Source organism: Thermotoga sp. 2812B (assembly GCF_000789335.1).
Classification (GTDB): domain Bacteria; phylum Thermotogota; class Thermotogae; order Thermotogales; family Thermotogaceae; genus Thermotoga; species Thermotoga maritima.
This window is the reverse complement of the sequence record NZ_CP003408.1, coordinates 342,656-400,326: the sequence shown is the minus strand read 5'-3', so window position 1 is coordinate 400,326 and position 57,671 is coordinate 342,656. Positions and strand designations below refer to the sequence as shown.

Here is a 57,671-nt window from a genome sequence, read left to right as displayed (position 1 = left end):
ACAAGATCGATCTCTGTCCCAGAGAGAGGATAGAAACGCTGAAATGGAAGTATCCGGAGGCTCTGTTCATTTCAGCGGAAAAAAGGATAGGACTGGATCAGCTTCTGGACACACTGGAAGAAATCATGGGACAAAAGGATATTCAGGAAACTTTGAAAGTTCCCCTGGAAAAGATAGGGCAGATCTACGCTCTGAAAGATCGACTGGAGATACTGAACGAAGACTACGGGGAAGGATACGCTCTTATCACGTTGAAGACTGATCGGGAAACTCTTGAGATGTTGAAAAGGAAGGTGGCATCTTGAGAATTGTCTTTGTGGGGACACCGGAGTTCGCAGCGGAAATACTGGAGCATTTGATCAAAAACGGGTTCAACGTGGTGGGTGTGGTCACCCAGCCGGACAAACCAAGAGGGCGGGGAAGGAAAGTTGAGCCAACTCCGGTGAAGGCAGTGGCTGAAAAACACGAAGTTCCTTTCATTCAACCCGAATCGATAAACAAGAAAGAAGCTTTAGAATTTCTCCAGTCTGTGAGGCCAGATGTTATAATAGTCGCATCCTACGGAAAGATCCTGGGTGAGAAGGTACTTTCTCTTCCAAGCCTCGGTTGTTACAACATTCATCCTTCTCTTCTTCCAAAATACAGGGGCGCTTCTCCTATACAGAGAGTGCTCGAGAACGGTGAAGAAAGAACGGGCGTTACCATATACAAGATGGTGAAAGAACTCGACGCTGGTCCCATCGCACTCCAGAGGGAAATTTCTATAGATCCATTTGAAACTTTCGATCAGCTGGAGAAACGTTTGATAGAACTGTCGAAAGAGATGTTGATCGAGTTCCTGGAGAAACTGAAAACGGGGAACATAGAGCTGAAAGAGCAGGATCATTCTAGAGCAACCTATGCTCCAATGATAAAAAAAGAGGACCTGATTGTAGATTTTTCAAAGGACGCTGAATCGGTGAAGAACAAGATCAGAGCTTACGATTCCAGACCCGGTGCAAGAGCCTTCTTGGGAAACGATGAGGTGAAATTGTTCGGAGTGACAGCGATAGATAGTTCGGGAGATGAACCAGGTTTGATAAACTATATTGATAGGGAAGGTGCATGGATAGGTACCGGCGACGGAAAAGTGAAAGTGAGATACATTCAATTTCCCGGAAAGAAGAAGATGACCTTCTGGGAAGCAAAAAACGGAAGATTGATAATCGAAGGCATGAGATTCGAAAGGAGGTATGAGAGTTGAGAAGGTTGAACTATTTCATGCTCAAGGGTGCAAAAACGGAGGAAGATTACAAGAGAGTTAAAGAAGCCATCGAGAAACTCGACGGTGTTTTCAAGGTAGATTACGAAATGGCGGCTGAGGTTGTCGGTGTGGATTACGATGATGAAAAGGTCTCCAAAGAGCAAATAAAAAGCGCTGTGGATAGTTTGGGATACACACTCATCGTGTAAAGGGGAGCTGTTCAGGATGAAGAGTATCGAAGTGCTGAGTCTGAGAAAGTATTTCCCGATCAGAAAAGGATTTCTTGTGAAAAAAGTTGTTGGTTACGTGAAAGCGGTCGATGATATCTCTTTTTCCGTGGAAAAGGGAAAAACGTTCGCCCTCGTTGGCGAGTCGGGATGTGGGAAGACAACGACCGCAAAGACGATCCTGCGCCTCACGAATCCCACCGCGGGCCGTGTTGTGATCGACGGTGACGACACAACATACTACTTCATGAAGAGAAAAGATGCGGAGAACTACCTGAAAACGACCTACGTGGGTATATTCCGCGAAATGAGGGAAAAACTCTCACCGGATCAGATTGTGGACGTGCTCGAGGATGTGGATAAGAAGTACTCGGAGATCTTCTTTAAAGAAGCGAAAGAAAGCGAAGAGAAGTTCTATAATATCCTGCTTGATAACATCGATGAAAAGAGGATGAAATTCAGAAGGAAGATACAGATCGTCTTTCAGGATCCCATGAGTTCCTTGAACCCGAGAATGACGGTTGGCGACATCCTCACTGAGCCCATTCTGTTCCACGGACTGGCGAAAACACGAGAAGAAGCCGTAGATATGGCAAAAGATCTTCTCAAAAGCGTGGGGCTCAAGGAATATCACCTCGAAAGATATCCCCATCAGTTCAGTGGAGGCCAGAGACAGAGAATCGCTATCGCAAGGGCGATCTCCATAAACCCCGAGATAGTGATACTCGACGAACCCACGGCTTCACTGGACGTTTCCGTTCAGGCACAGGTTATAAACCTGTTTCTCAAACTGCAGGAAGAGAAAGGTTTCACATATCTTTTCATCTCGCACGACCTTGGACTTGTGAGATTTATAAGCCACGAGGTCGGCATCATGTACCTCGGCAGGATCGTGGAGATGGGAAACACCGATGAGATATTCGACAATCCTCTTCATCCGTACACCCAAGCGTTGCTTTCTGCTGTTCCCGTGCCGGATCCGAAGGTTGAGCGTACAAGGAAACGCATCATCCTCAGGGGTGGGGTTCCAAGCCCGATCAACAGGCCGACTGGCTGCTTCTTCCATCCGAGGTGTCCTTACAAGATGCCTGTGTGTGAGAAAGAATATCCGGTGATGAAAGAAATTTCTCCGGGTCACTGGGTAGCGTGTCATTTACATTCGTCATAGAGGAGGTGTGATGTTATGCGTAGGTTTCTTGGGATTTTCCTTATGATTGCAGCCGTTGCACTTTTCGCAGAACTTTCACCGTTCGCTCAGTTCGAAACGTACATCGGAGCAGAGTTCACAGGACAGTACGGGGGAGTGCTCGTAGTACCGACGCTTTCTGGTCCCAGAACGTGTAACGATGTCGTGGCTCAGGAGACGAGCTCCACAGATGTTATAGCGAGGTTCATGGCTTCCATGATCGAGCTCGACAATCACGCGAGGATCCATCCCGCTCTTGCAGAAAGCTGGGAACTCATCCAAAACGAGGACGGAAGCATGGAGATCGTCTGGCACCTGAGAAAGGGTGTCAAATGGAGTGACGGAACTCCGTTCACAGCGGACGATGTGGTCTTCACAATTAACGATGTCTATTTCAACCCTGACATACCGAACGATATGCAGGATCTCTTTGCAGACAACTGGCCGGTAGCCGAAAAGATCGACGATTACACGGTGAAGACAACTCTCAAAGAAACGTACAGACTTGCGGTAAGGTACATCGGAGGTATTCCCATCTTCCCAAAGCACCTCGCGGAACCGTACGTGAAGGAAGGAAAATTCAAGGAATTCTGGACGGTTGACGCTATCAACAAGGGAGAAATCGTGGGACTTGGTCCGTTCATTCCGGTTGAGTACGTTCCCGATCAGTACGTGAGATTCGTGAAGAACCCCTACTACTGGAAGTACGACAAAGAAGGAAAGCAGCTTCCTTATCTCGACGGTATCATCTTCAAGATCATTCCGACACAGGATGCGCAGAGACTCGCGTTTGAAAACGGAGAAGTCGATGTGTATGGACCTCGCGGAACAGAGTACGCAGAACTCAAAGCCATGGCAAGAGAAAAAGGCTGGGTTGTGGGTATTGGAGGCCCGAATTTTGGAACCACTTTCATCACTTTCAACTGGAACGCTCCCGATCCTGTGAAGCGGAAATGGTTCAGGAATGATTTCTTCAGAAGGGCTGTGGCGTACGCCATCGACAAACAGTCGATGATTGATACACTCTACAACGGCCTCGCGGTTGAACAGTGGGGCCCCATCAGTCAGGCTGCGACCGTTTATTACGATGAATCCGTTCTCAGAAAATACCCGTACAACCTCGACCTTGCAAGAACAATGCTCAAACTCGGTGGATTCAAATGGGATGAGAACGGTCAGCTCCTCGACAGCGAAGGAAACCCGGTGAAGTTCATCATCATGACCAATGCCGGAGTCCAGGTTCGTGAAGGGATGGGTAACATCATAACGGAGTCGCTCAAAAAGCTCGGAATGGACGTGACGTTTGCTCCTATAGACTTCAACACACTCGTTCAGAAACTCGTCGTGAACGGTGATTGGGAGGCTGTCATAATAGGGCTCACCGGATCCGATGAACCTCAGGGAGGAGCCAACGTCTGGAGAATCAAAGGATCCCTCCACTTCTGGAACTACCATCCGGAGGTCAAAGACTTCGTCGATCCCAATGATTACTACTCACCAGACTGGGAAAAAGAGATCGACAGAATCTTCGAGGAGAACGTGAAGATACTCGATCAGCAGAAAGTCGTCGATATGTTCAGGGAATTCCAGAGGCTCGTGTCTGAACACATACCGCTCATCTACACCACCCAGCAGCTCTATCTCTACGCCTACAGCAACAAACTTCACAACGTGGAACCCACCGCTTTCGGCGGTGTGTGGGGTTGGAACCAGGATTGTGTCTGGAAAGAGCAGTAATCTATCGGGAGGGGATCTTCCCCTCCCCTTCAAATTCTGTTCAAAGAGGTGATCTTGCTTGCTCAAGTACATCGCACGTAGATTGATCATCATGATTCCCGAGCTCATAATCATCTCTTTCATAGTTTTCATCATCATGCAGGCGGCTCCAGGAGACTTCCTGGACATGTACCGTCTCGATCCTTCCGTTTCTCAGCAGTTCCTCGAGAAGATGGAAAAGGAGCTTGGCCTGGACAAGCCCTGGATCGTTCAGTACGGCATCTGGCTGAAAAACGTTCTGAGAGGAGATTTTGGCTATTCGTTCTACTACAGAAGACCTGTTTCCACACTCATCTGGGAGAGGGTCTTCGCTACGGTGATACTCTCCGTTTCTTCCCTCGCGTTCGAGTGGTTGCTCGGGATAATCGTCGGTGTTTTCTCGGCTCTGAAGAAGTACAGCATCTGGGATAAGATTCTCACGGTTATCGCTTTCAGTGGAATCGCCCTTCCAGGTTTTTTCCTGGCCATTCTGCTCCTTTACATGGCTGCGAAAACCGGCTGGTTTCCAATCGCCGGTATGGTCTCGGTAAATCACAACCAGATGACAACCTGGGAGAAGTTCAAGGATATCGCATCTCATCTTGTCCTTCCAACCATCGCTCTTGGTTTCGGTGGTTTTGCTTCCCTCATGAGATACATGAGAGGTAGTCTTCTCGACGTGTTGAACGAAGACTACGTGGAATTTGCCCGTGCGAAAGGAATGCCAGAACGTGTGGTGATATACAAGCACGCCCTGAGGAACGCTATCAACCCCATGATCACTTTCCTTGGGTTCAGTATTTCCAACGTTCTCGGGGGAGCGGTCATCATAGAGAATATCTTCGCCTGGCCCGGTATGGGAAGGCTCATTTATCAGGCACTCCTTCAGCAGGACATTTACATCGTTATGGCGTCCGCCGTGATCAGCGCGATAATGCTCGTGATTGGTAACCTTGTGGCGGATGTGCTTCTCGCCGCTGTGGATCCAAGGGTCAGATTCGAGTGAGGGAGGAATCGCAATGGCTGAGGAAAAGACAATGATAGAGAATGGAGAAATAGAGTTTAAGGAAAAAGTCCTTTCCAGAAGAGAACTCGTCTGGAGAGCCTTCAAAAGAAACAAACTCGGAATGTTCGGACTGTACGTCCTGATCGTCCTCTATCTCATGGCTTTGTTTGCGGATTTTCTCTCCCCGCACCATCCCTATGAACAGTCTCTCAAGCATTCCTTCGCTCCTCCCACGAAGATACACAGGGAGTACAAGGGAGAACGAGTGGGAGCTTACGTGCTTCCTACGATAAGTTACGTGGACAAAGCAACTTTCGAGAGAAAATTTTACGAAATGCTCTTTCCGAAAAGGCTCGTTCTCGATGTCTTCGGAACACAGGTTGAGTACGAAATCGGAAAAGACGGTGTAACGGGATTCTCTTTCATGCTGGACGAAGAGTATTACATCGTTCCAAAGGACGGCACCATGAAATACGCCGGTTCAACAACGAAAGTGGTAGATTACCTTCTATTCGGATACGACGAAAAAGTTCTGGCGGAAGGAGAGGCGGAAATAGAAACCTCTTCCGAAGCTGCGAAAGACACGTACTTTGGGAAATACGGTTTCAGACTTGGCCTGAATTCCCCTGATGAGATCGAAAAGGTCGTCATAAAAGAGAAGCTCAACATGATCCTCGTGAAAAAAGGCGAAGACATTGAGATGATCACAGGAAAGGTGATCGACTACGACTACAAAACTTATCCGGTGAAGTGGTTTGTCAAATCCTGGGGTGGAGACGCGAAGAACCGTATAGGGTACCTCTTCTGGATCTTTCCGTTCCACTATCATCTCTTTGGAGTGGACAACTACGATAACAACGAGTACGTGAGACTTTACATCATGGGAGCGGACCAGTATGGAAGGGATGTGTGGAGCAGAATAGTGTTCGCTTCCAGGATCTCACTTTCCATAGGTTTCATCGGAATGTTCATCACGTTCGCCCTTTCGCTCGTCTTCGGTGGTATTTCCGGCTACTATGGAGGCATCGTGGACGAATTCATGATGAGATTCTCAGAGATCATCATGTCGCTGCCGGGTTTCTACCTGCTCATCCTTTTGAGATCTCTTTTACCACTCGATATCCCATCCACACAGGTGTATGTACTCCTTGTGTTCATTCTCTCTTTCATCGGCTGGGCGGGAAGAGCCAGGGTTATAAGGGGAATGGTTCTTTCAATAAAACAGCGTGAATTCGTAGAAGCTGCGAGGGCACTTGGTTTTCCTGACACGAGAATTCTCTTCAGGCACGTTCTGCCCAACACGGCAAGCTACCTCATCGTTGCCGCGACCCTTGCGATACCCGGCTACATCCTCGGTGAAGCGAGCTTGAGTTTTCTCGGACTCGGTATCAGGGAACCGAGTGCCAGCTGGGGGCTCATGCTCGCACAAGCTCAGAACGTCACCTACATGACGAAGTATCCCTGGCTTCTCATACCCGGTATCTTCATCTTCATTACCGTGCTTTCTTTCAACTTCGTTGGTGACGCGTTGAGAGACGCTCTGGATCCGAGGTCTCTCGGATAGAATGCTGAAATACAGACTGAGGAGTAAGAGGGTTGAAGAACTCGTTGAGTACGCGCAGGCAGGATTCAAAGAAGCCATCGACCTCATCGTTGAGAAGTATTACCCTATGGTTGTTAAGATCGCTTCTCAGTATTTTGCGAGCTGGGCCGAACACGAAGATATAGTTCAAAATGGCCTTGTAGGATTGATAAAGGCGATTTTCTACTACGATAGAACCAAGAGCTCTTTCACGTCTTTTGCGTGGAGGAGTGTTGACTCCGAGATAAAGTCCTTTCTCACTTATCTGAACAGAAAGAAGAACAGAATGCTCTCAGACGCTGTGAACGTGGATGGCATGGAAAAGGAGGAAGATGACGCACCTTTTGAAGTGCCCGATAGCGAGACCGACGTTGCCAGAAGCGCATTTTCTGGCATAATTTTAGAAACAGTCCTTGAACTATTGAATGAAAAAGAAAAAGAGATCTTTCTCAAATGGTTGGATGGATACTCATACAGCGAGATAGCGAAAGAGCTCGGTGTGAACACAAAGAAAGTTGATAACACAGTTCAGAAGGTGAAGAGAATGATTTCTGGATTAGGGTGATCGAAGATGAAAAAAGACAGTCTCGTAACGTTTTTCGCTTCTTTGATAGTCATCGCTATTTTACTCTTCTTCGTGCTGTCTGTTTTCAATTTCTATTTTTTGAAGAAGCTTGAAGCCAGGATGGACGAAGTGGAAAAACAGTTTCAATCTACACTGAAGAGTTACGAGGAACGACTGAAGGTGGTAGAGGAACTTCTGAAACCCAATTCCATTATCAGTCGCTATATAACTGCGTACGAATACTTTGAAAAAGCCAGCGTGGATTTTGAAAGGATATTTTCTGAGATCGAAGACGATCCCACGACTGGATACATGAGGATCTTTGTCATAGGGAACGATCCCGTGTGGATCACCGTCAAGGACGGAAATGAAGTACTCTTTTCAAGGGATGTGAAGCCAGGTCTTTCACCTTACAGGTTCTTCTACTACAAAAAACCGAAGATCTCCACAGAATACGATATTGTAATACCACGAGACGCCACCTTAATAGTGGGGATTCCAAACAGGGTGTTCCTGCTCGTTTTCGGGGTTGGTACAACCTACCATCCCACGAAGATCGTTCAGGTGCAGCAGACCAGAATAGACAACATCGAGCGTGATTTGAAGCTTTACATACCTAAATAAAAACACAAGGAGGGACTTTCGTCCCTCCCATACTTTGTGTCTTGTCTTCATCGGGTCAGGGGGGATCGGGGGGATGAGGGACACGCAAGTTAGAATTTAACCGATCTCCGTAACATCCTCTTGAAACGATCAAAAAGAACGCCTTAAATTTTCTTGAAAAACCCTTGAAAAAGGAGGGGTGAAATGAAGTACATTTTGATCAAAGGTTTGAGGTTTTTCGACTACCCGGGGGGCTGGTTGTTTTTTCGGAAAGAACTGGACAGCGCAAAACTTGAACTTTTGAACCACGTCTTGAGGACATTTGAAGGAGTGTTTGTGTTTATAAACCTCTTTTCAGAAGAGGTGGATCCTATCATCGCTGAAAAATTCATAAAGGACTATATTCCTCAGAATTCGATTGTTCTGGATGAGATCGTGGATTATCTCGATGTTTCTGTTGAACGAAGGCTGGATTTTTCCTACCCTGAGTTCACGTCTTCTCCCCTCTCTGAAAAATGTGAATGCCTCGTGTACGATGGTGAAAGATTCGAAAGAATAGATCTTTCAAGTTTCAGAGTGAAGCTCGAAGAAATAAGCGTTTTCGACGAATTGATGGAAGTTCCCGAGGAATCTTTTACCCTTTTGAAAGGGATCTTCTGGGATAGGGAAGTTGAGAGAATAAAGAACAGAAGAAGCGTAAAGTTCGTTGGTAAAATCTTGAAAAAGAAAAACCGGCCAAAGCTTGATGCATTGCTGCTGGAAGAAATCGAAACGGGGGATGAAACATGAAAATAGAGCGTGTACACGTTGAAGGGTTTGGAAAATTCGAGAATTTTTCTTTCCCCCTGAAAAGCGGGTTGAACATCATCTTCGGAGGGAACGCAGCTGGAAAAACCACCCTTGCGAATTTTATAAGATACTGCCTCACGGGAGAGCTTCCCGAACTTGAGAACTACAGGCCATGGTTTTCGAACAGGTTTGGGGGATATCTCGAGACGAGTGAGGGAAGGGTGGAATTCGGTCAGGGAAGACTGGATCCCGAACTGTTTTCCTTCACTTCTTTCATATCGGAGGGAGTGGACAACACCCTCAACGGTTCGAAAAAGGTCGCTTCCTTCCTTATGGAAAGCTACAGAAACAGACCCGAAGCAGTGGAACTTGAAAGGATATTGAACGAGGATTTCTCTGTCTTGATGAAGAAGACGAAAGAACTGGAGGCTGAGATCTCAAACCTGAAAGAGAGAGTTGAGGCCTGGAAAGAAAAAAGACGATCGCTCCTTCTGGTTTTGAAGAGAAAGAAAGAGCTTTCGCGGGATCTTCAGGAGAAGAGAAGACTTCTGGAGGAAGAGATCGATAGATTCGAGAGTGAAAAGTCTGAGAGATTGTCTTCTATCGAAGCCAGAATCAATGAGATGAAAGCGGAGCTTCTCCGTGTTGAAAAAGAACTCGAGGAGATCGAAAGGGAAACAGCGGTTCCTGAGGAAAAAGTTCGTGAAGCGATCGAGCTTGCCCAGAAACTGGATTATTTGAGAGAGCGCGGTGAAGAACTGAAAAGAGAGATAGAATCACTCGAGGAAAAATCGAAAGATACGGAAGAAAGACTGAAGACGATCATGAAAGACTTCTCCGTCAGCAGTCTTGAAGAACTGAAACTCAAGTTGGAGAACATGAAGTTACAGATAGAATTGGTGGAAAACGAACAGAAAGCAAAGCTGAACGAGATAATAGGTCATCTCAGAGAGCCTCTCAGGGAAATAGATGAAAAACTCGAAGAAACTCAGGCAAAGATCGAAAATACAGGTGACGACATGAAGCGCTTCGACAAAACACTTTCTATTTTCAGGATTTTTGTTGCCGTTTTCCTGACCTTTGCACTGGTTTCCATCATCTTTGCCTTTCTCAAGTCGGGATACCTGTTCTTCTATCTGACACTGGCAGGAACAGGTGCCTCCGTGGTTTCCATGTGGAACTATTACAGGTTGAGAAGGAAATTGTTTGAACTTGAAAGTGAGCTCATGAATCTTTCGACGCAAAAGAGGTCGTTGATCGAGAGAAAGAACCAGATCGTGAGCAAGCTGAAGGAAACCGCAGGTGTTGATAACATCGAAGAACTCGAAAAATTTTTGAGGGATCAGATCGTGAAGAAGGTCTTCGAAAGAATACCGTTTCTTTCGAAGTACGGAAGTGAACCACGAAAGGCGGTTGAAAACGTGGAAGAACAGATGAGAGAACTTCTGATTTTGAAAAGCTCCGTTGAGGCTTCTCTATCTGCCAAGAAAAAGAATCTGGAAGAACTGCAGGAGTACTCCAGAGAGCAGGAAGAAGTACTGAAAAACACGCTGAAGGAAATAGGAGTCGACAGCGAAGATGAATTGAAGGTGTTGAGAGACCTTCTGGAAAGACGTGCAAATCTGAGGAAAACCAGAGATTCACTGGAAAAAGAAATCGCTAACTTCATGAAAGAAAAAGAAGAGATAGAATCGAGCAGATCAAACGCGATAATAGAAGAACTCAAAAGAGAAGTGGAACAGATAGAAAGTGAACTGGAGAAACTCGTGGTTTCACCTCTCGAAGAACCTTTCGATGTTCTGAAAGCTCTCTTCAGGAAGAAGGTTGAACTCGAGATTCTTGAGCGGGCCATTGGTTACATTCCCGAGTTTAAGGATCGGATCAAAAAAGAACACGAGGAACTGTTGAGGGGTTACACAAGGGATCTGGCAGTAGAGTTGACGGATGTTTACAGAAGGTTCTTCAAAGAAAATCAGGTTTTCAAGGTTTCTCCGGATCTGATGGTGACGATCAACGTTCCCGAAGAAAAAAAGGTTGTCGATGTGTTGAACACCTCCGCTTTGAAACTCCTGAGTTTTCAGATGAAGAGGTTCATAAGTCGTGTTCTGGAGATTGAGAGTCCCCTTGTTGTGGACAACACTTTTGTCGATCTGGACGATGAGAAGATAGACCTACTCTGGCAGGAACTGAAAGAGGTGTCCAAGACCAGACAGGTTGTACTATTCACCAGCGACAGGAGGCTTTTGAAAGAAGAACCCGTTTTGAAACTCTAACTGCAGATCATCTCTTTGCTGCACCTTTCACATTCGAGCTGAACGGTGGTGTGGGTTATCCCGTATTTTTTCAATCTTTTTTCTATTTCGTCTATGATCTTCTGGGCGTCCTTCAGCTCCATGTTGTCCACTTCAACGTGACACTCGAAGTGGATTTCTTTCTCTCCCACTCTCCAGGCGTGAAAATGGTGGGCGTTCCTCACACCTTCTATTTTTTCAATTTCCTCCTTTATTTTCTCAAAGTCCAGGTTCGGTGAGGCTTCCATGAGAATTTCAAGAGACTCCTTCACTATCTCATAGGCTTCTTTGAACATGTATAAGGCTATAACGAAGGCGAGAATCGGGTCGAGCCAGTATATTTTCCAGACCCTCATGAAAACGGCTCCAAGAACCACAAGGATCGAGGACAGTGTATCCGCGATGAGATGCAGGTACGCAGATCGAACGTTCATACTTTCTTTGCTGTGGGTGTGAAGAAGGATGACAGAAAAGAAGTTGGCAGCGAGACCTATCGAGGAGACGAGGAGAAGCACCGACGTGTGAACGGTGGCGGGACTCAACAATCTTTTCACCGCTTCGATGACAACGAGTGTTGAAACAATGAAGATGGATACAGAGTTCAAGAAAGCCACAATGATTTCGCTTCTTCTGTAGCCGAAGGTGTACTTTTTGTTCTTCGGTTTCTCGCTGATCTTCATCGCGATGAAGCTTCCAAGAAGACTCATGGTATCGGAAAAATTATGAAGGGAGTCGCCCAGAAGGGCGAGACTCCCGGATATCAAGCCACCGACCACTTCAGAGAGTGTTATGATGGCGTTCAGCCATATGGAGAACAGCAGTTTCTTCTTCACGTGTTTTTCCTCCTCACACGTACGCTGTAAGATCGAGCAGACCGTGGCCGCTCAGAGTGAATACTATCACACGTTCTTTTCCTTCTTCTTTCGCTTTCTTTGCTTCCCTTATGGCTCCTGCGATGGCGTGAGCGGATTCCGGGGCGGGAATTATCCCTTCGAGCTTTGCGAAGATCTTCGCTGCCTCGAACGTCTCGTCCTGATCGAAAGCCTGTGCCTCCACGAGTCCTTCTTTCACGAGTCTTGCGATTATCGGAGCGGAGCCGTGGTATCTGAGACCTCCCGCGTGTATCTTCGGAGGAATGAAGTCCTTTCCAAGGGTGTACATTTTCAGCAGAGGTGTGAGTCCTGCGGTGTCACCGAAGTCGTAATCGTAATTCCCTTTTGTCAGGGATGGACACGCGGCGGGCTCGCAGGCAACGAACCTGATATCCCTTTCGGAAAGTTTGTCTGGAACGAAGGGAAGTATCGTTCCTCCAAAATTCGATCCTCCTCCGTGACATCCCAGTAAGATGTCTGGTTTTTCACCTATGAGTTCGAGCTGTTTCTTGATCTCGAGGCCTATAACCGTCTGGTGGAGCAGAACATGGTTCAATACGCTTCCGAGGGAGTACTTCGTGTTCGGATCAGACACGGCCACTTCCAGTGCCTCACTTATGGCGATGCCAAGACTACCTGGATTGTCTGGATCTTCACTCAGGATCTTTCTTCCGAAATTCGTTTCTTCACTGGGACTTGGAGTTACCTTTCCTCCGAAGAGGTTCATCATGTATTTTCTCATCGGCTTTTGCTGGTAGCTGACCTTCACCATGAACACTTTTACTTCCAATCCGAACTTGGCACCGGCGTACGAGAGAGCGCTGCCCCATTGTCCCGCTCCCGTTTCTGTGACGAGTCTTTTGACTCCTTCTATCTTGTTGTAGTAGGCCTGGGCGATGGCCGTGTTCGGCTTGTGGCTTCCAGTGGGGCTCACTCCTTCGTACTTGTAGTAGATCCTCGCCGGAGTCTGGAGGTACTCTTCTAAGAAAGTGGCTCTGATGAGGGGAGTGGGTCTGTAAACGGCGTATTCTTTCAGAACGGGCTCGGGTATTTCGATGAACCGCTCTTCTGAGACCTCCTGTTCGATCAGACTCATGGGGAAGATAACAGAGAGCTTCTCGGGTGAAATGGGTTGTTTCGTTTCGGGGTCCAGCGGCGGATCGAGTTTGAACGGAAGATCTGCGAGTACGTTGTACCAGTGCTTTGGAATTTCCTCAGGTTTCAAATTCACAACAATTCTCATATTCCCCCTCCTTCAGTGATATAATCTCTCTTGAGGTGAAGAGCTTTGATAAACAAACATGTTATTTCCGAAAAGATCAAGAAGGCTATCGTTGAAGCCAACATAAAGATCAATCCAGAGGTAGAGGAAATCATCGAGCGGTACGAAGGTCCCTTTTCAGATATAATAAAGGAAAACTACCGCGTTTCCAAAGAGGAAAAACTTCCACTCTGTCAGGACACAGGGATAGTGGAATTCTTCGTTTTCATGGGTCACGAGGTAAAACTGGAAGAACCCATCGAGGAAACTCTGAACAGAGCCGTTGGAGAGGTGTACAGCGAGTATCCTTTTCGTTATTCGGTCGTCTCCGATCCGCTCTTTGAGAGAATCAACACTGGAACGAACACTCCCGCAATCGTCCACATCTTCCAGGTGAAGGGGAAATCCCTTGAGATCAGATTTCTGGTGAAAGGTGGGGGCAGTGAAAATCTCACGGTTCTTCGTATGATGACTCCCACCTCGGATGTGGAGAAAGTCAAAGAATTCGTTATCGAGCACATCAAAGAACACGGAGCAAAGGCCTGCCCGCCGCTTCACGTGGGTATCGGAATCGGAGGAACAGCCGATAAGGCCCTTCTCCTCTCGAAGTTAGCGCTTACGAAGAGCTTCAAAGAGAGAAACAAAGATCCAAAGTACGCAGGGCTCGAAAAGGAACTTGAAAAGGAACTCAACTTTCTCGGAATAGGCTTTCAAGGTCTCGGAAAGGGTATCACCGTTTACTCTGTTCACATAGAACATTTTCCGACCCATATCGCCACCCTACCGGTTGCCGTCTCGGTGGATTGCTACCTCTGCAGAAGGGGGAAAGTGACTTTTGAGGATTGAAGATCTGAAAGCCGGTCAGGAAATTCGTTACTCCGGTAAGCTCATCGTGATGAGAGATCAGGCTCAAAGACGCTTGAAAGAAATCGTTGATAGAGGAGAAAAACCACCGGTGGATCTCAGGGGTCAAATTGTCTTTTACGCGGGCCCCGCCAAAACGCCGTCTGGAAAGCCCGTGGGTGCCATAGGACCCACCACGAGTGCTCGAATGGACGACTACCTGGAGATGCTTTTCAAATTGGGAGCCATCGCAACGATAGGGAAGGGAAAGCGTTCAAAAAAGGCGATAGAGGCCTGTAAGAAGTGGAAGAGGGTTTATTTCGTTACCCCAAGCGGCACGGCCGCCGCCCTCTCGAAGAGGGTGAAAAAGTCGAGAGTTTTGGCCTTTGAAGACCTCGGTCCCGAAGCGATCTACGAGATAGAAGTGGAGGATTTTCCTCTCATTGTGGCGATCGACAGCAGTGGGAACACGATTTTCAAGGAGTGAGAGATGTGGATGCGCTCGAGATACACAGATTTCTGAAGGGAAAGATAAGAACTGCCCTTCCTGTTGAGAAAGTTGATAGGGAGACGCTATCTCTGCTCTACACACCCGGTGTCGCGGACGTTGCCAAAATCTGCGCTGAGGATCCAGAAAAGACCTACGTTTACACCTCAAGATGGAACACAGTTGCCGTTGTTTCGGACGGAAGCGCCGTTCTGGGACTCGGTGACATAGGGCCTTACGGTGCTCTTCCAGTGATGGAGGGAAAAGCCTTTCTTTTCAAGGCTTTCGCCGATCTCGACGCCTTTCCCATCTGTCTTTCCGAATCCGAGGAGGAAAAAATAATCTCTATTGTGAAGAGTCTGGAGCCGAGCTTTGGCGGCATAAATCTCGAGGACATAGGAGCGCCAAAGTGTTTCCGAATCCTTCAGCGTCTCTCGGAAGAGATGAACATACCTGTTTTCCACGACGACCAGCAGGGGACCGCCGTTGTGGTGTCCGCGGCTTTTCTCAACGCGCTGAAACTCACGGGGAAAAAGATCGAAGAAGTAAAGGTGGTTGTGAACGGCATAGGAGCCGCTGGCTACAACATCGTGAAATTTCTACTCAATCTTGGTGTAAAAAACGTTGTAGCTGTCGACAGAAAAGGTATCCTCAACGAAAAGAATCCGGAGACCTGTTTGAACGAGTACCACCTCGAAATCGCACGTACCACCAATCCAGAAGGACTATCGGGCGATCTTGAAACGGCTCTGGAAGGGGCTGATTTCTTCATAGGTGTTTCGAGGGGGAACATCCTCAAACCAGAGTGGATAAGGAAGATGAACAGAAAACCTGTGGTATTCGCCCTCGCAAATCCTGTTCCCGAGATAGATCCAGAACTCGCAAGGGAAGCGGGTGCCTTCATCGTTGCAACGGGAAGGTCAGATCATCCAAACCAGGTGAACAACCTCCTCGCTTTCCCCGGCATTATGAAAGGAGCTGTGGAGAAAAGATCGAAGATCACAAAGAACATGCTTTTCTCCGCCGTGGAAGCCATCGCTCGCTCGTGTGAACCAGAACCAGAGCGTATCATACCAGAGGCCTTCGACATGAAGGTTCATCTGAATGTCTATACCGCTGTCAGAGATTCAGCGTGAGAAGAATTTCAGCCTTTTCTCTCTTTGCCACCCGAGAACAACGTAATCTGAGTTGAATATTCGGAACACAAAAACTGTGGTGACAATCGAAAAGATGAGAAGGTACAGAATTCCTGAAACAATGAGACCGTAGTCTCCATAGAAAGCCAGCTTTGGAGACATTATGGGATGGGAGAAAGGAATCAGGAAAACGATCACTTTGAGAACTCCTGGAAGGTTCGAAAAATCCATTATCATGTTCGCTATCATCGGAACCAGTGCGAGTATCGAAATGGGAAATGTGAGAAGCTGAGCGCTTCTGTAGTCTTTTGCCATCATACCGAGTAGCATACAGAGAGAAAGGCCAGCCAGGATGGAAAGAAAGAGACTCGATCCTATTAGCAGGAAATCCACGGTCTTAAAGTTCAACCCCATTCCCTGAACATCCTGCGTCAGAGAATTCAGGTAGCTGTAAAAACCTGCCATGTATATTCCCGCAAGGATCAAACCAACGATCGCACTTCCCACGATCTTTGCGAGTGCGATGTGTTCTCTCTTCACGGGCATCGTGAGGAGTGTCTCGAGGGTCTTGTTCTCTTTCTCCATCGCGAGTGAAGAGATGAGGGAAGATCCCGACATGATTATCAGCATCATGATGAGAATGGGAATCATTATGTTTTGGGAGTAGAAGACGTTCATTATCGCTTCTGGTGAGTGATTTTCGAAGAGTTTGCCCCTCAAGTAGGTGTGTTGAACGATCTCGAGTGGATCGAACAGAAGCTGGGCTTTTTTCGGATCGTTCAGTAAGAATGCAGCAAGCTGCACCTTGAGAGATTCGATCAGGGATGAGATCATACCTGTGGAGACCGCTTCTGACAGGCCGGTTCCCCTCAGGTACCACACAATTTCCAGCCGCGCTTTTTCACCTGATTCCAAGCTTTGAGAAAAACTTTTGGGTATCACAATGATCGCAGAAGCCTTTTCCTTCTTCACAGCTTCTTCAGCTTCTTTCAGATCATTTCCTGCGTACACAATATCCACCATATTGCTGAGTGCTTTTTCTGCGAGTTCGGCGATCGTTCCTGTGTCTTCCCTCACAATCGCCACCTTCTGACCAACAGTGGATTTCTCTACGGTGCTTTTGAACACATTACCCAGCGAACCGTACAGAACAGCCACCACAACGACAGAAACGATCGTCCCCAGATTGAGAAGCTCTTTTATCTCTTTTTTCAGGAGTCTTCCGAACATTTCACCACCTCCTCGAAGACCTCTTCGATGTTCTGTGCTTTGTACTTTTCCTTGAGTTCTTCAACGGTTCCTGTTTCCACGATCATTCCGTTGTGAATCAGCGCTATTCGATCACAGAGGAATTCCACTTCGAGCATGTTGTGAGAAGAGACCAGTATGGTGAGACCTTCCTGAGATGCCCGTTTCAATATCTTTCTCACTTCTCTTGCGTTGAGGACATCGAGGCCGGAGGTGGGTTCGTCGAGGACGGCGAGGCGAGGATTCACCATCAAAGCCCTCGCTATGAGGAGTTTTCTCACCATACCTTTGCTGTAGGTTGAGATTCTGTCTTTTATCTTTTCACCGAGACCGGCGATCTCTGTTGCCCGTTCGACCATCTCTTCTATCTCGCTTGAGCTGGAAGCGTAGAAACCCGCGACGAATCTCAGGTATTCGATTCCCCGCATGTTTCTGTAGGCACCCGCTTCTTCGGGAAGGTAGCTGATCAACTTTCTCACTTCGTGTGGTTCCTCGACAACGTTCTTTCCGAATACGGTGACAATTCCGGAGGAAGGCTTGATCAGCGTGGAGATGATCCTGAGTGTGGTGGTCTTTCCCGCACCGTTCGGTCCTATGAGACCAAAGATCTCTCCTTCTTCGATCTCAAAAGAAATTCCTTTCAGGATCTCTTTCTTTCCAATCTTTCTTTTCAGATCCTTTACAACCACTGCCCCCATCGATACACCCCCTATTCTGAAACTATCATCCCCCTGTTGTTCACCCTCAGCTTCAGAACGTCCTTGAGATAGGGAATCCCTTCAAAGTCATTTATATTGGAACAAACAGAAGGACCGGATCCGCTTACAAACCAGTACTCGGGATTTTTTGATAAGATGGCTTCCACAAACTCTTTCATCTTCCTGTTGCCGTTTATTCTGTAGTTCTGGTGAAGTCGATCTCCCACGTATTTCAGAGCCTCTTTGATCTTTCCAGCTGCGATCTTTGCAAGGAACTGGCATGAATTCTTTATGTTGAAGACCGCATCTTCGAAAGGGACCTTCTCCGGAAGGATCTTTCTCATCTCGTTTGTACATACTGGAAAATTCGGAACAAGAAATGTGAGAGAAAGATCGATCTCGAACTTTTCAAAATCAAGATGACTTCCGTTTTGATAACAGACCACAAGCCCCCCTGTGAAAGCGGGTACAACGTTGTCAGGGTGTCCTTCCAGCTCCACAGCGAGTTTCATGAGATCTTCCCGTGAAAGATTTCTGCCCGTTCCTTCGTTCGCAATGTGGAGTGCCGCGACGATCACAGCGGCGCTCGATCCAAGACCGCTCGATACAGGGATGTTGCATGTCTGCTTGATCCTGACTGGCGGAACTCTGTACCCGGTTTTTCTCTCAAAGAACCTGAAGACTTCGAAAAACAGATTGTGGTCCTTCAAATCCGAAGCGTATTTTCCAGTACTTTCTATGGTTGTCTCTTTTGTATCGAAAGAAAACTCCACTTCGTTGAAAAGATCCAGCGCGAGTCCAAAGACGTCGAATCCCGCTCCGAGATTGGTCGTTGTGGCCGGTACCAGGACCTTCATATGTCGAGTACCTCCAGAATCTCTTCTACTCTTCCTTCTATGATCCTTGGGGGTTCAAGCTGTGAGATGACGATGTTCGGATCCTTCAAACCGTTCCCTGTGAGGGTACACACAACGATCTCTCCACCCCTGAAGATTCCCTGTTTGTGCTTCTTCAAAAGTCCCGCTATCGATGCAGCGGATGCGGGCTCACAGAAGATCCCTTCTTTCTGAGCCAAGAGTCTCTGTGCGCGCAGTATTTCTTCGTCGCTCACCATGTCGATGTCTCCACCCGATTCATCGCGTGCCCGGACCGCTTTTTCCCAGTTCGCGGGGTTACCGATCCTTATTGCAGTGGCGACCGTCTCCGGGTTTTCTATGGGATGACCGCGAACTATGGGGGCGGCCCCTTCCGCCTGGAATCCCATCATCTTCGGCAGTTTGGTGGAGAACCCATGCTGATAATACTCCTTGTATCCCATCCAGTAAGCGGAGATGTTGCCCGCGTTTCCCACGGGGATGAAGTGGTAGTCCGGTGCATCTCCGAGCTCGTCGACTATCTCAAAAGCGGCCGTTTTCTGACCTTCGAGTCTGTAGGGATTGATACTGTTCACGAGTGTGATGGGATATTTGGATGTGATCTCCTTGACCAGTTCCAGACACTTGTCGAAATTCCCTCTCACCTGAAGCACCACGGCGCCGTATATCATCGCCTGAGCCAGCTTTCCGAGTGCGATCTTCCCTTCTGGTATCAGAACGATCGCCTTTATTCCTGCCCTTGCGGCGTACGCGGCAGCGGATGCGGAGGTGTTCCCCGTTGAAGCGCACATGATGGCTTTCGAGCCTTCTTCCAGTGCCTTTGCGACGGCAACGACCATTCCTCTATCTTTGAAGGACCCCGTCGGATTGGATCCTTCGTACTTCACGTAGATGTTTATTCCGAGTTCCCTGCTCATGTTCACGAGGGGTATGAGAGGAGTGTTTCCTTCATTCAAAGAGAGCATGGGAGTTTTGTCCGTTACGGGAAGAAATCTTCTGTACTTTTCGAGTATGCCCAATTTCATCACTCCCTGTCCAGTTCGAATCTGCTGTGTATCGCCTTCACGGCATCCTCCACGTATTTTCCGTCTATGATCACAGAAATCCTGCTGCTCGATGCACTGATCATATCGATGTTGATCCCTTCGTTCGCCAGTGTTTCAAAGAGAGTAGCGGAGATCTCGGGTGTTGAGGTGAGGTTCACCCCTACGATGGAGACCTTTGCGAGTCCTTTTTCAATGATGATTTCTTTTGCTTCGCTTCTTGTTTTCAGGAGATCGATGTCGAGTTTTCCGAGCTGGGACTCCGGAACGATGAACGCCACGGTGTTGTACTCCCCGCTCTTCATTCCCTGTATGATCATGTCGATGTTCACTCCCATCTGAGAGAGAGTTCTCATAATCCGTGCTGCGACACCGGGTTTGTCCGGTACATCCTTCAGAACAACCTTCGCCATACCGTCTTCAAAGGTAACCGCCCTGACGATTGGATTCTCCACTTTTGTCCCCTCCCATATAAGGGTTCCACGAGTTTCTTTGTGTGCGTTCTTTATGAGAACCTTGACACCATACTTTCTCGCGAATTCCGCCGCTCTCGCCTGCAGCACCTGGGCACCGTGTCTCGAGAGCTCGATCATCTCTTCCCAGGAGAGCTCTTTTATCACCCGCGCGTCTTTTACGATCCTGGGATCCGCCGTGTACACCCCGTCCACGTCTTTGTAGAGCTCACACAAATCCGCTCCCAGTGAGTAAGCGAGAGCGATCGCTGTGAGATCTGAGCCACCCCTCCCAAGTGTGGTGATATCCCCCGTTTCGGTTATACCCTGAAACCCGGCGACAACGGGTATGAAATCCTGCTTCAGATACCTCGAAATGATATCCGTGTTGATGTCGATGATCCTCGCTGATCCGTAACGCTTGTCGGTTATGATCTTCAGCTGATTTCCAGTGAAAGAGATCGCTTTGTAGCCTCTCTTTCTGAGTGCGATGCTCATGAGAGCCACACTCTGTATTTCTCCCGTCGAGAGGAGAAGATCCAGTTCTCTCGGGTCGGGGTTTTCATCTATCGTCTTTGCGAGTTCTATCAGGTGATCTGTGGTGTCTCCCATGGCGGAAAGCACGACAACGGGCTTCACACCGCTCTTCTTTCTCTTTATGATTTTCTCGGCCACTTTCTCGAGTTTTTCCACATCGGAGATAGCGGCTCCACCGAACTTCATCACCACAACCGAGAACTTCTCGGCACCGCCGAGCACCTTGTATTTCGCCACTCTGAAAAGATCCGCTATCACGGCGCTGGCGGTGGGATATCCACCCGCTCCCCTTCCTTTCAGTAGGAAATCTCCAGCGAGATCAGTTGAAACTTCTATCGCGTTGTCTACACCATCCACGTTGAAGAACGGATCCTCTGGTGTCACTTCTCTCAAACGTACCTCGTATCTGTTTGTTGAAAAATCGAGTTCCCCGATCAGCTTCAGCTTTTTTCCGGAGCGAACGATCTCTTTTAGATACTCCGGATCTATTCTGGTTATGCCCTCGAACTGCACGCTGTTTATGCCCGGAAACCTTCCCGTTACCACACCAGCTAAGACGGAGACCTTGTACGCCACGTCGTAACCTTCGATGTCGTTTGTGGGATCAGCTTCAGCATAGCCAAGTTCCTGTGCTTCTTTCAGAACTTCTTCGAAATGTCTTCCCTTGCTCATCTCCGTGAGGATGTAGTTCGTCGTTCCGTTCATTATTCCGCGTATCCTGGTGACTTTCTGAAAGATCAGGTAATCCTGAAGGAGAGATATGATGGGAATACCCCCACCCACAGATGCCTCGAAGAAAAGCTTTCGTTTCTTTATGTACTCCAGGAACTCGTTGCCGTACTCGGAGATGAGATTCTTGTTCGGAGTTACAACGATTCGCCCCAGCTCCAAGGCACGTCGCACAAGATCGACCGCCACATCCGTTCCACCTATCGCTTCTACAACCACATCGCTGTTCAAAATGAGGTCATCGAAATCGAAAGCTATCTCCTCTTTCGGAACACCAAGCAGTTCGTACTTTTGAGGAGAGCGATTTATCACCTTCGAAATGATGAACTTTTCACCGATCCTTTTTTCTATTTCATTTCCTCTTTCTTTCAGTATGCGGTATATACTGCCACCCACAGTTCCAAGCCCTGCGATTCCTACCCGCACTTTTCTCACTCCTTGGGAAGAGTTTGTGAACATTTTAAAGGATCGATATGTTCTCATCTTATCCTAAATTTTACATTTTCATGATAAAAATGCTACTTCTAACAAAAAATTCGATTCAACAACTTGACATTTTAAAGTGAGTGATATACCATTCCTAAAAACCCCCCGTGATTTATTTATTATTCCAGGTCCGGTATAATCATTCAATCTCCGAGAGGAGTGGTTCACGTGAAGATGAAAGGTTCAAAGATGTTATTCGAAGCCCTTCTGAAAGAGGGAGTCGATACGATTTTCGGTATCCCTGGTGGTGCCATCATCAACGTATACGACGAGCTCTGCAATTACGAAGATAAGATAAACTTCTATCTTTTCAGACACGAACAGGGAGCCACACACGCGGCAGACGGTTACGCGAGGGTCACGGGAAAGCCCGGAGTGGTCATCGTCACTTCCGGGCCAGGTGCCACGAACACGGTCACAGGCATAGCCACCGCCTACATGGATTCGATTCCGATCGTGGTGATCACCGGTCAGGTTCCCACCTCTTTCATAGGAACAGACGCCTTTCAGGAAGTGGATGTCACGGGAATCACCATGCCCATCACCAAGCACAACCACCTCGTTACGAGTATAGAAGAACTTCCTTACGCGATAAAAGAAATGTTCTACGTTGCCACAACGGGAAGGCCGGGACCTGTCCTTCTGGACTTCCCAAAGGATATACAAACTGCCGAGGGGGAATTCAACTATCCTGATGAAGTGGAAATTCCAGGATACAAACCCACGGTGAAAGGCCATCCCAAACAGATAAAGAAGGCGGTTGAACTCTTGAAAGAATCGAAGCGCCCCGTTGTCATCGTGGGTGGTGGAGCGAATCTTTCCGGTGCCATGGATCTTGTGAATCAGTTCATCGACAAATTCAAGGTTCCCGCTGTCAGCACGCTCATGGGACGCGGTGTGAATCCTTCCGACGAGAAGCTTTACTACGAAGGAATCGGAATGCACGGTACTTACTATGGGAACTACGCCGTGGCCAACGCAGATCTCATCATCGCCCTCGGTGTGAGATTCAGCGACAGAATCCTCGGAAATCCCAGGACATTCGCGAAGAACGCCAGAATAGTCCATGTTGATATAGATCCCGCCGAAATCGGAAAGAACGTTCGGGTAGACGTGCCCATAGTCGGCGATCTGAAGAGTGTCCTTGAGGAATTCCTGAAGTACGAAATCGAGACGGACTTCTCGGACTGGATCGAAGAGCTCCAGGAGATAAAGAAAAAGTACCCGCTCACCTACAAGAGGGATGGGAAGCTCATAAAACCCCAGTACGTTGTGGAAAAGGTGAACGAGGTCTTTCCAGACGACACGGTGGTCGTTGCGGATGTGGGGCAGAACCAGATGTGGGTTGCTCAGTTCTACAAGTTCAAACACCAGAGGTCTTTCCTGTGTTCCGGAGGACTCGGAACGATGGGATACGCCCTTCCCGCTGGAATAGGAGCCAAGATAGGAGCCCCAGACAAGGAGGTTGTAGTCTTTGCCGGAGACGGCGGTTTCCAGATGAACATACAGGAGCTCATGACGATAAAAAGGTACAACCTTCCTGTGAAGATCATCGTGATGGACAACAAAGCGCTGGGAATGGTGAGACAGTGGCAGCAGCTCTTTTTCAACTGCAGATACTCTGCCACCATTCTGTCTGACAACCCGGATTTCGCGAAGATAGCGGAAGCTGTTGGTATAAAAGCAATGAGAATAGAAAAGCCCGATCAGGTCGATGAAGCGATCGAGAAACTCGCAAAATCCAAAGAGCCGATGCTCATTCACGCCGTCGTTGATCCCGCCGAGAACGTTCTTCCAATGGTACCGCCGGGAGGAGACGTGGGAACACCGCTCGTTGAAGCTCCATACGACGAAACCTTCGTGGAAAGAGTTCTGAAAGTCATCGAAGAGAGCAGGAGAGGTGATGAAAGATGACGGACCAGATTCGAGAGCATCTTGTGTCCATGCTCGTTCACAATAAACCCGGTGTGATGAGGAAGGTGGCGAACCTGTTCGCCAGAAGGGGGTTCAACATCAGCAGTATCACTGTTGGAGAATCGGAAACTCCGGGCCTTTCGAGGCTTGTGATAATGGTGAAGGGCGACGACAAAACGATAGAACAGATAGAAAAACAGGCCTACAAACTCGTGGAGGTTGTGAAGGTAACTCCCATCGATCCATTTCCAGAGAATCGCGTGGAAAGAGAAATGGCTCTGATCAAGGTGAAGTTCGATGAGGACAAACAGGAGATCTTCCAGCTCGTCGAGATATTCAGGGGTAAGATCATCGATGTTTCCAGAGAAGGCGCGATCATAGAAATCACCGGTGCGAGAAGCAAAGTGGAGGCTTTCATAAATCTTCTTCCTCAGAAGCAGGTGGAGGAAATAGCGAGAACAGGTATCGTAGCCATGAACAGGTGGAACGTAAAAGAAGGGGAGGGATTCTGATGGCAGTGATTTATTACGACAAGGACGCGGATCTCAATCTGATCAAGGACAAAAAGATCGCTATCATAGGGTACGGGAGTCAGGGGCATGCGCACGCGTTGAATCTGAAAGACAGCGGTCTCAACGTTGTGGTTGGATTGAGGGAAGGAAGCAAGAGTTGGAAGAAGGCGGAGGAACAGGGTCTCACCGTGAAAACGATAGAAGAAGCGGCAAAAGAGGCCGACATCATCATGATACTCATTCCCGATGAACACCAGCCGGAGATCTACAAAAAGTACATAGAAAAACACCTCACCGAGGGTAAGATGCTGATGTTTGCCCACGGGTTCAACATCCACTATCATCAGATCATTCCTCCAAAGAACGTGGATGTGACGATGATCGCTCCAAAGAGCCCTGGCCACATCGTGAGAAGAGAATATGTCGAAGGAAGGGGTGTGCCGGCTCTCGTAGCGGTCTATCAGGACTACACCGGTAAGGCCAAAGATATAGCACTCGCCTACGCCAAAGGTATCGGCGTGACGAGGGCTGGTGTGATAGAGACGACCTTCAAGGAAGAGACGGAAACGGATCTGTTTGGGGAGCAGGCGGTCCTCTGCGGTGGAGTAACGGCTCTCATAAAAGCCGGTTTTGAAACTCTCGTGGATGCGGGTTATCAACCGGAAATTGCCTACTTCGAGTGTCTCAACGAGCTCAAGCTCATCGTCGACCTCATCTACGAAGGTGGACTTTCCTTCATGAGATACTCCGTCAGCAACACCGCAGAGTACGGTGACTACATCAGTCAGGAAAAGATCGTTACAAAAGAAGTGAGAGAGAACATGAAGCAGATGCTCAAGGACATTCAGACAGGAAAGTTCGCTAAAGACTGGATACTCGAGAATCAGGCGGGAAGACCCTACTTCTACACCATGAGAAAGAAAGAATCCGAACATCTCATAGAAAAAGTGGGAAAAGAACTCAGAAAAATGATGCCATGGCTCAAGGAGAGGAACGTCGATGAGGAGTGATGTGATAAAAAAGGGCCTCGAAAGGGCTCCTCATAGATCACTTTTGAAGGCACTCGGAATAACGGACGACGAAATGCGAAGACCTTTCATCGGCATAGTGTCCTCGTGGAACGAGATCATTCCCGGCCATGTCCACCTTGACAAGGTCGTCGAAGCGGTGAAAGCCGGTGTGAGAATGGCCGGGGGAGTTCCCTTCGTCTTTCCAACGATCGGGATCTGTGACGGAATAGCCATGGATCACAAGGGAATGAAGTTTTCCTTGCCTTCGAGGGAACTCATAGCGGACTCCATAGAGATCGTTGCAAGCGGGTTTCCATTCGATGGTTTGGTCTTCGTTCCCAACTGTGACAAGATCACACCCGGCATGATGATGGCCATGGGAAGATTGAACATCCCGTCCGTTCTGATATCCGGCGGTCCCATGCTCGCAGGTCGCTACAACGGCAGAGACATCGATCTCATAACCGTTTTCGAAGCGGTTGGTGGATACAAAGTGGGAAAAGTCGATGAAGAAACGCTCAAAGCGATAGAAGACCTCGCGTGTCCCGGTGCCGGTTCGTGTGCTGGATTGTTCACCGCGAACACGATGAATTCTCTTGCGGAAGCTCTCGGAATCGCACCGAGGGGGAATGGGACCGTACCGGCTGTCCACGCGAAGAGGCTGAGAATGGCGAAAGAAGCGGGAATGCTCGTTGTAGAACTCGTGAAAAGAGATATAAAACCAAGGGATATCGTCACTCTGGACTCTCTCATGAACGCTGTCATGGTGGACCTCGCAACGGGAGGATCCACGAACACAGTTCTGCATTTGAAAGCGATAGCCGAGAGTTTTGGAATAGATTTCGATATAAAGCTCTTTGACGAACTCAGCAGGAAGATTCCTCACATCTGCAACATCTCTCCCGTTGGTCCGTACCACATCCAGGATCTCGACGACGCCGGTGGTATCTACGCTGTGATGAAACGTCTCCAGGAAAATGGTCTTTTGAAGGAAGACGCCATGACCATCTATCTGAAAAAGATAGGGGATCTCGTCAGAGAAGCTAAGATCCTGAATGAAGATGTGATCAGGCCCTTCGATAATCCGTACCACAAAGAGGGCGGGCTCGGTATCCTCTTCGGGAACCTCGCTCCGGAAGGAGCGGTTGCCAAACTCTCCGGTGTTCCCGAGAAGATGATGCACCACGTTGGCCCGGCCGTCGTCTTTGAAGACGGAGAAGAGGCGACAAAAGCCATTCTCTCTGGAAAGATCAAAAAAGGAGATGTGGTTGTGATCCGCTACGAAGGGCCGAAGGGCGGTCCCGGGATGAGAGAGATGCTCTCACCCACCTCCGCCATCGTGGGGATGGGCCTTGCGGAGGACGTGGCTCTCATCACAGACGGCAGGTTCTCGGGTGGATCGCACGGTGCCGTGATAGGGCACGTTTCTCCAGAAGCAGCAGAAGGAGGTCCTATAGGTATCGTGCAAGACGGGGACCTCATCGAGATAGATTTTGAAAAGAGAACCCTGAATCTCTTGATCTCAGACGAAGAGTTCGAAAGAAGAATGAAAGAGTTCACGCCTCTGGTGAAGGAAGTGGACAGCGATTACCTGAGAAGGTACGCGTTCTTCGTACAGTCGGCAAGCAAGGGGGCAACCTTCAGGAAGCCCTGAGGAGGTGGTCTTTTGAGTATAAAGGTCTACGATACGACGCTCAGGGACGGTGCGCAGGCCTTTGGAGTTTCTTTCTCACTCGAAGATAAGATCAGAATTGCCGAGGCACTCGATGACCTCGGTGTTCACTATCTTGAAGGGGGCTGGCCTGGCTCCAACCCGAAGGATATAGCGTTTTTTGAAGCTGTAAAAGGTATGAACTTCAAGAACCTGAAAGTGGCGGCCTTCAGTTCCACAAGAAGGCCCGGCGTGAAAATAGAAGAAGACACGAACATTCAAACCCTCATAAAAGCGGAAACACCTGTTTACACGATCTTTGGAAAGAGCTGGGATCTTCACGTGGAAAAAGCCTTGCGAACGACACTCGAAGAGAATCTGAAGATGATATACGACACAGTTTCATATCTCAAAAGATTCGCCGATGAGGTGATATACGACGCGGAACACTTCTTCGATGGGTACAAGGCGAACAGAGAGTACGCCCTCAAAACTCTGAAGGTGGCTGAAGAAGCGGGGGCTGATTGTCTCGTTCTCGCCGACACGAATGGTGGAACGCTTCCCCACGAGATCGAGGAGATCATCGAGGATGTGAAAAAGCACGTGAAAACTCCGCTCGGAATACACGCTCACAACGATTCGGATGTGGCGGTGGCGAATACACTCGTGGCTGTGAGAAAGGGAGCCGTGCACGTTCAGGGGACCATAAACGGCCTTGGAGAGAGATGTGGAAACGCGAATCTCTGTTCGGTGATTCCGAATCTCGTCCTCAAGATGGGTCTTGAGGTTATACCAAAGGAAAATCTGAAGAAACTCTTCGATGTGGCACACCTCGTTGCAGAACTCTCCGGAAGACCCCACATCGAGAACATGCCCTATGTGGGTGATTACGCCTTCGCTCACAAGGGAGGAGTTCATGTTTCTGCCATAAAACGCGATCCAAGGACTTACGAACACATCGATCCGGAACTCGTGGGGAACAGAAGGATCATATCCATCTCAGAACTTTCCGGCAAGAGCAACGTGATGGAGAAGATAAAAGAGATGGGGTTCGAAATAGATGAGTCATCGCCCAAGGTCAGGGAGATCCTCAAAAAGATCAAGGAATTGGAAGCGCAGGGATACCACTTCGAAGGTGCGGAGGCATCTTTCGAACTTCTCGTCAGGGATATGCTCGGGAAAAGAAAGAAGTACTTTGAGTTTCTCGGCTTCACCGTGATGACCATAAAGAACAGGGATGAGGAGAGTTTCTCCGAAGCAACCGTGAAAGTCAGAGTCCCGGACGAAGTTGCGAAGAGACTGGGACACGACGAACCCTTTGAACACACAGCAGCGGAAGGAGAAGGACCGGTAGAAGCCCTCGACAGAGCGGTGAGAAAAGCCCTCGAGAAATTCTATCCATCTTTGAAAGACACGAAACTCACGGACTACAAGGTGAGAATCCTGAACGAGCAGGCGGGCACCAAAGCGACAACACGGGTTCTCATAGAGTCCAGCGATGGAAAGAGAAGGTGGGGAACTGTGGGCGTCTCACCGAACATCATAGAGGCTTCCTGGACCGCTCTTCTCGAATCCTTAGAGTACAAGCTCCACAAGGATGAAGAGGAGATGAGAAACGATGAGGAGAATTAAGATCTTCGATACAACGTTGAGAGACGGAGAGCAATCCCCGGGAGCTTCGATGTCGATTGAAGAAAAAGTAGAAATGGCGCTCATGTTGGAGGATCTCGGCGTCGATCTCATCGAAGCCGGGTTTCCCGTTTCATCTCCCGTGCAGTTCGAGGCTGTGAAAAGAGTTGCGAGCGCCGTTCAGAAACCTATAGTGGTGGGACTCGCAAGGTGCGTTGAGAAAGACATAGAAGCGGCATACGAGGCTCTCAAAGATCGACCAAAGGACAAACGTATGATACACGTTTTCATAGCGACTTCTCCGATTCACAGAAAGTACAAGCTGAGAATGGAAAAAGAAGAAATCCTCGAGAGGATCAGAAGATACGTCGGTTACGCCAAACAGTTCTTCGATCTCGTGGAGTTCTCGGCGGAAGACGCTTCGAGAACGGAGGTCCCCTTCCTGATAGAGGCTTATAAGACGGCAATCGAAGCCGGAGCCACTACGATCAACGTTCCGGACACGGTGGGGTACGCCCTTCCCGACGAGTTTGGAGAACTCATAAAGACTCTGAGGGAGGGTGTGCCCGGTATAGAAAACGTCGATCTCTCTGTACACTGTCACAACGATCTCGGACTCGCCGTGGCGAACTCCCTCGCTGCCGTTCAAAACGGAGCCACACAGGTCGAGGTGACTCTGAACGGCATCGGGGAAAGGGCAGGAAACTGCGCCCTGGAAGAGTTCGTGATGATCCTCAAGGTGAGGAAAGACAAACTTCCCTACGAGACGGGTATAAAGACGGAGCTCATATACCCCGCTTCCAGGCTCCTCACACACATAACGGGGCTCATCCCGTCCAGAAACAAACCCATAGTGGGAGAGAACGTGTTCCTTCACGAGTCGGGAATACACCAGGACGGTGTGCTGAAACACAGAGAAACCTATGAGATCATGAAACCTTCAGATATCGGCAGGTCTTCCGAGACGCTTGTGCTTGGAAGACACTCTGGAAAACACGCCCTCAGGAAGAAACTGGAGACGTACGGTATAAAACTCGACGAAGAGACTTTCCAGAAAGTGTTCGAGAAATTCACAGAACTCGCCGACAGAAAGAAAGAGGTTTACGACGATGATCTTTTCTCGATCGTCTCTGAAGTTTTGAGGGAACCCATCAACGGTTACAAACTCGTTCACTTCCATGTACACACCGGGAACACACTGCTTCCAACCGCGGCGGTCGTGCTTCAGGTTGGAAACGAAAAGAGAGAAGCAGCAGAGGCAGGAAACGGACCGGTGGATGCCATTTTTAAGGCCATAGACAAAGCGCTCGGTATACAGCCGAAGCTCGAAGAGTACATAATTCAGGCGGTTGGAACAGGAAAGAACGCGCAGGGAGAAGTCAAACTCACGTTGAGAATAGACGGCGAACTCTACAGCGGCAGGGGTGTTTCCACGGACATAGTGGAGGCCTCTGCGATAGCTTACATAAACGCGATAAACAAGTACCTCATTGCCAAAGGTCTTCTCAGAAAAAACGGAGGTGCTGAGTGAGATGACGCTCGCAGAAAAGATACTCTCTCAAAAAGCGGGAAGAAAGGTGGAACCGGGAGAATTTCTCCTTCTGGAGCCGGACATCGCTCTCGCGAACGACATAACGGCTCCGCTTGCGATAAAGAAGTTCAAGGAGTACGGTGGAAAGAAAGTGAAGTATCCAGACAGAGTGGTGCTCGTTCCAGACCATTTCACCCCCAACAAGGACATAAAGTCCGCCATGCAGGTAAAGATGATGAGAGAATTCGCCAGAGAGCAGGGGATCGAAAAGTTCTTCGAAATAGGCAGGATGGGAATTGAACACGTGCTGCTTCCAGAAGAAGGAATCGTGAAATCCGGAGATCTCGTGGTCGGTGCGGATTCACACACCTGTACCTACGGAGCCCTTGGAGCGTTCGCGACCGGAGTGGGATCCACCGACATCGCGGGCTTCTACCTCATAGGAAAGGTGTGGTTCCGAGTTCCTGAGAGTATAAAGGTGACTCTTCGCGGGAAGTTCAAGGATCTGGTGACTGCCAAGGACCTCGTGTTGAAGCTCATCTCGATACTCGGTGTGGATGGAGCCAACTACAAGGCGATAGAATTCTCTGGACCGGGTGTGAAAGAGATCAGCATGGACGGACGTTTCACCATTTCGAACATGGCGATCGAGGCGGGAGGAAAGACGGGACTGTTTCCGGTAGACGAGATCACCATCGCCTACGAGAAAGAAAGAGGCATAGAAGTGGAAGAAATGTACCCGGACGAAGACGCAAAATACGTGAGAGAAGTAGAAATGGACCTTTCTGAGCTCGAACCTCAGGTTGCCTATCCCTTCCTCCCATCCAACGCGAAGGACGTTTCCGAAGCTGAGAAAGAGAGAATAAAGATAGATCAGGCTGTGATAGGAAGCTGTACCAACGGAAGGATAGAAGATCTCAGACTCGCCGCGCAGATCCTGAAGGGAAGAACGGTATCACCGGACGTTCGATGCATCATAATTCCGGGATCCCAGAAGGTTTACAAACAGGCTCTCAAAGAAGGACTCATCGACATCTTCATCGACGCGGGCTGCGCCGTTTCCACGCCCACGTGTGGGCCCTGTCTCGGTGGACACATGGGAGTGCTCGCGGAAGGAGAGGTTGCGATCTCCACAACGAACAGGAACTTCGTTGGAAGGATGGGACATCCGAACAGCAAGGTTTTCCTGGCATCTCCTGCAGTGGCGGCGGCCAGCGCAATAAAGGGATACATCGCAGATCCGAGAAAGCTGTGAGGTGATGGTGGTGAAGATAAAGGGAAAGGTTTTCGTTTTTGGGGACAACGTGAACACGGACGAGATCATACCGGCTAGGTACCTCAACACTTCTGATCCTCAGGAACTCGCGAAATACTGTATGGAAGACGCGAGACCCGGCTTTGGAAGACGAGACGATATAAAAGGATCGATCATCGTGGCAGGGGAGAACTTCGGATGCGGTTCCTCGAGGGAACACGCTCCCGTTGCCATAAAGGCGGCTGGAATCTCCTGCGTCATAGCCAAGTCTTTTGCTAGGATTTTCTTCAGAAACGCTATAAACATCGGTCTTCCCATCGTCGAACTGAAAGAAGCCGACGAGTTCGAAGAGGGTGACGTAGCAGAGGTGGATCTGGAAAACGGAGTGGTGAGGAATCTCACGAAGGGAAAAGAGTACAGGATAAGACCCTATCCCGAGTTTCTCATGAAGATCATGGAAGCAGGTGGATGGCTCGAATACTGTCTCAAAGAAGTGGGGGAGTGACGAATGAAGATAGCGGTTTTGCCTGGAGACGGCATAGGTCCCGAGGTTGTAAGGGAAGCTCTGAAAGTGCTCGAGGTGGTGGAAAAGAAAACGGGGAAAACCTTTGAGAAAGTCTTTGGACACATCGGAGGAGATGCCATAGACAGATTCGGTGAACCCCTTCCTGAAGAGACAAAAAAGATATGTCTGGAAGCCGACGCGATCTTCCTTGGAAGCGTCGGAGGACCCAAATGGGACGATCTTCCTCCGGAGAAGAGGCCGGAAATAGGGGGGCTTCTTGCCCTAAGGAAGATGCTCAACCTTTACGCGAACATCAGACCAATAAAGGTCTACAGATCTCTTGTGCATGTCTCTCCTCTGAAAGAAAAGGTGATCGGATCCGGAGTCGATCTTGTGACCGTCAGGGAACTTTCCTACGGAGTTTACTACGGCCAGCCTAGGGGATTGGATGAGGAAAAGGGATTCGACACCATGATCTACGACAGAAAAACTGTGGAACGGATCGCGAGAACTGCTTTTGAAATTGCAAGAAACAGAAGGAAAAAGGTCACCTCCGTCGACAAAGCGAACGTCCTCTACAGTTCTATGCTGTGGAGGAAAGTTGTGAACGAAGTAGCGAGAGAATACCCCGATGTGGAGCTGACGCACATGTACGTGGACAACGCTGCTATGCAGCTCATCCTGAAACCATCGCAGTTCGATGTGATCCTCACAACGAACATGTTCGGAGACATTCTCTCGGATGAGAGCGCGGCGCTTCCAGGCTCTCTTGGTCTTCTGCCGTCCGCGTCTTTTGGTGATAAGAACCTCTACGAACCGGCAGGAGGTTCTGCTCCCGATATAGCCGGAAAGAACATCGCCAACCCGATCGCACAGATTCTCTCTCTCGCCATGATGCTCGAGCATTCCTTTGGAATGATAGAAGAGGCAAGAAAGATAGAAAGGGCGGTTGAGCTGGTGATAGAAGAGGGATACAGAACCAGAGACATCGCAGAGGATCCAGAAAAGGCGGTTTCGACCTCTCAGATGGGAGACCTCATATGTAAAAAACTCGAAGAAATATGGTGAAGGGCCCTTCAGGGCCCTTCACATTTTCCATGTGTCGGTGAGTCTTCTCACCTTCACGATGGAGCCTTTCTTCATCTTTCTGATAGCCGCCACCGCTGCTCTGAGTGACTCGACTGTGGTCAAATATGGGATCTTCCTCTTCAGCGCCGTGGTTCTTATCATGTATCCGACGGTTCTTCTTCCCTCGAGTCTGAAAGGTTCTTTTCCGTGAGAGACGGCGACGAGTGCAGGTTCATCACTGGACTGGGTGATCACAACAAGGGATATCTTTCCCTGCTCCAGAAGATCTATCACGTCCGGTCTTCCTTCTCCCACCTTTGGAACCACCTTCACTTCCACACCGTGTGACTGCAGAGCCTTTGCCGTTCCTCTGGTTGCGTATATCTCAAAGCCCATGTCCGCGAGGTGAGCCAAGAGAGGAACGGCTTCCCTCTTGTCTTTGTCTGCGACGGTTGCGAGGATTGCACCCGTTGTTGGCAGGGGGTTTCCGGCGGCTATCTGAGCCTTCGCGAATGCCTCTGCGAAATCTTCACCGATTCCCATCACTTCTCCTGTGGAGCGCATCTCTGGCCCGAGAAGTACATCCGTTCCCGGGAACTTGTGGAACGGTATCACCACCTCTTTCACAGAGAACATCTTCGGCCAGGGAGTTGGAAGGATCTCGCTCTCTCCCAGTTTATCAACTTTTACCCCTGGTCTTGTGGGATATGGGAAGTACTCAGAAAGGAGCTCGGGCAGGTTTCTTCCCACCATGATTTTGGCGGCGATTCTCGCCACGGGGATGCCGATCGCTTTGCTCACGAAGGGAACAGTTCTCGATGCCCTGGGATTTGCCTCTATGATGTAAATCTCATCGTCTTTCACCGCAAGCTGTATGTTCGCAACTCCCACAATCTTCAACGCTTTTACAAGCTTGTAAACGGTTTTCTCTATCTCTTCCACGAGTTTCTCGGAGAGACTCACCGGGGGTAGAACACACGCGGAATCTCCCGAATGGACTCCGGCTTCTTCTATCTGCTCCATCAATCCTGCTATCCACACGTATTTTCCATCCGACACGACATCCACGTCGAGTTCTATCGCGTCTTCAAGGAATTTGTCTATCAGAACGGGGTATCCCGGTGAGACAACGGCCGCTTCCTTGACGTACATTTCGAGTTCCTGAGGAGTGTCCACAATGGCCATGGCCCTTCCTCCGAGCACGTAGCTCGGCCTCACAAGAACGGGGTATCCAAGGCTTTCCGCTACCCTCAACGCTTCTTCCACGGACGATGCCGTTCCAAATGGAGGGCACTTCAACCCGATTTGTTTCAGAAGCTTAGCGAATTTTTCTCTGTCTTCGGCGATCTCGATCGATTCGAAGCTCGTTCCTATGATGTTCACCTTCTCTTCTACGAGGTGTCTCGCTATCTTCAGTGGTGTCTGACCGCCGAACGCCACCACCACTCCTTTCGGTTTTTCGTTCCTCACGATCTCCAGAACATCTTCAACGGTGAGCGGTTCGAAGTAGAGCCTGTCTGAAGTGTCGTAGTCAGTCGAAACGGTTTCGGGGTTGGAGTTGACCATTATGGTTTCGTATCCTTCTTCCTGGAAGGCCCACACCCCGTGGACGTTCGTGTAGTCGAATTCTATTCCCTGACCTATCCTGTTGGGACCGGATCCCAGAATCATGATCTTCTCTCTGTCTGAAGGTATCGCTTCGTTCTCAACGCCGTTGTAGGTGGAGTAGTAATACGGAGTCTGTGCTTCGAACTCAGCAGCGCAGGTGTCCACCATCTTGTAGACGGGAAAGATCCGGGTGTTTTCTCTCATCTTTCTGATTTCTTTTTCTGAAACACCCCATATCTCTGCAATTTCCCTGTCTGAGTATCCCCACTGTTTTGCTTTCTTCAAGATCTCCACGTCGAATTTTTTCGATTTCAGCTCCTCCTCGAGTTCTATACACGCTTTCATTTCTCTGAGGAACCATTTGTCGATCTTAGTGAGTTCGTGCACTTCTTCTACATCCATTCCGTTTCTGAACGCGGCGAAGACGTAGGAGATCCTTTCCGGCGTTGGATTTGCAAGATATTCCCTTATGTGTTCAAGATCCAGTTTGGGAGCGGCATCGAGTTCGAGGGATCTGAGGGCCTTTCCCAGGGCTTCTTTGAAGGTCCTACCTATCGCCATCACTTCTCCTACGGACTTCATCTGGGTGTTCAGTCTTGGGTCGGCCCCGGGGAACTTTTCGAGCTGGAATCTCGGTATCTTCACCACGACGTAGTCTATTGAAGGTTCGAAGGCGGCCATCGTTTTGCCGGTGATGTAGTTCGGTATCTCATCAAGAGTGAAACCAACGGCAAGGAGAGCTGCGACCTTCGCGATGGGATAGCCCGTCGCCTTAGATGCCAGTGCGGACGACCTGGAGACCCTTGGATTCATCTCTATGACGACCATTCTACCGGTCTCTGGATCCACGGCGAACTGAATGTTCGATCCACCCGTCTCTATACCGATCGCATCGATCACTTTGTAAGCCGCATCCCTCATTCTCTGGTACTCAACGTCCGTGAGTGTTTGTGCGGGTGCCACCGTTATGGAATCTCCGGTGTGTATTCCCATGGGATCGAGATTCTCTATGGAACACACCACTATAAAGTTTCCAGCTCCGTCTCTCACCACTTCGAGTTCGTACTCCTTCCAGCCGAGGACCGACTCCTCTATGAGGACCGTGTGAACCGGACTTTCTATGAGACCCTTTGTTACGATGTCTCTCAGTTCTTCTTCGTTGAACGCGATTCCACCACCCGTTCCACCTAGGGTGAAACTCGGCCTTATTATGACGGGGTAGCCGAATTCTCTTGCCGTCTCCAGTGCATCGGCGAGGTTGTTCACGAGTCTGCTTCTCAGAACCTCAAGGCCCGCCTTTTCCATGGTTTCCTTGAAGAGTTCTCTATCCTCGGCCTTCTTTATCGAATCGAGCTTTGCACCGATCAACTGAACACCGTATTTATCGAGGATTCCCCTTTCGGCAAGTTCCACAGCGAGATTCAGGGCGGTCTGTCCTCCGAGGGTGGGGAGCAGGGCATCCGGTCTTTCTTTTTCAATGATCTTTTCGAGGAACTCCACCGTTAGAGGTTCTATGTAAACGGCATCGGAAAACTCCGGATCTGTCATTATGGTTGCGGAGTTGGAGTTAACTATGATCACCTCGTATCCGGCGCTTTTGAGAGCCTTCAGGGCCTGAGTGCCTGAATAGTCGAACTCTGCAGCCTGACCGATTGTGATCGGACCGGATCCTATAACGAGGATCCTCTTTATGTCTTCTCTCTTCGGCATTACCTTACCTCCTTTATGAGGCGTTTGAATTCTTCGAAAAAGTACTTGGCATCGTGAGGTCCGGGAGAGGCTTCAGGGTGATATTGAACAGAAAAGGCTGGATAATCAACCAGCCTCATTCCTTCCATCGTTCCGTCGTTCAGGGAGATGTGGGTGATCTCGACTTTTATTCCCTGAGGACTGATTCCTTCGAGGACAGATATCTTCTGAAGATTTTTCGTGAGAACGTTCGCGTCCTGATCTTCGCTTCCCAGTTCTGGAAGGCCGAAACTCTTTGGATCCACAGCGAAGCCGTGGTTGTGTGTTGTGATCAGAACACGACCGGTTCTCAGATCTTTAACGGGATGGTTGATGCCTCTGTGACCGAATTTCATCTTGTAGGTCCTTCCGCCAACGGCGAGGCCAAGGAGCTGATGTCCAAGGCAGATCCCCGCGAGTGGAATTTCTTCTTTCAGAAGGTCTTTGATCAATCTGACGGTTTTCAAAAGGGCGGCGGGATCACCGGGACCGTTCGAGATCAGAACACCGTCGGGATTCAACTTTTTGATGTCGTCTATATCAACACTGTAAGGAACTCTCATCACTTTTGCTCCCACTCTTTTCAGGTCTCTGAGAATACCCCATTTGACACCGGAATCGAGTACCACCACTGAGAAATCTCCTTCCGGGTTTTCTACGATGACTTCCTTCGGTGAAACAAGACCGGCTAAATCCCTTCCAACGATACTGGGGCTTTCTTTCACCCGTTTTACAAGGGAATCCGGATCGAGATCGACGGTCGATATAGCACCTTTCATAGCACCTTTCACTCGAATTTTCCTGGTGAGTGCTCTGGTGTCCACTCCTTCTATGGCCACGATGTTGTACTTTTTCAAGTAATCGGGGAAAGACATAGTGGCTCTCCAGTTGGAAGGGGTATCCACGCTTCTGTAGACAACAAAACCGGCAACTTTTATTCCATCTGATTCTACGTCTTCGTCGTTCACTCCGTAGATTCCTATTTCCGGGTAGGTCATGACGACGATCTGACCGGTGTAGGAGGGATCGGTGAGGACTTCCTGATAGCCTGTCATTCCCGTGTTGAAGACCAGCTCACCAAAAGTTTCACCCTCTGCACCAAGACTCTGTCCAAAAAAAAACGAACCATCTTCTAAAGCGAGAAGTGCCTTCTTGGACATGCTGCACCTCCTTCCCTTTCTCAGAGATTATACCCGCTGAAAGGACCTCCCATCTTTTTCTTTACTTTGAATTAAAGGAAAGTCACAGGACTTTAATTTGGAATAAACATTTGAAATTTGGGAATTTTCATGCAACAAATGCAAAGTTCTAGAAATTACTGAACAGTGGCTTAAACATCATTTTCTAAACTGAACAAGGAGGTGACGATCTATGAAAACCGATACGGAATGGCTTCTTTGTGATTTCCATGTACACACGAACATGAGTGATGGGCATCTTCCTCTGGAAGAAGTGGTGGATCTGTTTGGAAAACATGGAGTGGACGTGGTTGCCATAACAGATCATATAGTCGACCGAAGAACCCTCGAGCAAAGAAAGAGGAGCGGTGAACCACTCGGAGCGATCACAGAAGATGAGTTTCAGGATTATTTGAAACTTCTCTGGAGAGAACAGAAAAGGGCCTGGGAAGAATATGGAATGATCCTCATACCGGGTGTCGAAATCACGAACAACACGGATCTGTACCACATAGTCGCCGTGGATGTGAAGGAGTACGTAGATCCTTCACTGCCTGTAGAAGAAATTGTGGAGAAGTTGAAGGAGCAAAACGCTCTTGTTATAGCCGCGCATCCGGATAGAAAAAAGCAGGATGAAGAACACCTTTCGTGGTATCTCTGGGCGAACATGGAGCGTTTCAAGGACATGTTCGACGCGTGGGAAGTCGCGAATCGTGATGACCTGTTCAACTCTGTTGGTGTGAAAAAGTATCGATACGTGGCGAACTCCGATTTTCACGAACTTTGGCACGTTTACTCCTGGAAAACCCTTGTGAAGTCGGAGAAGAACATAGAAGCGATAAAAGAAGCGATCAGAAAGAACACGGATGTGGCGATCTATCTGATGAGAAAAAAACAGGTTGAATTATCTGTTGAATGTGATACAATGAATGAAACTTCGAAGTAAAAATAGAACAACTACGATTTGTTACAAACACGAAAAGAACGCGTACTGAGTCGAGAGAGTGAGCAGGAGGTGTTGCTATGGCGAGAGTGGCGAGGGAAATGGTGGAAAAAGCAGGGGTTGATGTCGATAAGCTGCTGGAGCTTCTGATCAAGAATGCGGCGGCCGAACTCACGACTTATTACTACTACACCATCTTGAGAGCGAACCTCATAGGACTTGAGGGAGAAACCATCAAAGAGATTGCGGAAGTTGCAAGAATCGAAGACAGAAATCACTTCGAAGCGCTCGTTCCCAGAATCTACGAACTCGGAGGAAAGCTTCCAGATTGCATGAAAGAGTTCCACGACCTTTCTGCGTGTCCTCCTGCAAGACTTCCTGACACTCCAACCGTTCAGGAGATATTGAAGGTGCTCGTTGCCGCTGAAAGGTGTGCAGTGAGAGGCTACACGGAAATTTGCAACATGACGGCAGGAAAGGACCACAGAACATACGAACTTTCTCTTGCAATTTTAAACGAAGAGATCGAGCACGAGTCCTGGTTTTCCGAATTTTTAGGAGAAGGTCCTTCCGGGCATTTCATGAGACGCGGGGAAACCTCACCGTTCGTCTCGAAGTTCCTCAAGTGAAGGCTTCCGTGATCAAAAAGGGCGCACCCGAGGGTGCGCCTTTTGTTTTAAAATAGGATGAACAAAGAAAAGGGAGGGATTGTGATGGAAGATCGTGTTCTGTCCATCAAAAAGGGTCTTCCTCCGGGAACGCTCGTTTATACAGGAAAGTACAGAGAGGACTTTGAGATTGAAGTGATGAGTTACTCACCTGAGGAATTCAGAGAGTTCAGGACAACAAATGTTGAGGATGTTCTTTCCCTCAGAGATTCTTCAATGACCACGTGGATAAACATCGTTGGTGTCCACAGAACAGACGTTGTAGAAAGAATAGGAGAACATTTCGGGATACACCTCCTTGTTCTGGAGGACATCCTAAATATCAATCAGAGACCGAAGATCGAATTCTTCGATGAGTACGTATTTCTCGTACTGAAAATGATCACCTACGATGAGAATTCCTCTGAACTTACCTCAGAGCAAATCAGTTTGATTCTCAGAGGAAACTGTGTTCTCACGTTTCAAGAAAAGAGGGGAGATGTCTTTGATCCTGTGAGAGAAAGGATAAGACACAACAGAGGGGTTATAAGAAAGAGGGGAGCAGACTATCTTCTTTATGCGCTGGTGGACGCTCTGGTGGACAACTATTTCGTCCTGCTGGAGAAGATCGACGACGAGACCGAGATACTGGAAGAAGAAGTTCTGGAAATGTCCGCAGAAGACACAGTCCAGAAGATATACGTGTTGAAGAGAAACCTCATAGAACTGCGAAAGACGATCTGGCCTCTGAGGGAGATTCTGAACGAAATCTCTAGAGGTGAATCTTCTCTCATCAAAGAGGAAACGCTTCCTTACTTCAAAGACGTTTACGATCACACCATCCGGATTGCAGACACCGTGGAAACATTCAGGGACATCGCGAGTGGCCTTCTGGACGTGTACCTTTCGAACATGAGTAACAGAACGAACGAGGTGATGAAGGTTCTCACCATAATAGCAACGATCTTCATGCCCCTCACCTTCATAGCGGGTATCTACGGTATGAACTTCGAGTACATGCCAGAACTCAGTTGGAAATGGGGTTATCCAGTGGTTCTCATTGTGATGGGTGTGATAGCGTTTCTGATGGTGGTCTATTTCAGGAAAAAGAAGTGGTTATGAGATGAGAATTTTGACTTTTCCTTAATGATTAATTAATGAATCTGGCAGTTGAGTTGTAATGATGATGGGAGTAGTTTTTCGGTAAAGAAAATCGCTTAGGTGGAGGGGTTGGAAGATGAAGAGTAGCGGATCTTCCCAGAGAAGGAACCAGAAGAGACTCAGAAAATTCCTTGGACCCGTCACCAACCTGGAAGAGCATGTGGAACCTGACTGGTGGAGTCGTATCTTCAACTCGCTCTATCTGAAAACGGACGCAGATGTTGTGGACGATATCAACATCACTAGAGAGGAAGTGGATCTGTTCTCACACATCCTGAAACTCTCCCCTGAGGATCACATCCTCGATCTCTGTTGTGGTCATGGGAGACACTCCCTGGAACTTGCAAGGCGGGGTTTTCAGAAGGTCGAGGGGCTCGATCGATCTCATTATCTGATCCAGAAAGCGAAGGCTCAGGCAAAGAAGGAAGGGCTGAACGTCAAATTCAGGGAGGGAGATGCGAGAAAACTGCCCTATCCTCCAGACACTTTCGATGTGGTGCTCATTCTTGGAAACAGTTTTGGTTACTTTGAGAGTGTAGAAGATGACCTGAGGATTCTCAGGGAGGTCTTCAGAGTTCTGAAACCGTGGGGAAGGATTCTCATCGATGTAGCAAACGGAGAGTACCTGAAAAACAACTTCCAGCCAAGGTCCTGGGAATGGATCGACAAAAAACACTTTGTCTGTAGAGAGCGTTCTCTCTCGGTTGATGGAAAAAGACTCATCTCACGCGAAGTGGTTGTAAACGCTGAAAAGGGTGTCATAGCGGATCAATTCTATGCGGAGCGGCTCTACACACCTGAGGAACTGGAGCATCTTCTGAAAACGGCGGGATTCAGTGATGTGAAGTTCCATGGTGAGTTGTCTCCATCATCCCAGAGAAACCAGGATCTTGGAATGATGGAAAGAAGGATTATAGTGACTGCTGTGGCAAAGAAGGAATGGACTCCGATCAAAAAGAGACCAGAAAAAGCCGTGAAAAACGTGGTGGTCGTTCTGGGAGATCCGAGGAAACCAGATCCTCTGAAGCCGAATTCGGTTTTCGATGAAGACGATATCTACACCATCGATCAGATGAAGGCGGCCTTGAAGAGTCTGAAAGGTTACCATTTCTCCTATCTGGACAACCATGATACACTGATCACCGATCTCATGAAACTCAGGGGAAAAATAGACTACGTCTTCAACCTGTGTGATGAAGGATTCAACAACGACCCCAGGAAAGAGGCACACGTTCCTGCATTGCTAGAGATGCTGGGAATTCCTTACACGGGATCAGGACCTCAGACGCTCGTTCTGTGCTACGACAAGTCTCTCATCAGGGGAATCGCACGGGAAATGGGTATACCTGTTCCAAGGGCCGTTTTTATAAAGCCGGAAGATACCACCTTTGAAATACCATTTCCCTTCCCTGCCATCGTGAAACCCAACTTCGGAGATTCCAGTTTCGGTATCACTCAAAGAAGTGTTGTTTACTCTCCTGAAGAGCTGATAAACGCCGTTTCAGAGATAAGAGACAGGTTTGGTTATGACAAACCAATCCTGGTAGAGGAATTTCTGACGGGGAAGGATCTGAGTGTGGGTATCATAGGAAACCCACCAGAATCTTACGTCGTACTTCCCATAATAGAAGAGGACTATTCTGCACTTCCTCCAGAACTCCCAAGAATATGTGGGTATGAAGCGAAATGGTTGCCCGATTCTCCATACTGGAACATAAAGTCTGTCCCCGCACAACTTCCAGAGGAAACGGAAAAGTTCATAATCGAATGTTGTTTGAAACTGTTCGAAAGGCTGGAGTGCAGAGATTACTGCAGATTCGACTGGCGGCTCGACGCTGAAGGAAATCCGAAACTTCTCGAGGTGAATCCAAATCCCGGATGGTGCTGGGATGGTCATCTTGCAAAGATGGCAAAGATAGCAGGAATGTCCTACGCAGAAATGCTGGAGGCAATACTCAAAGCGGCAGAAGAAAGGTTGAACATTAGATGATCTATTCCCGATGCCTCACAATGTCTTTCGAAATTCTTCTCTTCCAGAGAAGATAAACAAGTATTACAACTGCAAAAAGAACGATTCCCAGAATTTTTGAAAATTTCAGGAAAACTCTTCCAGCTATCAGGCTGGAGAAAAAGAAAGTACTCTCGTAGAGCAAGCCTCCAAGCCATACGATGAGGAGTGCTTGGAGGTTTCTTCCCGTGTAGCCTGCCAGAAACGGGGTGAACTTGCCCACCCAGGGAACGAATTTGCAAAGCGGCAGCAGTATTTTTTCTGAAGAAATGTAGATGTTTAAGAACTCTATGAGAACCTTTCGTACGAATTTCCACCTGAGATTGAAAGACACCGATTTGAGCTTTTTTCCAGCAAAGAATGTCACAGTATCCCAGCTCAAAAGCCCCAGGTAGATCGCAAAGAAAGACGGAAAAATCTTCAGCTCTCCGATGGAAATCAGCGCTGTTGCTGTTAGAATAGGAACGGGAGTGCCCGAGTTGTCGAAAAGAAAAGTCGCGAAGAAGAGTAACAGATATTTCAATCTTTTCATCCCTCCCGTGAAATATAATAGCGCAAGGAGGTGATGAGAAAATAAACGAAGTACCGGTGAAGAAGCGAGAAGAAAAATTTAACAGAGTTTTAGTGACCCTTCTGGGAATTCCAGTTGTTTTTTCCATTATTCGAGCCAAAATCGTCGAAACGATAGGATATTTCATATTCTGGCTCGGTGGTTTTTCACCATACGTTTACGAGAAGATAACCCATCAGGAGATACCCGAAAGAACGAAATTGATGCTCTCTTCATCGATATTTCTCCACTCTGTGATGGGACAATTTTTGAACTTCTACGGGAAGATATTTTTCTGGGACAAGATACTTCACTTCTACGGATCTTTTGTCATAACGTACTTTTTTTACCAGATTCTGACGAAAAAGTCGAGGTTCTGGGACGAGGTGCCGGGTGCCGTTTTGATGTCATTCCTTCTCGGGGTCTTTTCTGGAGTCCTTTGGGAAATAGCCGAATTCACGACGGATAAGATACTGCCTGGCTACAACACACAAAAAGGTCTGGACGACACCATGCTGGATCTCGTATTCGATCTTCTTGGATGCTACACGATGGCAAAGATTGTGTACAAGAAAAGGACGGGACGTTTCTTCTGGAGACCCAATCCATGAAAAAGGCCTATCTCTTTCTCACACTCGAAGGTATCTTCTCACTGTTCTACGCACTTCTAATACAGGGACCTGTGTTCACAGGTCTTGCGATGCTTTTCAACCTGGACGAGTTTCTCCTGAGTGTCGCCGCTGCAATCCCTCCTATGATGCAATTTTTTCAGTTGTTTGCCTCCTTCTTTGTTCAGAAATACAGGAAGAGGCGTTTTCTGGTCAACGTGTTCAACGCTTTCAGCAGATTCAGTTTCGCTTCTCTCGTCGTTTTTCTGCTGCTTGAGAAAACAGAACCGTTGATTTTCATCGTTGCACTCGTGATTTCCCAGATCTTCGCGGCCCTCTCCAGCAGTACATGGAACTCATGGATGAGGGATCTCGTTCCTCCAGAGGAAAGAGGAAGGGTGTTTGGAAACAGAAACATGTTTCTCTCCATAGGAAATGCTCTCATTATATACCTCTATTCTTCTATAGTCGATCATTTTTCTTCGGGTTTTGTTCTTGTGCTTCTCATCTCCACAGTGGGAACTGTCCTTTCTATCCTTGCCATGAACAAAATACCGGACGTTCCAGTTAAGGAAACAGGAACGGGAATTCCTCTCAAAGTGGTATTCAAGGACGAAAACTTCATGAAATTTGTCTTCTTCACCTTTTACTGGAACATGGCAGTCACGTTCTCTTCTGCTTTCTATCACTATCATCTTTTGAAGAACCTGGGTGTGGATTACACGTACATCGCTTACATGATGATTGTGAACAACTTTGTGGCGATGCTGGTTTACAGGATTCTTGGAAAAGTATCTGACAGGGTAGGACACAAAACGATAGCCGAGTTCGGTATCACCCTTGCTTCTTTCGTCTCCGGTATGTGGTTCTTCATGAACACCAATACTTACAGAACTCTCATGATAGCGGACGCCTTCCTTTCTTCCATCGCGTGGTCTGCCATAAACCTGTCGCTTGCCATCCTTCCTATGGAGGTTGCTTTCGAGTCCGATCCCATTTTCTTCGGTCTGAACGCGTCTTTTGCCAGCGCTGGAAGTCTTATAGGCTCATTCGCAGGAGGAATCACGGCGAAATTTCTCTCTGGTATTTACGTAAATCTCCACGGTTTCGAAATTTTTGGACTTCAGCTGCTCTTTCTGATGGCAGGAATCTTCAGATTCTCCGCTGTGTTCTTTTTGAGAAGAGTCAAGGTGAAAAAGTACATCCCGTTCAGGGCCTTCATGTTGAGTACCCTTTCTGTCACTCTGAGGCGCCCTGTGTACAGAATTCTCGATGTGTATCTACTTTTGAAAAGGGGGAATGAACGTGTACGAAGGCTTGTTAGAAGATCTAAGAGAAGGAAGAGTAATACTGACGAGCAAGGCGGGGAACAGGGTTAACGGCATGACTATTGGATGGGGCTTCTTCGGGATCATATGGGAGGAAGAGTATTTCATCTCCGCTGTGAGACCTCAGAGATTCACCTGGCGCCTTGTCAAAGAGAGCAGAAGATTCACCCTGAATTTTCTAAGCGAAGAATACAGAGAGGCGCTGAATTACTTTGGACGGGTGAGTGGATACCAAGAAGACAAGTTCAAGAAAGGACTTCTCCACTTAGACGAGGTAGAGGGATTCACCGCTCCCATTAAAGAGGCCCACACGTTGATCGAATGTTCTGTGACCTTCGCAAACAACGTGGAACCTTTCATTCTTCCCGTGGAAATCATCGATAAGTTCTACAAGGACCATGGATTTCACACCTTGTTTTTTGGAAGGATCGAAAAGGTGCTTCAGAGATGAGACTGAAACTTCCATCTGATGCGGAAGGGATCTTTCTGGAAAGAAAAAGCAGGTTCACGGGAGTTGCCCTTGTCGAAGGGAAAAAGACCCTGATACACATTCACAACACAGGGCGCCTTCCTCTTTTGAAAAAAGGAAAAAGAGTTCTCCTGAAGTGTGCAGAATCCGATCGAAGAAAAACCGACTGGGACCTTCTGGCAGTCGAACACAGAAATGAATTCGTCTTTGTCCATTCGGGTTTCCACAGTATCGTGGCCGGGAAGATTCTGGAAGAACTGTTCCCGGGCTCCACGATAGAAAGCGAGAAACGCTTTGAAAACAGCAGGTTCGATTTCCTGATCGACAGGAGGACCTTTGTGGAAGTGAAGGGATGTACGTACGAAGAAGATGGTGTCGCGATGTTTCCAGACGCACCCACAGGACGCGGAAGAAGACACATCGAGGAGCTGATCAGGTCTGTGAAAAGCGGTTTTAAGGCTCTTTTGTTGATCCTGGTTTTCCTCGAAAGCGACTGTTTTCTTCCGAACAGAAGCGTTGACCCGGCTTTTTCAGAGATTTTCTGGCGCGCTCTAAACAGCGGTGTTAATATCGACGTGTTCAGGGTAAAATACGATGGAGAGTACCTGTGTTCAACAGAGAAACTGTCGATCTGTGAGGAGGTGTAGCGCATGGAGAATCCCACCATTGAACAGTTGGTGAGAAGGTATGTGGAGATCAAAGATCTCATGAAAGAACTCAGGGCAGAGAAGAAAGAGATCGAGGAAGTTTTGAGGGAATACGCTCAGAGAACGGGGATAAAAGAGTTCAAGGTGGATGGAAAGAAGGTCTTTTTTGAAGAAAAACTCAGCCTGAAAGTAAAATGAGCCCGCTGGAAGCGGGCTTCATTGTTTCATTTTCTCTTCTTGTTCTCTCACCAAATCTTCGAGAGTCACACCGCTGAGAATCTTTTCTATTTCGCTTTCTACTCTTTTCCACAAAGCCCTGATAACGCAGTCCAGCTCGTCCGGACAGCCAGGCATGTCGAAGAAAACCTTCGACTTCCTGTCCAGAAGAAACACGATCTCAGAAACCTTTATTTCTTTTGGCGGACGCGACAGCATGTATCCACCGCTTTTCCCTCTTCTTGTCTTCACCAGCCCGGCTTTTTTCAGGGTGTACAGGATTTTTTCTGCGAATTCCCTTGGAACTGACTGTTTCGCTTTCTCCAGTATTTCTGTCATCGAAAGGTAGTTTCCGTACTCTTTTGCCATCACGATCATGAGCCTGAGCGCGTATTCACTACGCATCGTGAACATCTCAATCCCTCCACACGAAGACTCTGGACACGATCTTTCTGTTTTGGAGCGCCTCTCTTATGCTATCCAGGTATATATCGATTTTTCTTCCCATGATAACTCCGCCGATGTCTTCCACAACGAAGACTCCACCACTGGGGGTGTCTCTGAGCTCTGGTATGTAGAGAACAGAACCCAGGGGGAAGATGGTGGTGTCCGCGGCCGCTGTCTTCCAATCTTCAGGGATTTTGCCGGATTTTGTGAGTCTGAAGGCGGGGTGTTCCGGTAATTTTCCATCTTCCCACTCCGTGTAGAAACTGATTTCGAACTCACCCATATTGGAGAAGAAAAGGAGCATGGGGTCCTTGGGCTCTCCTTCCACGTACAGTTCAAAGACGACGTTCTTTCCACCGTATCCTATGGTGTCACCCGCACTCACCCAGTCACCAGCGTTCACCGAAACCACAGCGAGATTTCTGTACACCGTTTCCACATCGTTTCCGTGATATATGACAACGGTTCCGTTGCTTACACTCTTCACTCGCCCTGGAAGCGCAGCTTTTACCTTCTGTCCATCGCTTTCCACTTCGACTCCCGTGGAAAAAGTTCCATCGGTTTTCAGGCCAAAACCGGAGACGATCACCTTCGGATCGGGTTTTTCTCCAACTGGAAAACTTGTCGAAAGATTCGTGACGGGAACCTTTATGATTCTCCCTGCTATGAGCTTCCTCGGGTCGTCTATGCCGTTCAGCTTCATGATTTTTTCCACACCGTCGGGTCCAAGGTTGAACGCGTTGCTGATCTTCGCGAGGGTGTCGCCCCGCTCCACTCTTACAAACACGTATCCTTCCTCTATTCCAAGGATCCTTGCGATCTCATAACTCCTCACGAGTCTTCTGAACTCGTCGAGGTATTTTTTCAACTGCTGTGAGTAACTCTCAACATCTATGTTCGCGTAGCTGGAAGGCTTCTGATCTTTCAGATTTTGAACGATCTGTTCCAGCACTTTCTGGTTGGTTTCGAGATAGGAAAGCTTTTTCTCGATATCAGATATCCTGCTTTCCAGCTCATCGTTTGAAACGTTCACCACCTTCGCTTCCGTTTCGCCCTGTGAAAGAACGCGTAAGGCCACTTTGGAGAGAAGTTTTTCAGTACTTTCCAGCCTTTCTTCTATTCGATCCACCACCGAAACGTTCTTTTCCAGAGTGGAAACCCTCTCTTCGAGATCGAGAAGGATGTGTTTCAGATCTTCTGAGACTTCCGGGGAACTTCCGAGTGAAACAATACTCACTTTTCTCTCCAATTCTGAGATTTTCGATTTCATGTCTTCTATCTCGGAGAAGATGGAGGCGGCTTTTTCCACTGCAGGAAGTTTCATGGAGATGGAGTAGTAACTGTTCTCGAGATCGCTCATTTTGCTGGAGAACTCTTCCTGCAGGGAAGATAGATCCTCTTTGAGGTATGTCACGTCTCTTTTCAGCGCTTCCAGCTCTTCCTGAGAACTTTCCTGTGCCTCCATTTTGTTTTCCAGATCCAGCATCTTCTTTTCGATGGAGTCTATCTGAGTGTTCAGCTGTCTTATCTGGTTTTCTAAATTGTTCAATTTTTCCTCCAGTTCGGGAGATACGCATGCTGCGAGAAATATCAGTATCAGAGAAAACATTAAGATCTTCTTAATTCCTGCCATCTTTCCCTCCCCACCTTCGCGTAAAGGGATTTACTGTCGTACTTTCTCAGGAGGAGTTCGTACCACCTCGCGGCTTCTTTCCTGTTGCCCAGGATTTGATTCAAAACACCCAGATAGAAAAGTATCATGGGTCCGTCTGACTCCTCATAATAGTCGTATTTGTAGTGGCTTTCGAATTCCTTCAGAGCTCTTTCGAGGTAGCGCTTTTCTTCTTCTGACTTTCCCAGCTCTCTGAACAGCCAGGCGATCTTTAGATAAGAGATCGCTACTTTTTTTCTCTGGTTCAAAACAGAGTACACCATTCCACTCAAAGCGTAACGCTTGATCGCCTCCACGTGGTTCTCCACGTTTTTCAATTCGACCTTTTTCTTGGCTTCTTCGAGCAGTTTTTTCAGCTTTCTTTCCGTCTCTTCTCCTTTTATGGTGATGGTCTCGAAATCTTTGTCGAACGCAGAAAAGTAGCAGTTCGGACAGGTCACCACTTCGTAAAACATCGGGTTCACATCTTCAAAAACAGGTTTCAAGTCGATATCTCTGGCTTTGATCTTTATGGAGTCGAAAAAGACCATCTTCTTTTTGAACTTCGTTCCACAGAAAGGGCAGGTGAATTCTTTTTCCCAGAACTTGCTCATTCTGAAAGCAATACCTCCACAAAGGCTTCAGGATCGAAAGGCCTCAGGTCTTCTGCCTTTTCTCCGACACCGATGAACTTTATGGGGATTCCCAGTTCCCGGGCAATGGCCAGGATTATTCCACCTTTCGCGGTTCCGTCGAGCTTTGTGAGAATTATACCGGTGACATCCACCGCTTCTTTGAATATTTTTGCCTGAACGAGTCCGTTTTGGCCGGTGGTGGCGTCTATCACGAGGAGTGTTTCGTGCGGAGCGTCGGGGATCTTCTTTTTGACAACTCTGTGAACCTTCCGCAGTTCTTCCATGAGATTCTTCTTCGTGTGAAGTCTTCCGGCGGTGTCTATTATGACCACATCTTTGTTTCTGGCGAGAGCGTGAGCCACCGCGTCAAAGGCAACGGCGGCCGGATCTGCTCCTTCCGAGTGGGATATCACCGTGGCACCGACACGTTCTCCCCATATCTTCAGCTGTTCTATGGCGGCTGCTCTGAAAGTATCCGCCGCAGCGAGCACCACACTCTTTCCTTCATCCACGAACATCTTTGCGAGCTTTCCACAGGAGGTGGTCTTTCCCGTTCCGTTGACACCAACAACCATGATCACGAAGGGGGGTTCAAGAGGAACGTTCAGCTTCGTGTCGAAGTTCAGAATTTCCAGAATGATTTCCTTGAGAGACTCGAGAGCGTCTCCGTCCTTCTCTTCCAATCTCTCCAGAATGTATTCCGTTGTCTCGACTCCCACGTCCGCTTGAATGAGAAGTTCTTCCAGCTCCTCGCGGGTTTCATCGTCCAGCTTTTTTCCTTTGAGGAGCTTCACCACTCGTCCAAAAAACGTTTCTTTCGTCTTCTGGAGTCCCTTTTTCAAAAAATCGAAGAGTCCCATCCTTTCTACCTCCTGGTTTCCCGACTAATATTAAGCATACCACACGTTTTTGAACCAGTCCTTCGGAGTGTGTGTCTAAGAAACCGGAAACCTTTCGAAGGGAGGGGTAAGAGATGAAGAAATTCTTTCTGACCATCGCTGTGGCACTGATACTCACCAGCGTCTTTCCATACGTCAACCCCGACTACGAAAGCCCCATCGTTAATGTGGTCGAAGCGTGTGCACCGGCCGTTGTGAAGATAGACGTTGTGAAGACGGTGAAGACTTCCTTCTTCGATCCTTATTTTGAGCAGTTCTTCAAAAAGTGGTTCGGTGAACTTCCACCCGGTTTCGAAAGGCAGGTTGCCAGCCTCGGATCGGGCTTCATTTTCGACCCAGAGGGTTACGTTCTCACCAACTACCACGTGGTCGGTGGAGCGGATAACATCACTGTGACCATGCTCGACGGAAGCAAATACGACGCGGAGTACATAGGAGGAGATGAAGAGCTCGACATCGCGGTCATAAAGATCAAAGCCAGCGATAAGAAATTCCCCTATCTGGAATTCGGTGATTCTGACAAAGTGAAGATCGGTGAATGGGCGATAGCCATTGGGAACCCCCTCGGTTTCCAGCACACGGTGACTGTGGGAGTGGTCAGCGCTACCAACAGGAGGATTCCAAAGCCAGATGGAAGTGGTTACTACGTGGGACTCATCCAGACCGACGCGGCGATCAACCCGGGAAACAGTGGAGGACCCCTTCTGAACATACACGGTGAAGTGATAGGTATAAACACCGCTATCGTCAACCCTCAAGAGGCTGTGAACCTCGGCTTTGCCATCCCGATCAACACGGTGAAGAAATTCCTCGACACCATACTCACTCAAAAGAAGGTTGAAAAAGCCTACCTCGGCGTGACGGTCATGACCCTCACCGAGGAAACAGCAAAGGCTCTGGGGCTTGAATCTACGAGTGGTGCTCTGATAACGAGTGTTCAGAAGGGATCTCCTGCTGAAAAGGCTGGACTCAAAGAAGGGGACGTGATCCTTAAAGTTGACGATCAGGATGTGAGAAGTCACGAAGAACTGGTCTCCATCATACACACCTACAAACCGGGAGACACTGCCGTTCTCACCATAGAGAGAAAGGGAAAGATCATGAAAGTTCAGGTGACGTTCGGTTCCGCGTCTGAGGAAGAGAAAACAACAACCGGTGAGGAAAAAATCGATGCCCTTGGTATCACAGTGTCGAACATCACGCCGGCAGACAGGGAGACTTATTCGATCCCGGAAGAGATAAACGGGGTCATAGTGAAGGAGAGCAGCGGAAAGTTCGGTCTACAGAAGGGAGACGTAATCACCACAGTGTACGTGAACGGCAAAAGATATGATATAAATTCTGTAGAGGATCTCAAGAAAGTTACATCCATTGTTAAAAATGGTGACTACATCGCCCTTTACATTTACAGGAATGGAGCGAGAGTCTTCGTGAGCTTCATCTATCAGAGATAGAGAACCTCCCCTCAATGTTAATACAGCCCCCTTTGGTGATCTTTCCCCCTCCGGTGGAGGGGGATTTTTTGATATCATTGAGACGAGGTGATATCGATGATTCCGTTATCAAGGCCCGATATAAACGAGCAGGACATCGAAAGGGTAGTGGAAGTTTTAAAAAGCGGAAGGCTCAGTCTCGGTGAGTACACGAAGCGTTTCGGAGAGATGGTGGCCGAATACACGGGTGCCAGATTCGGCTGGGCGGTGAGCAGTGGAACGGCTGCGCTCCACCTCATCCTGGAGAGTCTCGATATCGACGAGGGAGATCTGATCCTTGTGCCTTCCTTCACCTTCATCGCTTCTGCTAACGTAATCCTCATGAAAAGGGCAATTCCCGTTTTCGTGGATGTGGATGAGAGAACTCTGAACGTTTCTCCAGAAACACTGGAGGAGAAGGTGAAAAGGTGTCTCAAGGGATTCAAACAGGGAAACGTTGAGATAAAAGGAAAGCCCCGACTTTTCATGGGCGTTGATATCTTTGGGCATCCCCTCGACTGGGACGGAATTCTTGACGTCTGTCGGAGGTACGGCATCACGGTGGTGGAAGACTCCTGTGAGGCTCTTGGGTCCGAGTACAAAGGAAGAAAGGTGGGCACCTTTGGAGTGGCCGGCGCTTTCGCATTCTACCCGAACAAACAGATCACCACGGGAGAAGGCGGTGTTGTTGTGACGAACGATGAAAAGATACACACCGCTGTGAAGAGCATGAGCAACCAGGGAAGAGGTGAAGGAGACGAATGGCTCTACCATGTGCGTTTCGGTTACAACTACAGAATCGACGAGATGTCGGCCGCGCTTGGATGTTCTCAAATGGAAAGAATCGATGAGATCGTAGAAAAACGCGCAAAAGCGGCAGAGAGATATTCAAAGATGTTGAAAGAATTCTCTTGGGTGAAGGTGCCCGTCGTGGAAGATTACGTCACCAAGATGAGCTGGTTCGTCTACGTCGTGAGACTGGAAGGTCCAGATAGAAACCGTGTGATGGGGTACATGGAAGAAAAGGGAGTCCAGGTTAGAAACTACTTTTATCCCGTCCACTTTCAGCCCTTCTACGAAAAACTCTTTGATAGCATGAGGGGACTGCTTCCCGTGACGGAGAGGGAATCTGAGAAAACGCTCGCCATTCCGTTCTTTACGAACATCACAGAAAGTGAACAGAAGACGGTGGTGGAGATCCTCAGAGAGGCGGTGGAGAGGGTTGGTTAGCCTTCTTCTCAGCGTTCTCTCCGGCTTTCTCACCGCTCTTTCGATGCCGGGATTCCTCTCCGGAGCTCTAATTTGGTTTTCTCTGATTCCACTTCTGTACGCGGTGGAAGGCAAGGGGGTGTGGAAAAGGGCGTTTCTTTCTTTCGTTTACTTTTTCACTCACGTACTGATATCTTTCTTCTGGGTACTTCCAACTCTGACGGAGAACGTGCCCCTTGTCTTTGGAAGATACCCTTCCTGGCTTGGAATCGTGGTGTTTGTGCTGATGGGAATCATTGAAGCTGTTCCATTTCTTGGTTTTGGATTTCTCTCGTACTTTGCACCGCGATCGATCGTTCTGAAGACTCTTTACCTTGCTTCTGTTTATACCGTCTTCGAGTATCTCCGCGGTGTGGGAGAACTCGGATTCACCGGAGGAAGGATCTCAGAAGCGCTTTACAGTCACACCGGATTGATACAGATCGTTTCCATCACGGGGACTCTGGGCCTCGTTTTTTTGATAGTTTCTCTGAACGTCCTCTTCTATGAGTTCTTGAGAAGAAGAAAAGGCCTTCTCATCTTTCCTGTGATCTTCTTCGTCTATCTGTTGAACTCTTCTGTTGTGCACCTTCTTCCCGTTCCTGAACGTGGTTCTTTCGAGGTGGTTGCACTCCAACCAAATGTTCCCACTTCTCTGAAATATTCTGTGTCGAGCGGAGAGATGCTTGAGCTTCTCGAGTCGATGACGAAGGATTTTCATGGAAGCATCGTGATCACTCCCGAGGCGTTCTTTCTGGTGGATGTGCGTTATTCTCAGAAGCTGAGAGAGCTCTCGGAGGAGAACACCTTCGTGATAGGATTTCCCGCGGACAACCAGAACAGTGTTTTCGTTCTGGAAGATGGAAGATTCAGAAAGGTCTATTCCAAGGTGAAGCTCTTTCCCTTTGTGGAAAAACTGCCGTACCCAAGGGTCTTTGGGGTTTTCAGTTTCCTGAAAGGATTGTCCTACTATGAACCTGGGCGGAATTTTTCCGTCTTCAACGTTGGAGAGAGTCCCCCGCTCTCTGTTCAGATCTGTTTTGAAAGTTACTTTCCGGAGGTATCACGCGCTTTCGTGAGAAACGGAAGCGAACTCCTCATTGTTGTGACGAACGATGGGTGGTTTCACTACAAAGCAGCGCTGTTGAATCACTTCGTCCAGGGAGTGTTCAGGGCCGTTGAAACGAGAAGACAGTTCCTTCAGGTGGCAAACACCGGGATCACAGGTCTCGTTGACGAGTACGGTAGAATAGTAGATGCTCTTCCTCTGCGGGTGAGACTGGCAGGAGAGTTTCACATAAAAGCGAGAAAAGGCGAAACGTTCTACGTCAGATATGGAGACTGGTTTTTTTACATCTCTGTGATTCTGGCAGGAGTCAGTGTCTTCATTTCCAGGCTGCGAGGTGAAAGGAATGAAGGTATCGGAATTCGATTATGAACTTCCACCAGAACTCATAGCGCAGGAACCTGTGGAACCACGGGACGCTTCCCGCCTCATGGTGCTCCACAGAAAAACGCGGAGAATAGAACACCGTATATTCCGGGAGATAATAGAGTACCTTGAACCCGGCGATCTGCTCGTTCTGAACGTATCGAAGGTGATACCAGCCCGTCTCTACGCGAGGAAAAAAACGGGTGCCAGCATCGAAATTCTTCTGATAGAGCGTTTAGAAGAAGGTATCTGGAAGTGCCTTGTGAGACCGGGTCAGAAGGTGAAAAAAGGAACGGAACTTGTGATCGATGAGGATCTGTCCGCCGTCTGCCTCGGTCGGGGTGAAGATGGAACGAGGATTCTGAAGTTTCAGCCTCAGGACGACAGATTGATCTTCGAGAAGGGCAGAACACCTCTTCCGCCGTACATAAAAAACGAAGTTCCTCTCGAGAGGTATCAAACCGTGTACGCGAAAGAAGAAGGCTCCGTCGCTGCGCCGACCGCGGGGCTTCACTTCACACCAGAACTCATAGAGAAGTTGAAGAAAAAGGGAGTTCAATTCGCTGAAGTTGTTCTGCACGTGGGAATAGGGACTTTCAGGCCCGTGAAGGTTGAGGAAGTGGAAAAACACAAGATGCACGAGGAATTCTACCAGGTTCCAAAAGAGACAGTCAGAAAACTCAGAGAGACAAGGGAAAGGGGAAACAGAGTTGTAGCGGTTGGGACAACAACGGTGAGAACTCTGGAAACAATCGCCAGACTTCCCGAGCAGGAAGAATACGTGGGAAAAACCGATCTATTCATATATCCACCCTTCGAGTTCAAACTCGTCGATGCCCTGGTTACCAACTTTCACCTTCCTCGTTCTACTCTTCTCATGCTGGTTGCGGCGTTCGCGGGGAAGGATTTCGTCATGGAAGCCTACAGGGAAGCCGTGAAAAGAAGATACAGATTCTTCTCTTTCGGCGATGCGATGCTGATTCTGTAACGGTTTGGAAAAAACACCCTTCTCTTAAACATAGGGTATAGAAAACGAAAATATGTGAACAGTATAATGGAGGTTGGGTTCCTTGAGGATCCTTGGGGTAGATCCCGGCTACGGAATTGTAGGAATAGGCATCGTTGAAGTATCTGGAAACAGAATCTCTCACGTTTTCCACGGAACGATAGAGACTCCCAAAAATCTTCCAGCGGAAAAGAGGTTGAAGCGAATCTACGAGGAGTTTTTGAAAGTTCTTGAACGTTTCTCTCCAGACGAATGCGCCATGGAAAAGCTGTTCTTTGTGAAAAACGTTACCACGGCCATAGGTGTGGGGGAGGCACGTGGTGTGCTTCTTCTCGCTCTCGCGGAAAAAAACATACCTGTCTTTGAATACGCGCCGAACGAAGTGAAGGTTTCGCTGTCGGGGTATGGAAGGGCAAGCAAGAAACAGATTCAGGAGAACGTAAAGCGTTTTCTGAACCTTTCGGAGATTCCCAGACCCGACGATGCAGCGGATGCACTCGCCATCGCCTGGTGTCACGCCCTTCAGAGCAGAGCAAGGAGGGTAACACATGAAAAAGATTGAAAATTTGAAGTGGAAAAATGTCTCGTTTAAAAGCCTGGAAATAGATCCCGATGCAGGTGTGGTTCTCGTTTCCGTGGAAAAATTCTCCGAAGAGATAGAAGACCTTGTGCGTTTACTGGAGAAGAAGACTCGGTTTCGAGTCATCGTGAACGGTGTTCAAAAAAGTAACGGGGATCTAAGGGGAAAGATACTTTCCTTTCTCAACGGTAATGTGCCTTACATAAAAGATGTTGTTTTCGAAGGAAACAGGCTGATTCTGAAAGTGCTTGGAGATTTCGCACGGGACAGGATCGCCTCGAAACTCAGAAGCACGAAAAAACAGCTCGATGAACTGCTGCCTCCCGGAACAGAGATCATGCTGGAGGTTGTGGAACCTCCGGAAGATCTTTTGAAAAAAGAGGTACCACAACCAGAAAAGAGAGAAGAACCAAAGGGTGAGGAAGTGAAGATCGAGGATGAAAACCACATCTTTGGACAGAAACCCAGAAAGATCGTCTTCACCCCCTCAAAAATCTTTGAGTACAACAAAAAGACATCGGTGAAGGGCAAGGTCTTCAAAATAGAGAAGATCGAGGGGAAAAGAACGGTCCTTCTGATTTACCTGACAGACGGAGAGGATTCTCTGATCTGCAAAGTCTTCAACGACGTTGAAAAGGTTGAAGGAAAGGTATCGGTGGGAGACATCATCGTTGCCACAGGAGACCTTCTCCTCGAAAACGGAGAGCCCGCCCTTTACGTGAAGGGAATCACAAAGCTTCCCGAAGCGAAAAGGATGGACAACTCTCCGGTTAAGAGGGTGGAGCTCCACGCCCATACCAAGTTCAGCGATCAGGACGCAATAACAGATGTGAACGAATATGTGAAACGAGCCAAAGAATGGGGCTTCCCCGCGGTAGCCCTCACGGATCATGGGAACGTTCAGGCCATACCTTACTTCTACGACGCGGCGAAAGAAGCTGGAATAAAGCCCATTTTCGGTATCGAAGCGTATCTGGTGAGTGACGTGGAGCCCGTCATAAGGAATCTCTCCGACGATTCGACGTTTGGAGATGCCACGTTCGTTGTCCTCGACTTCGAGACGACGGGTCTCGACCCGCAGGTGGACGAGATCATCGAGATAGGAGCGGTGAAGATACAGGGTGGCCAGATAGTGGATGAGTACCACACTCTCATAAAGCCTTCCAGGGAAATCTCGAGAAGGAGTTCGGAGATCACCGGAATCACTCAAGAGATGCTGGAAAACAAAAGAAGCATCGAAGAAGTTCTGCCGGAGTTCCTCGGTTTTCTGGAAGATTCCATCATCGTAGCACACAACGCCAACTTCGACTACAGATTTCTGAGGCTGTGGATCAAAAAAGTGATGGGATTGGACTGGGAAAGACCCTACATAGACACGCTCGCCCTCGCAAAGTCCCTTCTCAAACTGAGAAGCTACTCTCTGGATTCCGTTGTGGAAAAGCTCGGATTGGGTCCCTTCCGGCACCACAGGGCCCTGGATGACGCGAGGGTTACCGCTCAGGTTTTCCTCAGGTTCGTTGAGATGATGAAGAAGATCGGTATCACGAAGCTTTCAGAAATGGAGAAGTTGAAGGATACGATAGACTACACCGCGTTGAAACCCTTCCACTGCACGATCCTCGTTCAGAACAAAAAGGGATTGAAAAACCTATACAAACTGGTTTCTGATTCCTATATAAAGTACTTCTACGGTGTTCCGAGGATCCTCAAAAGTGAGCTCATCGAGAACAGAGAAGGACTGCTTGTGGGAAGCGCGTGTATCTCCGGTGAGCTCGGACGTGCTGCTCTCGAAGGAGCGAGTGATTCAGAACTCGAAGAGATCGCGAAGTTCTACGACTACATAGAAGTCATGCCGCTCGACGTTATAGCCGAAGATGAAGAAGACCTAGACAGAGAAAGACTGAAAGAAGTGTACCGAAAACTCTACAGAATAGCGAAAAAATTGAACAAGTTCGTCGTCATGACCGGTGACGTTCACTTCCTCGATCCCGAGGACGCCAAAGGCAGAGCCGCGCTTCTGGCACCTCAGGGGAACAGGAACTTCGAGAACCAGCCCGCGCTCTATCTCAGAACGACCGAAGAAATGCTCGAGAAGGCGATAGAGATATTCGAAGATGAAGAGATCGCGAGGGAAGTCGTGATAGAGAATCCCAACAGAATAGCCGATATGATCGAGGAAGTGCAGCCGCTCGAGAAAAAACTTCACCCGCCGATCATAGAG

52 protein-coding genes (2 of these 52 running past the window's edge) are annotated in these 57,671 nt (G+C 48.4%); 38 read left to right on the top strand and 14 right to left on the bottom strand.

Annotation, left to right across the window (positions count from 1 at the left end):
* From hflX to T2812B_RS02020, 11 genes are all read left to right on the top strand, one after another.
* A protein-coding gene (gene hflX, locus T2812B_RS02070; RefSeq protein ID WP_008192228.1) for a GTPase HflX crosses the window boundary here: on the top strand, positions 1–305 show its 3' end. Its footprint begins 916 nt before the window's first position; 305 of the gene's 1,221 nt are visible here — the last part of the coding sequence; its start codon lies off the left edge, out of view; its stop codon occupies positions 303–305.
* Positions 302–1,243: a methionyl-tRNA formyltransferase gene (gene fmt / locus T2812B_RS02065; RefSeq protein ID WP_008192230.1), complete on the top strand. Its 942-nt coding sequence runs from the start codon at positions 302–304 to the stop codon at positions 1,241–1,243. The genes hflX and fmt overlap by 4 nt, the downstream gene beginning before the upstream one ends.
* A complete protein-coding gene (locus tag T2812B_RS02060) occupies positions 1,240–1,452 on the top strand; it encodes a heavy-metal-associated domain-containing protein (RefSeq protein WP_004081382.1) in 213 nt (70 codons plus the stop codon). Before fmt ends, T2812B_RS02060 begins: the two co-directional genes overlap by 4 nt.
* Positions 1,453–1,468: 16 nt before the next feature.
* Positions 1,469–2,638, top strand: coding sequence for an ABC transporter ATP-binding protein (locus tag T2812B_RS02055; protein WP_008192234.1), 1,170 nt, complete (start codon positions 1,469–1,471; stop codon positions 2,636–2,638).
* Positions 2,639–2,653: 15 nt separating this feature from the next.
* Positions 2,654–4,393: an ABC transporter substrate-binding protein gene (locus tag T2812B_RS02050; protein WP_039454437.1), complete on the top strand. Its 1,740-nt coding sequence runs from the start codon at positions 2,654–2,656 to the stop codon at positions 4,391–4,393.
* A gap of 58 nt (positions 4,394–4,451) precedes the next feature.
* Positions 4,452–5,417: an ABC transporter permease gene (locus T2812B_RS02045; protein ID WP_008192237.1), complete on the top strand. Its 966-nt coding sequence runs from the start codon at positions 4,452–4,454 to the stop codon at positions 5,415–5,417.
* A 13-nt stretch (positions 5,418–5,430) separates the two neighbouring features.
* Positions 5,431–6,981 (top strand): ABC transporter permease, encoded by a 1,551-nt coding sequence (locus T2812B_RS02040; RefSeq protein ID WP_008192240.1) that lies wholly within the window; start codon positions 5,431–5,433, stop codon positions 6,979–6,981.
* A gap of 1 nt (position 6,982) precedes the next feature.
* A complete protein-coding gene (locus T2812B_RS02035) occupies positions 6,983–7,564 on the top strand; it encodes a sigma-70 family RNA polymerase sigma factor (RefSeq protein WP_008192242.1) in 582 nt (193 codons plus the stop codon).
* Positions 7,565–7,570: 6 nt separating this feature from the next.
* Positions 7,571–8,188 (top strand): hypothetical protein, encoded by a 618-nt coding sequence (locus tag T2812B_RS02030; RefSeq protein WP_008192245.1) that lies wholly within the window; start codon positions 7,571–7,573, stop codon positions 8,186–8,188.
* 183 nt (positions 8,189–8,371) lie between these two features.
* Positions 8,372–8,956, top strand: coding sequence for a hypothetical protein (locus T2812B_RS02025; RefSeq protein WP_008192247.1), 585 nt, complete (start codon positions 8,372–8,374; stop codon positions 8,954–8,956).
* Positions 8,953–11,229: an ATP-binding protein gene (locus tag T2812B_RS02020; protein WP_008192250.1), complete on the top strand. Its 2,277-nt coding sequence runs from the start codon at positions 8,953–8,955 to the stop codon at positions 11,227–11,229. Before T2812B_RS02025 ends, T2812B_RS02020 begins: the two co-directional genes overlap by 4 nt.
* Here T2812B_RS02020 and T2812B_RS02015 read toward each other — a convergent pair.
* Both T2812B_RS02015 and T2812B_RS02010 read right to left on the bottom strand, forming a co-directional pair.
* A complete protein-coding gene (locus tag T2812B_RS02015) occupies positions 11,226–12,080 on the bottom strand; it encodes a cation diffusion facilitator family transporter (RefSeq protein WP_008192253.1) in 855 nt (284 codons plus the stop codon). The two genes, T2812B_RS02020 and T2812B_RS02015, sit on opposite strands and share 4 nt — an antisense overlap.
* A 13-nt stretch (positions 12,081–12,093) precedes the next feature.
* Positions 12,094–13,362: a TrpB-like pyridoxal phosphate-dependent enzyme gene (locus T2812B_RS02010; RefSeq protein WP_008192254.1), complete on the bottom strand. Its 1,269-nt coding sequence runs from the start codon at positions 13,360–13,362 to the stop codon at positions 12,094–12,096.
* 45 nt (positions 13,363–13,407) lie between these two features.
* On the opposite strand from T2812B_RS02010, the gene T2812B_RS02005 reads away from it, so the two are divergent.
* The 3 genes from T2812B_RS02005 to T2812B_RS01995 are packed head-to-tail and all read left to right on the top strand — an operon-like array spanning position 13,408 to position 15,846.
* Positions 13,408–14,226 (top strand): fumarate hydratase, encoded by an 819-nt coding sequence (locus T2812B_RS02005; protein WP_008192256.1) that lies wholly within the window; start codon positions 13,408–13,410, stop codon positions 14,224–14,226.
* The gene (locus T2812B_RS02000; RefSeq protein WP_008192258.1) at positions 14,216–14,710 is read left to right on the top strand and encodes a FumA C-terminus/TtdB family hydratase beta subunit; all 495 of its coding nucleotides are present in this window, start codon (positions 14,216–14,218) and stop codon (positions 14,708–14,710) included. Before T2812B_RS02005 ends, T2812B_RS02000 begins: the two co-directional genes overlap by 11 nt.
* A gap of 5 nt (positions 14,711–14,715) precedes the next feature.
* On the top strand, positions 14,716–15,846 hold the full coding sequence (locus tag T2812B_RS01995) for an NADP-dependent malic enzyme (RefSeq protein WP_008192260.1): 1,131 nt from the start codon (positions 14,716–14,718) through the stop codon (positions 15,844–15,846).
* Here the strand turns inward: T2812B_RS01995 and T2812B_RS01990 are convergent.
* Genes T2812B_RS01990 through T2812B_RS01970 form a run of 5 tightly spaced genes read right to left on the bottom strand, consistent with a single transcriptional unit; the run spans position 15,838 to position 21,854 of the window.
* On the bottom strand, positions 15,838–17,076 hold the full coding sequence (locus tag T2812B_RS01990) for an ABC transporter permease (protein WP_008192261.1): 1,239 nt from the start codon (positions 17,074–17,076) through the stop codon (positions 15,838–15,840). The genes T2812B_RS01995 and T2812B_RS01990 overlap by 9 nt on opposite strands.
* On the bottom strand, positions 17,058–17,792 hold the full coding sequence (locus T2812B_RS01985; protein ID WP_008192263.1) for an ABC transporter ATP-binding protein: 735 nt from the start codon (positions 17,790–17,792) through the stop codon (positions 17,058–17,060). The genes T2812B_RS01990 and T2812B_RS01985 overlap by 19 nt, the downstream gene beginning before the upstream one ends.
* 11 nt (positions 17,793–17,803) lie before the next feature.
* Positions 17,804–18,649 (bottom strand): homoserine kinase, encoded by an 846-nt coding sequence (gene thrB / locus T2812B_RS01980; protein WP_008192265.1) that lies wholly within the window; start codon positions 18,647–18,649, stop codon positions 17,804–17,806.
* The gene (gene thrC, locus T2812B_RS01975) at positions 18,646–19,692 is read right to left on the bottom strand and encodes a threonine synthase (protein WP_038050711.1); all 1,047 of its coding nucleotides are present in this window, start codon (positions 19,690–19,692) and stop codon (positions 18,646–18,648) included. Before thrC ends, thrB begins: the two co-directional genes overlap by 4 nt.
* On the bottom strand, positions 19,692–21,854 hold the full coding sequence (locus T2812B_RS01970) for an aspartate kinase (RefSeq protein ID WP_008192269.1): 2,163 nt from the start codon (positions 21,852–21,854) through the stop codon (positions 19,692–19,694). The genes thrC and T2812B_RS01970 overlap by 1 nt, the downstream gene beginning before the upstream one ends.
* 228 nt (positions 21,855–22,082) lie before the next feature.
* On the opposite strand from T2812B_RS01970, the gene ilvB reads away from it, so the two are divergent.
* The 9 genes from ilvB to leuB are packed head-to-tail and all read left to right on the top strand — an operon-like array spanning position 22,083 to position 32,989.
* On the top strand, positions 22,083–23,828 hold the full coding sequence (gene ilvB / locus T2812B_RS01965; protein WP_008192271.1) for a biosynthetic-type acetolactate synthase large subunit: 1,746 nt from the start codon (positions 22,083–22,085) through the stop codon (positions 23,826–23,828).
* Positions 23,825–24,340 carry an acetolactate synthase small subunit gene (gene ilvN, locus T2812B_RS01960; protein ID WP_008192273.1) on the top strand — a complete coding sequence of 172 codons (516 nt, stop codon included), beginning with the start codon at positions 23,825–23,827 and terminating at the stop codon, positions 24,338–24,340. Before ilvB ends, ilvN begins: the two co-directional genes overlap by 4 nt.
* A complete protein-coding gene (gene ilvC / locus T2812B_RS01955) occupies positions 24,340–25,350 on the top strand; it encodes a ketol-acid reductoisomerase (protein WP_004081338.1) in 1,011 nt (336 codons plus the stop codon). Before ilvN ends, ilvC begins: the two co-directional genes overlap by 1 nt.
* On the top strand, positions 25,340–27,004 hold the full coding sequence (ilvD, locus tag T2812B_RS01950; protein WP_008192280.1) for a dihydroxy-acid dehydratase: 1,665 nt from the start codon (positions 25,340–25,342) through the stop codon (positions 27,002–27,004). Before ilvC ends, ilvD begins: the two co-directional genes overlap by 11 nt.
* Before the next feature lie 12 nt (positions 27,005–27,016).
* Positions 27,017–28,633, top strand: coding sequence for a citramalate synthase (gene cimA, locus T2812B_RS01945; protein ID WP_008192282.1), 1,617 nt, complete (start codon positions 27,017–27,019; stop codon positions 28,631–28,633).
* Positions 28,620–30,161 carry a 2-isopropylmalate synthase gene (leuA, locus tag T2812B_RS01940; protein ID WP_008192284.1) on the top strand — a complete coding sequence of 514 codons (1,542 nt, stop codon included), beginning with the start codon at positions 28,620–28,622 and terminating at the stop codon, positions 30,159–30,161. The genes cimA and leuA overlap by 14 nt, the downstream gene beginning before the upstream one ends.
* Before the next feature lies 1 nt (position 30,162).
* Positions 30,163–31,416 (top strand): 3-isopropylmalate dehydratase large subunit, encoded by a 1,254-nt coding sequence (leuC, locus tag T2812B_RS01935; RefSeq protein ID WP_008192286.1) that lies wholly within the window; start codon positions 30,163–30,165, stop codon positions 31,414–31,416.
* A 4-nt stretch (positions 31,417–31,420) separates the two neighbouring features.
* Entirely contained in the window at positions 31,421–31,921 is a 501-nt protein-coding gene (leuD, locus tag T2812B_RS01930) for a 3-isopropylmalate dehydratase small subunit (protein WP_011943026.1), read from the top strand.
* A gap of 3 nt (positions 31,922–31,924) precedes the next feature.
* On the top strand, positions 31,925–32,989 hold the full coding sequence (leuB, locus tag T2812B_RS01925; protein WP_008192292.1) for a 3-isopropylmalate dehydrogenase: 1,065 nt from the start codon (positions 31,925–31,927) through the stop codon (positions 32,987–32,989).
* Between the two features lie 18 nt (positions 32,990–33,007).
* Here the strand turns inward: leuB and carB are convergent, their stop codons facing one another.
* Together carB and carA are read right to left on the bottom strand one after the other, a co-directional pair.
* Positions 33,008–36,307: a carbamoyl-phosphate synthase large subunit gene (gene carB, locus T2812B_RS01920; RefSeq protein ID WP_008192295.1), complete on the bottom strand. Its 3,300-nt coding sequence runs from the start codon at positions 36,305–36,307 to the stop codon at positions 33,008–33,010.
* Positions 36,307–37,485, bottom strand: a complete 1,179-nt coding sequence (gene carA, locus T2812B_RS01915; protein ID WP_008192299.1) for a glutamine-hydrolyzing carbamoyl-phosphate synthase small subunit — start codon at positions 37,483–37,485, stop codon at positions 36,307–36,309. Before carA ends, carB begins: the two co-directional genes overlap by 1 nt.
* 211 nt (positions 37,486–37,696) lie before the next feature.
* Between carA and T2812B_RS01910 the strand changes: the two genes are divergently transcribed.
* From T2812B_RS01910 to T2812B_RS01895, 4 genes are all read left to right on the top strand, one after another.
* On the top strand, positions 37,697–38,449 hold the full coding sequence (locus tag T2812B_RS01910; protein ID WP_008192302.1) for a PHP domain-containing protein: 753 nt from the start codon (positions 37,697–37,699) through the stop codon (positions 38,447–38,449).
* Positions 38,450–38,526: 77 nt separating this feature from the next.
* Positions 38,527–39,075 (top strand): DNA protection during starvation protein, encoded by a 549-nt coding sequence (gene dps, locus T2812B_RS01905; RefSeq protein WP_008192306.1) that lies wholly within the window; start codon positions 38,527–38,529, stop codon positions 39,073–39,075.
* A gap of 84 nt (positions 39,076–39,159) precedes the next feature.
* On the top strand, positions 39,160–40,215 hold the full coding sequence (gene corA, locus T2812B_RS01900; protein WP_008192312.1) for a magnesium/cobalt transporter CorA: 1,056 nt from the start codon (positions 39,160–39,162) through the stop codon (positions 40,213–40,215).
* Positions 40,216–40,330: 115 nt separating this feature from the next.
* Positions 40,331–42,244 (top strand): methyltransferase domain-containing protein, encoded by a 1,914-nt coding sequence (locus T2812B_RS01895; protein ID WP_008192315.1) that lies wholly within the window; start codon positions 40,331–40,333, stop codon positions 42,242–42,244.
* A 1-nt stretch (position 42,245) separates the two neighbouring features.
* On the opposite strand, the gene T2812B_RS01890 is transcribed toward T2812B_RS01895, so the two are convergent.
* A complete protein-coding gene (locus T2812B_RS01890; RefSeq protein WP_008192318.1) occupies positions 42,246–42,785 on the bottom strand; it encodes a hypothetical protein in 540 nt (179 codons plus the stop codon).
* A 65-nt stretch (positions 42,786–42,850) separates the two neighbouring features.
* Here T2812B_RS01890 and T2812B_RS01885 point away from each other — a divergent pair, with 65 nt between their 5' ends.
* From T2812B_RS01885 to T2812B_RS01865, 5 genes are read left to right on the top strand one after another with little or no spacing between them, the layout of a single operon-like run.
* On the top strand, positions 42,851–43,423 hold the full coding sequence (locus tag T2812B_RS01885) for a hypothetical protein (protein ID WP_008192321.1): 573 nt from the start codon (positions 42,851–42,853) through the stop codon (positions 43,421–43,423).
* Entirely contained in the window at positions 43,420–44,799 is a 1,380-nt protein-coding gene (locus tag T2812B_RS01880; protein ID WP_008192323.1) for an MFS transporter, read from the top strand. Before T2812B_RS01885 ends, T2812B_RS01880 begins: the two co-directional genes overlap by 4 nt.
* On the top strand, positions 44,720–45,199 hold the full coding sequence (locus T2812B_RS01875) for a flavin reductase family protein (protein ID WP_081501871.1): 480 nt from the start codon (positions 44,720–44,722) through the stop codon (positions 45,197–45,199). The genes T2812B_RS01880 and T2812B_RS01875 overlap by 80 nt, the downstream gene beginning before the upstream one ends.
* Positions 45,196–45,864, top strand: a complete 669-nt coding sequence (gene sfsA / locus T2812B_RS01870) for a DNA/RNA nuclease SfsA (RefSeq protein WP_008192328.1) — start codon at positions 45,196–45,198, stop codon at positions 45,862–45,864. The genes T2812B_RS01875 and sfsA overlap by 4 nt, the downstream gene beginning before the upstream one ends.
* A 3-nt stretch (positions 45,865–45,867) precedes the next feature.
* A complete protein-coding gene (locus T2812B_RS01865) occupies positions 45,868–46,062 on the top strand; it encodes a hypothetical protein (RefSeq protein WP_008192332.1) in 195 nt (64 codons plus the stop codon).
* Between the two features lie 18 nt (positions 46,063–46,080).
* Here the strand turns inward: T2812B_RS01865 and T2812B_RS01860 are convergent, their stop codons facing one another.
* Genes T2812B_RS01860 through ftsY form a run of 4 tightly spaced genes read right to left on the bottom strand, consistent with a single transcriptional unit; the run spans position 46,081 to position 49,673 of the window.
* Entirely contained in the window at positions 46,081–46,494 is a 414-nt protein-coding gene (locus T2812B_RS01860; protein WP_008192336.1) for an RrF2 family transcriptional regulator, read from the bottom strand.
* Position 46,495: 1 nt separating this feature from the next.
* Positions 46,496–48,160, bottom strand: coding sequence for a peptidoglycan DD-metalloendopeptidase family protein (locus T2812B_RS01855; protein WP_008192339.1), 1,665 nt, complete (start codon positions 48,158–48,160; stop codon positions 46,496–46,498).
* The gene (locus T2812B_RS01850; protein ID WP_008192342.1) at positions 48,136–48,792 is read right to left on the bottom strand and encodes a DUF2225 domain-containing protein; all 657 of its coding nucleotides are present in this window, start codon (positions 48,790–48,792) and stop codon (positions 48,136–48,138) included. Before T2812B_RS01850 ends, T2812B_RS01855 begins: the two co-directional genes overlap by 25 nt.
* Complete coding sequence (gene ftsY, locus T2812B_RS01845) at positions 48,789–49,673, bottom strand: signal recognition particle-docking protein FtsY (protein ID WP_008192344.1); 885 nt, start codon at positions 49,671–49,673, stop codon at positions 48,789–48,791. The genes T2812B_RS01850 and ftsY overlap by 4 nt, the downstream gene beginning before the upstream one ends.
* Before the next feature lie 113 nt (positions 49,674–49,786).
* On the opposite strand from ftsY, the gene T2812B_RS01840 reads away from it, so the two are divergent.
* From T2812B_RS01840 to polC, 6 genes are all read left to right on the top strand, one after another.
* Positions 49,787–51,166, top strand: a complete 1,380-nt coding sequence (locus T2812B_RS01840; RefSeq protein WP_008192347.1) for a DegQ family serine endoprotease — start codon at positions 49,787–49,789, stop codon at positions 51,164–51,166.
* Between the two features lie 96 nt (positions 51,167–51,262).
* Positions 51,263–52,414, top strand: a complete 1,152-nt coding sequence (locus tag T2812B_RS01835; protein WP_008192350.1) for a DegT/DnrJ/EryC1/StrS aminotransferase family protein — start codon at positions 51,263–51,265, stop codon at positions 52,412–52,414.
* Positions 52,407–53,870, top strand: coding sequence for an apolipoprotein N-acyltransferase (gene lnt, locus T2812B_RS01830; RefSeq protein ID WP_008192353.1), 1,464 nt, complete (start codon positions 52,407–52,409; stop codon positions 53,868–53,870). Before T2812B_RS01835 ends, lnt begins: the two co-directional genes overlap by 8 nt.
* The gene (gene queA / locus T2812B_RS01825) at positions 53,845–54,852 is read left to right on the top strand and encodes a tRNA preQ1(34) S-adenosylmethionine ribosyltransferase-isomerase QueA (protein WP_008192355.1); all 1,008 of its coding nucleotides are present in this window, start codon (positions 53,845–53,847) and stop codon (positions 54,850–54,852) included. The genes lnt and queA overlap by 26 nt, the downstream gene beginning before the upstream one ends.
* An 82-nt stretch (positions 54,853–54,934) precedes the next feature.
* Positions 54,935–55,432 carry a crossover junction endodeoxyribonuclease RuvC gene (gene ruvC, locus T2812B_RS01820; RefSeq protein WP_008192358.1) on the top strand — a complete coding sequence of 166 codons (498 nt, stop codon included), beginning with the start codon at positions 54,935–54,937 and terminating at the stop codon, positions 55,430–55,432.
* A protein-coding gene (polC, locus tag T2812B_RS01815) for a DNA polymerase III subunit alpha (RefSeq protein ID WP_008192362.1) crosses the window boundary here: on the top strand, positions 55,419–57,671 show its 5' portion. Its footprint extends 1,851 nt past the window's final position; only the first 2,253 of its 4,104 coding nucleotides appear in the window; its start codon is at positions 55,419–55,421; its stop codon lies beyond the right edge, outside the window. The genes ruvC and polC overlap by 14 nt, the downstream gene beginning before the upstream one ends.

Coding starts and splice junctions, on each gene's coding strand:
- T2812B_RS02020 (WP_008192250.1), top strand. CDS start 8,953: ATGAAAATAGAGCGTGTACACGTTGAAGGGTTTGGAAAATTCGAGAAT.
- thrB (WP_008192265.1), bottom strand. CDS start 18,649: ATGAAGGTCCTGGTACCGGCCACAACGACCAATCTCGGAGCGGGATTC.
- T2812B_RS01875 (WP_081501871.1), top strand. CDS start 44,720: ATGAACGTGTACGAAGGCTTGTTAGAAGATCTAAGAGAAGGAAGAGTA.
- T2812B_RS01840 (WP_008192347.1), top strand. CDS start 49,787: ATGAAGAAATTCTTTCTGACCATCGCTGTGGCACTGATACTCACCAGC.
- leuA (WP_008192284.1), top strand. CDS start 28,620: ATGAGGAGAATTAAGATCTTCGATACAACGTTGAGAGACGGAGAGCAA.
- T2812B_RS02030 (WP_008192245.1), top strand. CDS start 7,571: ATGAAAAAAGACAGTCTCGTAACGTTTTTCGCTTCTTTGATAGTCATC.
- T2812B_RS01835 (WP_008192350.1), top strand. CDS start 51,263: ATGATTCCGTTATCAAGGCCCGATATAAACGAGCAGGACATCGAAAGG.
- sfsA (WP_008192328.1), top strand. CDS start 45,196: ATGAGACTGAAACTTCCATCTGATGCGGAAGGGATCTTTCTGGAAAGA.
- T2812B_RS02050 (WP_039454437.1), top strand. CDS start 2,654: ATGCGTAGGTTTCTTGGGATTTTCCTTATGATTGCAGCCGTTGCACTT.
- ftsY (WP_008192344.1), bottom strand. CDS start 49,673: ATGGGACTCTTCGATTTTTTGAAAAAGGGACTCCAGAAGACGAAAGAA.
- leuC (WP_008192286.1), top strand. CDS start 30,163: ATGACGCTCGCAGAAAAGATACTCTCTCAAAAAGCGGGAAGAAAGGTG.
- T2812B_RS01860 (WP_008192336.1), bottom strand. CDS start 46,494: ATGTTCACGATGCGTAGTGAATACGCGCTCAGGCTCATGATCGTGATG.
- T2812B_RS01895 (WP_008192315.1), top strand. CDS start 40,331: ATGAAGAGTAGCGGATCTTCCCAGAGAAGGAACCAGAAGAGACTCAGA.
- T2812B_RS01855 (WP_008192339.1), bottom strand. CDS start 48,160: ATGGCAGGAATTAAGAAGATCTTAATGTTTTCTCTGATACTGATATTT.
- thrC (WP_038050711.1), bottom strand. CDS start 19,692: ATGAAATTGGGCATACTCGAAAAGTACAGAAGATTTCTTCCCGTAACG.
- T2812B_RS02035 (WP_008192242.1), top strand. CDS start 6,983: ATGCTGAAATACAGACTGAGGAGTAAGAGGGTTGAAGAACTCGTTGAG.
- ilvC (WP_004081338.1), top strand. CDS start 24,340: ATGGCAGTGATTTATTACGACAAGGACGCGGATCTCAATCTGATCAAG.
- T2812B_RS01880 (WP_008192323.1), top strand. CDS start 43,420: ATGAAAAAGGCCTATCTCTTTCTCACACTCGAAGGTATCTTCTCACTG.
- T2812B_RS02025 (WP_008192247.1), top strand. CDS start 8,372: ATGAAGTACATTTTGATCAAAGGTTTGAGGTTTTTCGACTACCCGGGG.
- corA (WP_008192312.1), top strand. CDS start 39,160: ATGGAAGATCGTGTTCTGTCCATCAAAAAGGGTCTTCCTCCGGGAACG.
- dps (WP_008192306.1), top strand. CDS start 38,527: ATGGCGAGAGTGGCGAGGGAAATGGTGGAAAAAGCAGGGGTTGATGTC.
- leuB (WP_008192292.1), top strand. CDS start 31,925: ATGAAGATAGCGGTTTTGCCTGGAGACGGCATAGGTCCCGAGGTTGTA.
- T2812B_RS01850 (WP_008192342.1), bottom strand. CDS start 48,792: ATGAGCAAGTTCTGGGAAAAAGAATTCACCTGCCCTTTCTGTGGAACG.
- queA (WP_008192355.1), top strand. CDS start 53,845: ATGAAGGTATCGGAATTCGATTATGAACTTCCACCAGAACTCATAGCG.
- carA (WP_008192299.1), bottom strand. CDS start 37,485: ATGTCCAAGAAGGCACTTCTCGCTTTAGAAGATGGTTCGTTTTTTTTT.
- leuD (WP_011943026.1), top strand. CDS start 31,421: ATGGTGGTGAAGATAAAGGGAAAGGTTTTCGTTTTTGGGGACAACGTG.
- T2812B_RS01910 (WP_008192302.1), top strand. CDS start 37,697: ATGAAAACCGATACGGAATGGCTTCTTTGTGATTTCCATGTACACACG.
- T2812B_RS02055 (WP_008192234.1), top strand. CDS start 1,469: ATGAAGAGTATCGAAGTGCTGAGTCTGAGAAAGTATTTCCCGATCAGA.
- T2812B_RS01865 (WP_008192332.1), top strand. CDS start 45,868: ATGGAGAATCCCACCATTGAACAGTTGGTGAGAAGGTATGTGGAGATC.
- T2812B_RS01985 (WP_008192263.1), bottom strand. CDS start 17,792: ATGGGGGCAGTGGTTGTAAAGGATCTGAAAAGAAAGATTGGAAAGAAA.
- ilvN (WP_008192273.1), top strand. CDS start 23,825: ATGACGGACCAGATTCGAGAGCATCTTGTGTCCATGCTCGTTCACAAT.
- T2812B_RS01990 (WP_008192261.1), bottom strand. CDS start 17,076: ATGTTCGGAAGACTCCTGAAAAAAGAGATAAAAGAGCTTCTCAATCTG.
- carB (WP_008192295.1), bottom strand. CDS start 36,307: ATGCCGAAGAGAGAAGACATAAAGAGGATCCTCGTTATAGGATCCGGT.
- T2812B_RS02040 (WP_008192240.1), top strand. CDS start 5,431: ATGGCTGAGGAAAAGACAATGATAGAGAATGGAGAAATAGAGTTTAAG.
- ilvD (WP_008192280.1), top strand. CDS start 25,340: ATGAGGAGTGATGTGATAAAAAAGGGCCTCGAAAGGGCTCCTCATAGA.
- T2812B_RS02010 (WP_008192254.1), bottom strand. CDS start 13,362: ATGAGAATTGTTGTGAATTTGAAACCTGAGGAAATTCCAAAGCACTGG.